The organism is Calidifontimicrobium sp. SYSU G02091 (genome assembly GCF_022631395.1).
GTDB classification, from domain to species: Bacteria; Pseudomonadota; Gammaproteobacteria; order Burkholderiales; family Burkholderiaceae_C; genus Calidifontimicrobium; species Calidifontimicrobium sediminis.
Genome location: NZ_JALBGB010000014.1, coordinates 1 through 55520, shown reverse-complemented (window position 1 = coordinate 55520; position 55520 = coordinate 1). Strand labels below are relative to the sequence as shown.

At 72.9% G+C, this 55520-nt stretch carries 52 protein-coding genes and 1 pseudogene (1 of these 53 running past the window's edge); 26 read left to right on the top strand and 27 right to left on the bottom strand.

What is annotated here, in order from left to right; translation table 11 throughout:
* Both MOJ79_RS10345 and MOJ79_RS10340 read left to right on the top strand, forming a co-directional pair.
* A protein-coding gene (locus MOJ79_RS10345; RefSeq protein ID WP_241924089.1) for a LysR family transcriptional regulator crosses the window boundary here: on the top strand, positions 1 to 745 show its 3' portion. The gene continues 170 nt to the left of window position 1, outside the view; 745 of the gene's 915 nt are visible here — the last part of the coding sequence; its start codon lies off the left edge, out of view; its stop codon occupies positions 743 to 745.
* Positions 746 to 878: 133 nt separating this feature from the next.
* Positions 879 to 1517, top strand: coding sequence for a hypothetical protein (locus tag MOJ79_RS10340; RefSeq protein WP_241924088.1), 639 nt, complete (start codon positions 879 to 881; stop codon positions 1515 to 1517).
* 113 nt (positions 1518 to 1630) lie between these two features.
* On the opposite strand, the gene katG is transcribed toward MOJ79_RS10340, so the two are convergent.
* Positions 1631 to 3829, bottom strand: coding sequence for a catalase/peroxidase HPI (gene katG / locus MOJ79_RS10335; RefSeq protein WP_272885375.1), 2199 nt, complete (start codon positions 3827 to 3829; stop codon positions 1631 to 1633).
* Positions 3830 to 4166: 337 nt separating this feature from the next.
* Here katG and MOJ79_RS10330 point away from each other — a divergent pair, with 337 nt between their 5' ends.
* The 3 genes from MOJ79_RS10330 to MOJ79_RS10320 are packed head-to-tail and all read left to right on the top strand — an operon-like array spanning position 4167 to position 6622.
* A complete protein-coding gene (locus tag MOJ79_RS10330) occupies positions 4167 to 5258 on the top strand; it encodes a maleylacetate reductase (RefSeq protein ID WP_241924087.1) in 1092 nt (363 codons plus the stop codon).
* Positions 5259 to 5277: 19 nt separating this feature from the next.
* Entirely contained in the window at positions 5278 to 5979 is a 702-nt protein-coding gene (locus tag MOJ79_RS10325; RefSeq protein ID WP_119293197.1) for a 3-oxoacid CoA-transferase subunit A, read from the top strand.
* Between the two features lie 10 nt (positions 5980 to 5989).
* Complete coding sequence (locus MOJ79_RS10320) at positions 5990 to 6622, top strand: 3-oxoacid CoA-transferase subunit B (protein WP_241924086.1); 633 nt, start codon at positions 5990 to 5992, stop codon at positions 6620 to 6622.
* A 36-nt stretch (positions 6623 to 6658) separates the two neighbouring features.
* On the opposite strand, the gene purH is transcribed toward MOJ79_RS10320, so the two are convergent.
* Genes purH through dusB form a run of 3 tightly spaced genes read right to left on the bottom strand, consistent with a single transcriptional unit; the run spans position 6659 to position 9613 of the window.
* Positions 6659 to 8263 carry a bifunctional phosphoribosylaminoimidazolecarboxamide formyltransferase/IMP cyclohydrolase gene (gene purH, locus MOJ79_RS10315; RefSeq protein WP_241924085.1) on the bottom strand — a complete coding sequence of 535 codons (1605 nt, stop codon included), beginning with the start codon at positions 8261 to 8263 and terminating at the stop codon, positions 6659 to 6661.
* A 13-nt stretch (positions 8264 to 8276) separates the two neighbouring features.
* Positions 8277 to 8519 carry a helix-turn-helix domain-containing protein gene (locus tag MOJ79_RS10310; protein WP_241924084.1) on the bottom strand — a complete coding sequence of 81 codons (243 nt, stop codon included), beginning with the start codon at positions 8517 to 8519 and terminating at the stop codon, positions 8277 to 8279.
* Positions 8516 to 9613 carry a tRNA dihydrouridine synthase DusB gene (gene dusB / locus MOJ79_RS10305; RefSeq protein ID WP_442863109.1) on the bottom strand — a complete coding sequence of 366 codons (1098 nt, stop codon included), beginning with the start codon at positions 9611 to 9613 and terminating at the stop codon, positions 8516 to 8518. Before dusB ends, MOJ79_RS10310 begins: the two co-directional genes overlap by 4 nt.
* Positions 9614 to 9688: 75 nt before the next feature.
* Here dusB and MOJ79_RS10300 point away from each other — a divergent pair, with 75 nt between their 5' ends.
* Both MOJ79_RS10300 and MOJ79_RS10295 read left to right on the top strand, forming a co-directional pair.
* A complete protein-coding gene (locus MOJ79_RS10300) occupies positions 9689 to 10177 on the top strand; it encodes a YqaA family protein (RefSeq protein ID WP_241924083.1) in 489 nt (162 codons plus the stop codon).
* 26 nt (positions 10178 to 10203) lie between these two features.
* Positions 10204 to 11697: a carboxypeptidase M32 gene (locus tag MOJ79_RS10295; RefSeq protein ID WP_241924082.1), complete on the top strand. Its 1494-nt coding sequence runs from the start codon at positions 10204 to 10206 to the stop codon at positions 11695 to 11697.
* Positions 11698 to 11727: 30 nt separating this feature from the next.
* Here MOJ79_RS10295 and MOJ79_RS10290 read toward each other — a convergent pair whose 3' ends face one another.
* Positions 11728 to 12960: a patatin-like phospholipase family protein gene (locus MOJ79_RS10290; protein ID WP_241924081.1), complete on the bottom strand. Its 1233-nt coding sequence runs from the start codon at positions 12958 to 12960 to the stop codon at positions 11728 to 11730.
* Positions 12961 to 13397: 437 nt separating this feature from the next.
* On the opposite strand from MOJ79_RS10290, the gene MOJ79_RS10285 reads away from it, so the two are divergent.
* The 7 genes from MOJ79_RS10285 (at position 13398) to MOJ79_RS10255 (ending at position 22847) form a co-directional block, all read left to right on the top strand.
* Entirely contained in the window at positions 13398 to 15368 is a 1971-nt protein-coding gene (locus MOJ79_RS10285; protein WP_241924080.1) for a gamma-glutamyltransferase family protein, read from the top strand.
* A 53-nt stretch (positions 15369 to 15421) separates the two neighbouring features.
* Complete coding sequence (locus tag MOJ79_RS10280) at positions 15422 to 16030, top strand: RNA polymerase sigma factor (protein WP_162910215.1); 609 nt, start codon at positions 15422 to 15424, stop codon at positions 16028 to 16030.
* 73 nt (positions 16031 to 16103) lie between these two features.
* Complete coding sequence (locus MOJ79_RS10275; RefSeq protein WP_241924079.1) at positions 16104 to 16616, top strand: hypothetical protein; 513 nt, start codon at positions 16104 to 16106, stop codon at positions 16614 to 16616.
* Complete coding sequence (locus MOJ79_RS10270) at positions 16613 to 19447, top strand: CHAT domain-containing tetratricopeptide repeat protein (protein WP_241924078.1); 2835 nt, start codon at positions 16613 to 16615, stop codon at positions 19445 to 19447. Before MOJ79_RS10275 ends, MOJ79_RS10270 begins: the two co-directional genes overlap by 4 nt.
* Before the next feature lie 101 nt (positions 19448 to 19548).
* Entirely contained in the window at positions 19549 to 20970 is a 1422-nt protein-coding gene (locus MOJ79_RS10265) for a S8 family serine peptidase (RefSeq protein WP_241924077.1), read from the top strand.
* A gap of 243 nt (positions 20971 to 21213) precedes the next feature.
* A complete protein-coding gene (locus MOJ79_RS10260) occupies positions 21214 to 22497 on the top strand; it encodes a hypothetical protein (protein ID WP_241924076.1) in 1284 nt (427 codons plus the stop codon).
* Positions 22498 to 22565: 68 nt separating this feature from the next.
* Positions 22566 to 22847, top strand: coding sequence for a glycine zipper 2TM domain-containing protein (locus MOJ79_RS10255; protein WP_241924075.1), 282 nt, complete (start codon positions 22566 to 22568; stop codon positions 22845 to 22847).
* Positions 22848 to 23088: 241 nt separating this feature from the next.
* On the opposite strand, the gene MOJ79_RS10250 is transcribed toward MOJ79_RS10255, so the two are convergent.
* On the bottom strand, positions 23089 to 23289 hold the full coding sequence (locus tag MOJ79_RS10250; protein ID WP_119289854.1) for a ribbon-helix-helix protein, CopG family: 201 nt from the start codon (positions 23287 to 23289) through the stop codon (positions 23089 to 23091).
* Positions 23290 to 23430: 141 nt separating this feature from the next.
* Between MOJ79_RS10250 and MOJ79_RS10245 the strand changes: the two genes are divergently transcribed.
* Both MOJ79_RS10245 and MOJ79_RS10240 read left to right on the top strand, forming a co-directional pair.
* On the top strand, positions 23431 to 24207 hold the full coding sequence (locus MOJ79_RS10245; RefSeq protein ID WP_241924074.1) for a transferase: 777 nt from the start codon (positions 23431 to 23433) through the stop codon (positions 24205 to 24207).
* Positions 24204 to 24365, top strand: a complete 162-nt coding sequence (locus MOJ79_RS10240; RefSeq protein WP_241924126.1) for a hypothetical protein — start codon at positions 24204 to 24206, stop codon at positions 24363 to 24365. Before MOJ79_RS10245 ends, MOJ79_RS10240 begins: the two co-directional genes overlap by 4 nt.
* On the opposite strand, the gene MOJ79_RS10235 is transcribed toward MOJ79_RS10240, so the two are convergent.
* The 16 genes from MOJ79_RS10235 to MOJ79_RS10165 all read right to left on the bottom strand — a co-directional run bounded on the left by MOJ79_RS10235 (position 24346) and on the right by MOJ79_RS10165 (position 39865).
* Complete coding sequence (locus MOJ79_RS10235) at positions 24346 to 25038, bottom strand: tripartite tricarboxylate transporter substrate-binding protein (protein WP_259374426.1); 693 nt, start codon at positions 25036 to 25038, stop codon at positions 24346 to 24348. The two genes, MOJ79_RS10240 and MOJ79_RS10235, sit on opposite strands and share 20 nt — an antisense overlap.
* 11 nt (positions 25039 to 25049) lie before the next feature.
* Complete coding sequence (locus MOJ79_RS18960; protein ID WP_442863108.1) at positions 25050 to 25250, bottom strand: hypothetical protein; 201 nt, start codon at positions 25248 to 25250, stop codon at positions 25050 to 25052.
* 314 nt (positions 25251 to 25564) lie between these two features.
* Positions 25565 to 26413 (bottom strand): class I SAM-dependent methyltransferase, encoded by an 849-nt coding sequence (locus MOJ79_RS10230; protein WP_241924073.1) that lies wholly within the window; start codon positions 26411 to 26413, stop codon positions 25565 to 25567.
* An 82-nt stretch (positions 26414 to 26495) separates the two neighbouring features.
* The gene (locus MOJ79_RS10225) at positions 26496 to 27359 is read right to left on the bottom strand and encodes an isocitrate lyase/PEP mutase family protein (protein WP_241924072.1); all 864 of its coding nucleotides are present in this window, start codon (positions 27357 to 27359) and stop codon (positions 26496 to 26498) included.
* Positions 27356 to 28723, bottom strand: a complete 1368-nt coding sequence (locus tag MOJ79_RS10220; RefSeq protein WP_241924071.1) for an FAD-dependent oxidoreductase — start codon at positions 28721 to 28723, stop codon at positions 27356 to 27358. The genes MOJ79_RS10225 and MOJ79_RS10220 overlap by 4 nt, the downstream gene beginning before the upstream one ends.
* A complete protein-coding gene (locus MOJ79_RS10215) occupies positions 28720 to 30192 on the bottom strand; it encodes a dihydroorotase (protein WP_241924070.1) in 1473 nt (490 codons plus the stop codon). The genes MOJ79_RS10220 and MOJ79_RS10215 overlap by 4 nt, the downstream gene beginning before the upstream one ends.
* Positions 30189 to 30701 (bottom strand): LeuD/DmdB family oxidoreductase small subunit, encoded by a 513-nt coding sequence (locus MOJ79_RS10210; RefSeq protein ID WP_241924069.1) that lies wholly within the window; start codon positions 30699 to 30701, stop codon positions 30189 to 30191. The genes MOJ79_RS10215 and MOJ79_RS10210 overlap by 4 nt, the downstream gene beginning before the upstream one ends.
* Positions 30698 to 31978: a 3-isopropylmalate dehydratase large subunit gene (locus MOJ79_RS10205; RefSeq protein WP_241924068.1), complete on the bottom strand. Its 1281-nt coding sequence runs from the start codon at positions 31976 to 31978 to the stop codon at positions 30698 to 30700. The genes MOJ79_RS10210 and MOJ79_RS10205 overlap by 4 nt, the downstream gene beginning before the upstream one ends.
* A gap of 2 nt (positions 31979 to 31980) precedes the next feature.
* A complete protein-coding gene (locus MOJ79_RS10200) occupies positions 31981 to 32691 on the bottom strand; it encodes an ABC transporter ATP-binding protein (RefSeq protein WP_241924067.1) in 711 nt (236 codons plus the stop codon).
* Positions 32688 to 33443 carry an ABC transporter ATP-binding protein gene (locus tag MOJ79_RS10195; protein WP_241924066.1) on the bottom strand — a complete coding sequence of 252 codons (756 nt, stop codon included), beginning with the start codon at positions 33441 to 33443 and terminating at the stop codon, positions 32688 to 32690. The genes MOJ79_RS10200 and MOJ79_RS10195 overlap by 4 nt, the downstream gene beginning before the upstream one ends.
* Complete coding sequence (locus tag MOJ79_RS10190) at positions 33436 to 34398, bottom strand: branched-chain amino acid ABC transporter permease (protein WP_241924065.1); 963 nt, start codon at positions 34396 to 34398, stop codon at positions 33436 to 33438. The genes MOJ79_RS10195 and MOJ79_RS10190 overlap by 8 nt, the downstream gene beginning before the upstream one ends.
* Before the next feature lie 5 nt (positions 34399 to 34403).
* Positions 34404 to 35276, bottom strand: coding sequence for a branched-chain amino acid ABC transporter permease (locus MOJ79_RS10185; protein ID WP_241924121.1), 873 nt, complete (start codon positions 35274 to 35276; stop codon positions 34404 to 34406).
* Between the two features lie 136 nt (positions 35277 to 35412).
* Positions 35413 to 36612, bottom strand: a complete 1200-nt coding sequence (locus MOJ79_RS10180; RefSeq protein WP_241924064.1) for an ABC transporter substrate-binding protein — start codon at positions 36610 to 36612, stop codon at positions 35413 to 35415.
* Positions 36613 to 36641: 29 nt separating this feature from the next.
* Positions 36642 to 37421, bottom strand: coding sequence for a GntR family transcriptional regulator (locus tag MOJ79_RS10175; protein WP_241924063.1), 780 nt, complete (start codon positions 37419 to 37421; stop codon positions 36642 to 36644).
* A gap of 136 nt (positions 37422 to 37557) precedes the next feature.
* On the bottom strand, positions 37558 to 38646 hold the full coding sequence (locus MOJ79_RS10170; RefSeq protein ID WP_241924062.1) for a M14 family metallopeptidase: 1089 nt from the start codon (positions 38644 to 38646) through the stop codon (positions 37558 to 37560).
* Positions 38647 to 38656: 10 nt separating this feature from the next.
* Complete coding sequence (locus MOJ79_RS10165; RefSeq protein WP_241924061.1) at positions 38657 to 39865, bottom strand: M20 aminoacylase family protein; 1209 nt, start codon at positions 39863 to 39865, stop codon at positions 38657 to 38659.
* A 116-nt stretch (positions 39866 to 39981) separates the two neighbouring features.
* On the opposite strand from MOJ79_RS10165, the gene MOJ79_RS10160 reads away from it, so the two are divergent.
* Genes MOJ79_RS10160 through MOJ79_RS10145 form a run of 4 tightly spaced genes read left to right on the top strand, consistent with a single transcriptional unit; the run spans position 39982 to position 44148 of the window.
* Positions 39982 to 40560 (top strand): hypothetical protein, encoded by a 579-nt coding sequence (locus MOJ79_RS10160; RefSeq protein WP_241924060.1) that lies wholly within the window; start codon positions 39982 to 39984, stop codon positions 40558 to 40560.
* A 2-nt stretch (positions 40561 to 40562) separates the two neighbouring features.
* Entirely contained in the window at positions 40563 to 42617 is a 2055-nt protein-coding gene (locus MOJ79_RS10155) for a molybdopterin-containing oxidoreductase family protein (RefSeq protein WP_241924059.1), read from the top strand.
* Positions 42614 to 43738 carry an aminopeptidase gene (locus MOJ79_RS10150; protein WP_442863107.1) on the top strand — a complete coding sequence of 375 codons (1125 nt, stop codon included), beginning with the start codon at positions 42614 to 42616 and terminating at the stop codon, positions 43736 to 43738. The genes MOJ79_RS10155 and MOJ79_RS10150 overlap by 4 nt, the downstream gene beginning before the upstream one ends.
* Before the next feature lie 20 nt (positions 43739 to 43758).
* A complete protein-coding gene (locus MOJ79_RS10145; protein WP_241924058.1) occupies positions 43759 to 44148 on the top strand; it encodes a polyhydroxyalkanoic acid system family protein in 390 nt (129 codons plus the stop codon).
* Between the two features lie 31 nt (positions 44149 to 44179).
* Here MOJ79_RS10145 and MOJ79_RS10140 read toward each other — a convergent pair whose 3' ends face one another.
* Entirely contained in the window at positions 44180 to 44434 is a 255-nt protein-coding gene (locus MOJ79_RS10140; RefSeq protein WP_241924057.1) for an acyl-CoA-binding protein, read from the bottom strand.
* Positions 44435 to 44524: 90 nt separating this feature from the next.
* Here MOJ79_RS10140 and MOJ79_RS10135 point away from each other — a divergent pair, with 90 nt between their 5' ends.
* Complete coding sequence (locus tag MOJ79_RS10135; RefSeq protein WP_336606322.1) at positions 44525 to 46078, top strand: wax ester/triacylglycerol synthase family O-acyltransferase; 1554 nt, start codon at positions 44525 to 44527, stop codon at positions 46076 to 46078.
* On the opposite strand, the pseudogene MOJ79_RS10130 reads toward MOJ79_RS10135, so the two are convergent.
* Positions 46065 to 46874: pseudogene (locus MOJ79_RS10130) on the bottom strand (LysR family transcriptional regulator); the annotation flags it as partial. The gene MOJ79_RS10135 and the pseudogene MOJ79_RS10130 sit on opposite strands and share 14 nt — an antisense overlap.
* A 91-nt stretch (positions 46875 to 46965) precedes the next feature.
* Here MOJ79_RS10130 and MOJ79_RS10125 point away from each other — a divergent pair.
* Genes MOJ79_RS10125 through MOJ79_RS10115 form a run of 3 tightly spaced genes read left to right on the top strand, consistent with a single transcriptional unit; the run spans position 46966 to position 51762 of the window.
* On the top strand, positions 46966 to 49125 hold the full coding sequence (locus MOJ79_RS10125) for a thiamine pyrophosphate-dependent enzyme (RefSeq protein ID WP_241924055.1): 2160 nt from the start codon (positions 46966 to 46968) through the stop codon (positions 49123 to 49125).
* A gap of 41 nt (positions 49126 to 49166) precedes the next feature.
* Positions 49167 to 50156: a Bug family tripartite tricarboxylate transporter substrate binding protein gene (locus MOJ79_RS10120; RefSeq protein ID WP_119291521.1), complete on the top strand. Its 990-nt coding sequence runs from the start codon at positions 49167 to 49169 to the stop codon at positions 50154 to 50156.
* Between the two features lie 4 nt (positions 50157 to 50160).
* Positions 50161 to 51762, top strand: coding sequence for an indolepyruvate oxidoreductase subunit beta family protein (locus MOJ79_RS10115; RefSeq protein ID WP_241924054.1), 1602 nt, complete (start codon positions 50161 to 50163; stop codon positions 51760 to 51762).
* A gap of 6 nt (positions 51763 to 51768) precedes the next feature.
* Here MOJ79_RS10115 and MOJ79_RS10110 read toward each other — a convergent pair whose 3' ends face one another.
* Complete coding sequence (locus MOJ79_RS10110; RefSeq protein WP_241924053.1) at positions 51769 to 52542, bottom strand: hypothetical protein; 774 nt, start codon at positions 52540 to 52542, stop codon at positions 51769 to 51771.
* A gap of 48 nt (positions 52543 to 52590) precedes the next feature.
* Complete coding sequence (locus MOJ79_RS10105; RefSeq protein ID WP_241924052.1) at positions 52591 to 53259, bottom strand: TetR/AcrR family transcriptional regulator; 669 nt, start codon at positions 53257 to 53259, stop codon at positions 52591 to 52593.
* Positions 53260 to 53330: 71 nt separating this feature from the next.
* Between MOJ79_RS10105 and MOJ79_RS10100 the strand changes: the two genes are divergently transcribed.
* Both MOJ79_RS10100 and MOJ79_RS10095 read left to right on the top strand, forming a co-directional pair.
* Positions 53331 to 54248, top strand: coding sequence for an ABC transporter ATP-binding protein (locus tag MOJ79_RS10100; protein ID WP_241924051.1), 918 nt, complete (start codon positions 53331 to 53333; stop codon positions 54246 to 54248).
* Complete coding sequence (locus tag MOJ79_RS10095; RefSeq protein WP_241924050.1) at positions 54245 to 55006, top strand: ABC transporter permease; 762 nt, start codon at positions 54245 to 54247, stop codon at positions 55004 to 55006. Before MOJ79_RS10100 ends, MOJ79_RS10095 begins: the two co-directional genes overlap by 4 nt.
* Here the strand turns inward: MOJ79_RS10095 and MOJ79_RS10090 are convergent.
* Positions 54988 to 55520: hypothetical protein (locus MOJ79_RS10090; protein ID WP_241924049.1), on the bottom strand; the 533-nt coding region annotated here is incomplete at its 5' end. The two genes, MOJ79_RS10095 and MOJ79_RS10090, sit on opposite strands and share 19 nt — an antisense overlap.

Below are 55520 nucleotides of genomic sequence, written 5' to 3'. Positions count from 1 at the left end.
CCTGACCGACGTCGGCGAGGCCTTCTACCGCCGCTGCAAGCCGCTGCTGGGCGAGCTGCGCGACGCCGAGAGCGCCGTCAACGAGGCCGTGCTCAAGCCCACCGGGCTGCTGCGCGTGACGGCGTCGCTGTCGTTCTCGATGATCGTCATCGCGCCGCTGCTGCCCGAGTTCCACGCACGCTACCCCGAGCTGAAGGTCGAGATCGTCGTCTCCAACCGCTACACCGACCTGCTCGAAAGCGGCATCGACGTCGCGATCCGCAACCGCGAGTTCGAGAACGACTCGGCGATCACGGTGCGGCGGCTGGCCGAGACCAAGCGCGTGCTCGCCGCGTCGCCGCAGTACCTGCAGCGCCACGGCATGCCGCGCACGCCCGACGAGCTCGCGCAGCACCGGCTGCTGATCTACAACCTGGCCAACCAGCCGCACCAGCTGCGTTTCACGCGCAACGGCGCCGTCACGACGGTGCCGATCGACGGACTGCTCGAGGCCAACGACGGTCAGGTGATCCGCGCCGCGGCGCTCAAGCACCTGGGTATCCTGATCCAGCCGATGTACATCATCCACGAGGACGTCGTCGCCGGGCGCCTCGTGCCGCTGCTGCAGGACTGGGAACTGCCGCGGCTGACGATCAACATCGCGTACCCGACGCGCCGCCACCTGCCGGCCAAGGTGCGCTGCTTCGTCGACTTCCTCGTCGAGCAGTTCGAGCGGCTGGACTACGAGCGGCGCTGGACGGCGTGACCGCCTCGCCGGCGCACGGCGCGCCACGACGGCATCGGCTTGCGGCCGCCGATGAACGGGTGGCCCGCGGCCGGCACGCTTGGGTCACACTAGCGGTATGAATGCCCTGTGCCCCTCGAGCTTGCCGCGGCGCGTGGCCGCGGCCGTCCTCGGCCTGCTGCCGCTGGCCGCCATCGCTGCCGAGCCGGCAGCAGCCGCGCAGGCTGCGCCTGCGGCCACCGCATCGGCCGACGAGGCCGCCGCTGCGTGCGAGCGCGCGGTGCGGCAGGCGCTGCCGCAGGCCGCACGCGCCGCCGACGTCGCGTTCAACGCGGCGCCGATCGTCGATGCGACGGCCTCCGGCGACGACGTCGTCGTGCTGCGCGGCGCCGGCCGCTGGCGCGCGCCCGACGGCACGCGCAGCTTCAGCTACCGCTGCAACGTCGACCCGCGCCAGCCCGACGCGGTGGGCGTCGTGATGCGCGACACCACGCCGGCGCGCGCCGCCGCCCCCGCGACGCCGCGCGAGACCGACCCCGACCTGTCGCACCTGTCGCCCGAGGCCTGCGAGTCGAGTGTCGCCGCGGCGCTCAAACGGCGCTGGCCCGGCGTCACGCAGGTCAGCTTCGACGGCCGCACGCGCCGCCTGCGGCAGACCGCCCCCGACCGCCTCGAACTGCGCGGGCAGGGCCGCGCGGTGCCCGCCACCGGGATGCCGACGACGATCTTCCAGTTCGAGTGCGACATCGACCCGCGCGACGGCCGCGTGAGCGCGGCACGCGTGTCGGGCTGAGCGGCCGCACGCGCGCACGCCCGGCGACGGCCAAACAAAGACAGCAGCCCCGCCCGGTGCCACCGGGGCGGGGCCGCGACCCGCTGCCAGGCCCGTGGCCTGGCGCGCGGGGCTCAGGCCGCGAGGTCGAAGCGGTCGAGGTTCATCACCTTGGTCCACGCGGCGACGAAGTCGTGCACGAACTTCGCCTCGCCGTCGCTGCTGCCGTAGACCTCGGCCAGCGCGCGCAGCTGCGCGTTCGACCCGAACACGAGGTCGACGACGGTGGCCGTCCACTTCAGCGCGCCGGTCTTGCGGTCGCGGCCTTCGAGCACGTGGGCGTCGGTGGCCGAGCGCTGCCACACCGTGCCCATGTCGAGCAGGTGGACGAAGAAGTCGTTGCTCAGCGTGCCCGGCCGCTGCGTGAACACGCCGTGTCTGGCGGCGCCGGCGTTCGCGCCGAGCACGCGCAGGCCGCCGACGAGCACCGTCATCTCGGGCGCGGTCAGCGTCAGCAGCTGCGCCTTGTCGACGAGCAGCTCGGCGGCCGAAGGCTCGAGCCCCTTCTTGACGAAGTTGCGAAAGCCGTCGGCGCGCGGCTCGAGCACGGCGAACGACTCGACGTCGGTCTGCGCCTGCGAGGCGTCGGTGCGCCCGGGCGCGAACGGCACCGTCACGTCGTGTCCGGCCTTCTTCGCCGCGGCCTCGATCGCGGCGCCACCGGCCAGCACGATCAGGTCGGCCAGCGAGATCCGCTTGCCGCCGGTGGCGCTGGCGTTGAACGACTTGCGGATGCCTTCGAGCGTCGCGAGCACCTGGGCCAGCTCGGCCGGCCGGTTGACTTCCCACTCCTTCTGCGGCGCCAGGCGGATGCGCGCGCCGTTGGCGCCGCCGCGCTTGTCGCTGCCGCGGAAAGTCGCCGCCGAGGCCCACGCGGTGCGCACGAGCTGGTCGATGCCGAGCCCGCTGGCCAGTACCTGCGCTTTCAGCACCGCGACGTCGTGCGCGTCGACCAGCGGGTGGTCGACCGCGGGCACCGGGTCCTGCCAGATCAGCTCTTCCTTCGGCACCAGCTTGCCGACGTAGCGCGCACGCGGGCCCATGTCGCGGTGCGTCAGCTTGAACCACGCGCGCGCGAACGCGTCGGCGAACTCCTGCGGGTGGGCCAGGTAGCGGCGCGCGATCTTCTCGTAGGCCGGGTCGTGGCGCAGCGACAGGTCGGCCGTGGTCATGATCGGCGGATGCTTCTTCGACGGGTCGTGCGCGTCGGGGATCAGGTGCTCGGGCCGCACGTTCTTCGCGACCCACTGGTAGGCGCCGGCCGGGCTCTTCGTGAGCTCCCACTCGTAGCCGAACAGCATTTCGAGGTAGCCCATGTCCCACCGCGTCGGGTGCGGCTTCCACGCGCCCTCGATGCCACTGGTCGTCGTGTGCGCACCCTTGCCGGTGCCGAACGCGTTCTTCCAGCCCAGCCCCTGCTCCTCGATCGGCGCGGCCTCGGGCTCGCGGCCGACGAGCTTCGGGTCGCCGGCGCCGTGGCACTTGCCGAACGTGTGGCCGCCGGCGATCAGCGCGACGGTCTCCTCGTCGTTCATCGCCATGCGGCGGAAGGTCTCGCGCACGTCGCGCGCCGAGGCGAGCGGGTCGGGCTTGCCGTTCGGGCCTTCGGGATTCACGTAGATCAGGCCCATCTGCACCGCGGCCAGTGGGGCGGCCAGCTCGCGGTCGCCGCTGTAGCGCTCGTCGCCGAGCCAGGTGGTCTCCGGACCCCAGTCGATGTCCTGCTCGGGCTCCCAGATGTCGGCGCGGCCGCCGCCGAAGCCGAAGGTCTTGAAGCCCATCGACTCGAGCGCGACGTTGCCGGCGAGCACGAGCAGGTCGGCCCACGAGAGCTTGCGGCCGTACTTGCGCTTGATCGGCCACAGCAGCCGGCGTGCCTTGTCGAGGTTGGCGTTGTCGGGCCAGCTGTTCTCGGGCGCGAAGCGCTGCGCGCCGCGGCCGGCGCCGCCGCGTCCGTCGTGGATGCGGTAGGTGCCCGCCGCGTGCCAGGCCATGCGCACGAACAGTGGCCCGTAGTGGCCCCAGTCGGCGGGCCACCAGTCCTGCGAGTCGGTCATCAGCGCGCGCAGGTCCGCGACGACGGCGTCGAGGTCCAGCGTCTGGAATTCCTTGCGGTAGTCGAAGTCGGCGCCCATCGGGTTGGACTTCGCCGAGTGCTGGTGAAGGATCGCGAGGTTGAGCTGCTCGGGCCACCAGTCGCGGTTGCCCTTGGCCCCGGCTTTCGCGTGTGGCGCGGCGCTGCCGGCGTACGGGCACTTCATGTCGGTCGTCATGGCGATCTCCTGCGGTGTGCGTGAAGGGAAACGGCCGAGCCAGTCTAGGAGTCGCCCCCGGCCGCGGCAATGCAAGCGCCTCAATCACGGCGATAGACCGGACCGGCGCGCATCGGTTCGGTCGCAAGCGCCCGTGCCGCGAACGACGCGGCTTCGCCGGGCTCGCGCCGCGGCAGCGTCACCGCCGCGACCATCGCCTCGAGCGGGCCCCCGTGACGTCGCGCGGCGGCGGACCTCGGCTCTTCCCGCGGCCCGGCCGGGCATCGCAGCGACGGCGAAAAACAGTGTTTCGCGCCGGTGCTTCACGGCTGCCGTGCGGATTTGCTGCAATCGCGGGATGCACGCGTTCACGTTCCAGGCCAACCCGACGCGCGTCGTGTTCGGCGCCGGCGCGCTGCAGCAGCTCGGCGCCGAGGTCGAGCGGCTGGGTGCGCGGCGCGCGCTGGTGCTCGCCACGCCCGAGCAGGTCGACAGTGCCGAGCGCGTCGCGGCGCTGCTCGGCGGGCGCTGCGCCGGCGTGTTCGCACGCGCGGCGATGCACGTGCCGATCGAGACCGCACGCGCCGCGCGCGCCGAGGCGCAGCGCCTGGGCGCCGACTGCGCGGTGGCCATCGGCGGCGGCTCGACGACGGGGCTGGGCAAGGCGATCGCGCTCGAGTCGTCGCTGCCGATCGTCGCGATTCCGACGACCTACGCCGGCAGCGAGATGACCTCGATCTACGGCATCACCGAAGGCGGCGTCAAGAAGACCGGGCGCGACGCGCGCGTGCGCCCGAAGACGGCGATCTACGACCCCGAGCTGACGCTGACGCTGCCGCTGGCACTGACGGTGACGAGCGCGCTCAACGCGATCGCGCACGCTGCCGAGGGCCTGTACGCGCACGACGGCAACCCGGTCGTCGCGCTGATGGCCGAGGAAGGCATCCGCGCCAGTGCGGCCGCGCTCGCGCTGCTGGCGGCGAACCCGCAGGATCTCGCCGCGCGCAGCGACGCGCTGTATGGCGCGTGGCTGTGCGGCATCGTGCTCGACAGCGTCGCGATGGGGCTGCACCACAAGCTGTGCCACACGCTGGGCGGCAGCTTCGACCTGCCGCACGCGCAGACGCACGCCGTCGTGCTGCCGCACGCGCTGGCCTACAACGCCGCTGCCGCGCCCGACGCGATGGCGCGCATCGCGCGCGCGCTGCACGCGGCCGACGCGACGCTGTGCGCGCCGGTGGCGGCCGACGCGCCGCTGGCGGTGCAGCGGCTGGCCGCGCGCCACGGCGCGCCGACGTCGCTCGCCGCGCTGGGCATGCGCGCCGACGGCCTCGACCGCGCAGCCGATCTGGCCGTGGCCAACGCCTATCCCAACCCCCGGCCGCTGGAACGCCACGCGCTGCGCGCGCTGCTGCAGCGTGCCTACGACGGTGCGCCGCCGGCGGCCTGAATTCGCCCGTCCATCCACCATGATCGACAAGATCGTCGCCACCTGCGCCGAAGCGCTCGCCGACGTGCCCGACGGCGCGACCGTGATGATCGGCGGCTTCGGCACCGCCGGCCAGCCCAACGAACTGATCGATGCGCTGATCGCGCAGGGCGCGAAGGACCTGACGATCGTCAACAACAACGCCGGCAACGGCGACACGGGGCTGGCCGCGCTGCTCGCAGCCGGGCGCGTGCGCAAGATCATCTGCAGCTTCCCGCGGCAGGTCGACTCGTGGCACTTCGACCGCCTGTACCGCGAAGGCAGGATCGAACTCGAGCTGGTGCCGCAAGGCAACCTCGCCGAGCGCATCCGCGCCGCCGGCGCCGGCATCGGCGGCTTCTTCACGCCCACCGGCTACGGCACCGAGCTCGCGCAGGGCAAGGAGACGCGCTTCATCGACGGCAAGTGGATGGTGCTCGAGACGCCGATCCACGCCGACTTCGCGCTGATCAAGGCCGAGCGCGGCGACCGCTGGGGCAACCTGACCTACCGCATGACGGCGCGCAACTTCGGCCCGATCATGGCGATGGCGGCGCGGGTCACGGTGGCCACGGTGCACGAGGTCGTGCCGCTGGGCGCGCTCGATCCCGAGGCCGTCGTCACGCCGGGGCTGTTCGTGCAGCGCGTCGTGCCCGTCGCGCGCACGAAAACCGGCGCCGGCGGCTTCAAGCAGGCGGCGTGAGGGGTGCGCGATGGGCAAGTGGAGCAAGGACGAGATGGCCCGGCGCGTCGCGCGCGACATCGCCGACGGCATGGTCGTGAACCTGGGCATCGGCATGCCGACGCTGGTGGCCAACCACCTCGGCGGCAAGGAGGTGATGCTGCACAGCGAGAACGGCGTCATCGGCATGGGCCCGACGCCGCCGCCCGGCGAGGAGGACTACGACCTCATCAACGCCGGCAAGCAGCCGGTCACGCTGCGGCCCGGCGGCTGCTTCTTCCACCACGCCGACAGCTTCGCGATGATGCGCGGCGGCCACCTCGACGTGTGCGTGCTCGGCGCGTTCCAGGTCTCGGGGCGCGGCGACCTCGCGAACTGGCACACCGGCGCACCCGACGCGATCCCCGCGGTCGGCGGCGCGATGGACCTCGCGATCGGCGCGAAGAAGACCTGGGTCATGATGGAGCACACCACCAAGACCGGCGAGCCGAAGATCGTCGAGCGCTGCACCTACCCGCTGACGGGGCTGGCGTGCGTGAGCCGCATCTACACCGACCTCGCGGTGATCGACGTGACGCCCACGGGGCTGCGCGTCGTCGAGATCGTCGACGGGCTCGACTTCGACGCGCTGCAGGCGCGCACCGCGGTCGCGCTGCGGCGCTGAGCCGCTGCCGGCGGTGGCGGCCGGCGGTGACCGCGGTCAGTGCCGGAAGTGCCGCACCCCGGTGAACACCATCGCGATGCCGCGCTCGTCGGCGGCGGCGATGACTTCGTCGTCGCGCACGCTGCCGCCGGGCTGGATCACGCAGGTCGCGCCGGCGTCGACGACGACGTCGAGCCCGTCGCGGAACGGGAAGAAGGCGTCGCTGGCGACCACCGAGTCCTCGAGCGACAGCCCGGCGTTCTCGGCCTTGATGCTGGCGATGCGCGCGCTGTCGATGCGGCTCATCTGTCCGGCGCCGACGCCCAGCGTCATGCCGCCCGCGCAGAACACGATCGCATTGCTCTTGACGTACTTGGCCACCGTCCACGCGAACAGCAGGTCGTCGAGCTGCTGCGGCGTGGGCTGCATCTTCGTGACGACCTTCAGGTCGGCGCGCGTGACGACGCGGTTGTCGGCGGTCTGCAGCAGCAGCCCCGAACCGACGCGCTTGGCGTCGATCGCGTTGCGCCCGCGCGCCCAGTCGCTGTCGCCCCCCGCCGCGCGCCGCGCGGCGGCGTCGTCGGCCGGCGGCAGCGCGATCTCGAGCAGCCGCGTGTTCGCCTTGGCGGCGAACACGGCACGCGCCTCGTCGCTGAAGGCCGGGGCGATCAGCACCTCGACGAACTGCTTGGCGACGCGCTTGGCGGCTTCGCCGTCGAGCGGGCGGTTGAACGCGATGATGCCGCCGAAGGCGCTCGTCGGGTCGGTCTGGAACGCCTTCGCGTACGCCTCGGCCGGCCCGCTGCCCAGCGCGACGCCGCACGGGTTGGCGTGCTTGACGATCACGCACGCCGGTGCGTCGAAGCTCTTGACGCACTCCCACGCCGCGTCGGCATCGGCGATGTTGTTGTAGCTCAGCTCCTTGCCCTGCAGCTGGCGCGCCGTCACGAGCGAGCCCGGCGCGGGCTGCAGGTCGCGGTAGAACGCGGCCTGCTGGTGCGGGTTCTCGCCGTAGCGCAGGTCCTGCACCTTGACGAAGCGGCCGTTGCTCTGCGCCGGGAACAGGCTGCGCGAGCCGTCGGGCTGCAGCGACGACAGGTAGTCGCTGATCGCCGCGTCGTAGTTGCTGATGCGGTTGAACGCCGCCACCGCGAGCTTGAAGCGCGTGGCCTCGCCGACGCGGCCGTCGGCCTGCAGCTCGGCGAGCACTTCGGCGTACTGCGACGCGTCGGTCAGCACCGCGACGTGCTTCCAGTTCTTCGCGGCGCTGCGCACCATCGCGGGCCCGCCGATGTCGATGTTCTCGATCGCGTCGTCGAGCGTGCAGCCGGCCTTGGCGACGGTGGCCTCGAACGGGTAGAGGTTGATCGCCACCAGGTCGATCGTCTCGATGCCGTGCGCGGCCAGCGCGGCCATGTGCGCCGGCACGTCGCGCCGCGCGAGCAGGCCGCCGTGGATCTTCGGGTGCAGCGTCTTGACGCGCCCGTCGAGCATCTCGGGAAAGCCGGTGTGGTCGGCGACCTCGACGACGGGCAGGCCGGCGTCGGCGAGCAGCTTCGCGGTGCCGCCGGTCGACAGGATCTTCACGCCCAGCGCGTGCAGGCCGCGCGCGAAGTCGACGATGCCGGTCTTGTCCGAAACGGAGATCAGGGCGGTGGTCATGGCGGGGCGACCGTCAGCGGTCGATCAGCTTGTGGTCGAGCAGCTTGCGCCGCAGCGTGTTGCGGTTGATGCCGAGCCACTCGGCGGCCTTGCTCTGGTTGCCGTCGGCGTGCTTCATCACGATGTCGAGCAGCGGTTTCTCGACGGCGTTCATCACCATCTCGTGCATCGAGTGCGGCTCGGTGCCGCGCAGGTCGGCGAAGTACTGCTCGAGCGTGTCGCGCACGCACTGCTCGAGGGGGTGCTTGCGGCTCATGCGCGGCGCTTCAGCGAGCCGTCGTTGGCGGCGCCGTCGAACGCGGCGGCGAGGTCCGTCCCCAGCGGCCAATGCCCGTGGCGCTCGCCGAGCGCGGCGAGCCAGTCGGCCACCGCGCGCCACTGCGCGTCGGCGGTGTCGATCGCATTGATGCGCTGGCGGAATTCCTCGCCGCCGGGCAGCGCGCGCACCGCCCAGCCGATGTGCTTGCGCGCGCTCCTGACGCCGCTGGCCTCGCCGTACAGCGTGTAGTGGTCGTGCAGGTGCTCGAGCAGCCACTGCCGCGCCTGCGCGACGGCGGGCGGCGCGCGGTGCGTGCCGGTGGCCAGGTAGTGCGCGACGTCGCCGAAGATCCACGGCCGGCCCTGCGCGGCGCGGCCGATCATCACGGCGTCGGCGCCGGTGTGGTCGAGCACCGCCACCGCCTTCTCGGGCGAGTCGATGTCGCCGTTGGCCACCACCGGGATCTGCAGCGCCGCCTTGACCGCCGCGATCGTGTCGTACTCGGCAGCGCCGCCGTAGCCCTGCTCGCGCGTGCGGCCGTGCACCGTCACCAGCGCGACGCCGCTGTCTTGCGCGCGGCGCGCGATCGCCAGCGCGTTGCGCTCGCTCGCGCACCAGCCGGTGCGCATCTTCAGCGTCACCGGCACGCCGCGCGGCGCGCACGCGGCGACCACGGCGTCGACGATGCGCGCGGCCAGCGATTCGTCCTTCATCAGCGCCGAGCCGGCCCACACGTTGCAGACCTTCTTCGCCGGGCAGCCCATGTTGATGTCGATGATCTGCGCGCCGCGCTCGATGTTGTACAGCGCCGCGTCGGCCATCTCGGCGGGGTCGACGCCGGCGATCTGCACCGCGATCGGCCCCGGCTCGCCGGCGTGGTCGGCGCGGCGCGACGTCTTCAGGCTCGTCCACAGCTCGCGCTTGCTCGTGACCATCTCGCTGACGGCGTGGTGCGCCCCGAGGCGGCGGCACAGCACGCGAAACGGCCGGTCGGTCACGCCGGCCATCGGCGCGACGACGAGCGACACCGCGCGCGGCGCGCGCAGGCCGACAGCCATCACGCCCGGCAGCTCGACGTTGCCGACTTTCATCGCGGGGGAGGGGGGGGAGGTGCTCAAAAAGGAGACAAAAGTATAGCCCTCGGTCTGCCGGGGAGAATGCCGGCGATGGACCAACCCTGGGTGCAAACGCTGCTGGCGTGGCTCGCGCTGCCCGAGTACGGGCTGAGCACCGTGTTCGTGATGTCGCTGCTGTCGGCCACGCTGCTGCCGATGGCCAGCGTGCCGTTCGTCTACGGCCTCGTCGAGCTGAACCCGTCGCTGTTCTGGCCGGCGCTGATCGTGGCCACGGCCGGCAACACGGCCGGCGGCGTGGTCACGTACTGGATGGGCTGGGGCGCCGAGCGCGCGTACGAGAAGGTCGCGCAGCGCGCGCCGCGCGAGGCGCGCGCGCTGGCCTGGCTGCAGCGCTGGGGGCCGCCGGCGTGCCTGCTGTCGTGGCTGCCGTTCGTCGGCGACCCGCTGTGCGGCGTCGCCGGCTGGCTGCGGCTGCCGTTCTGGCCGTGCGTGGTCTACATGGCGATCGGCAAGTTCGCGCGCTACCTGGTCTACGTCGGCGGCCTCGTGTGGGCGTTCCCGTGGGCCACCGGCAGCTGAGCGGCCGGCGCCGCAGAATCGCCGTGATGGACACCGCCACCCCCGCCTACGACGCGCTGTGCGCGTGCCACCTGCGGCTGCACCGCCTCGCTCACCTGCAGGCCATCGCCGGCTGGGACCGCGCGGCGTGGATGCCGCCCAAGGGCAGCGAGGCGCGCGCCGCGGCGCTGGCCGAGCTGGCCGCGCTGCTGCACGGCCTGCGCACCGACGCCGCAGTCGGCGAGCTGATCGCGCGCGCGCACGACGAACCGCTGTCGGACCTGCAGCGCGCCAACCTGCGCGAGATGCGCCGCGACTGGCGGCTGGCCACCGCGCTGCCGGCAGTGCTCGTGCAGCGGCGCGAGCTGGCCACCGCGCGCTGCGAGCACGCGTGGCGCACGCAGCGCCCGGCCAACGACTGGGCCGGCTTCGTCGCGAACTTCCGCGAGGTGCTCGCCGTCGCGCGCGAGGAGGCGACGCTGCTCGCCGAAGCGACGGGCCTGTCGCGCTACGACGCGCTGATGGACCGCTTCGAGCCGGGCATGACGAGCGCCGTCGTCGACCGCCTGTTCGGCGAGCTGCGCCAGTGGCTGCCGGGGCTGATCCGGCGCGTGCGCGAGCGCCAGGCCGGCGAGCGCGTGCTCGTGCCGCGCGGGCCGTTCCCGCTCGATGCGCAGCGGCGGCTGTGCGAGCGCGTGATGCGCCGGCTGGGCTTCGACTTCGACGCCGGGCGGCTCGACGTCAGTACGCACCCGTTCTGCGGCGGCGTGCCCGAGGACGTGCGCATCACGACGCGATTCCGCGACGACGACTTCCTCGGCAGCCTGATGGGCACGATCCACGAGACCGGCCACGCGCGCTACGAGCAGAACCTGCCGCGCGAGTGGCTCGGCCAGCCGGTGGCGTCGGCGCGCTCGATGGCGATCCACGAGAGCCAGTCGCTCGCGTTCGAGATGCAGCTCGCGGCGCACCCGGGCTTCGTGCCGTGGCTGGCGCAGGTGCTGGCCGAGACGTTCGGCGCGCAGGACGCGTTCGCCCCCGACAACCTGCAGCGGCTGCTCACGCGCGTCGAGCCGGGGCGCATCCGCGTCGACGCCGACGAGCTCACGTACCCGGCGCACGTGATCGTGCGCTACGAGATCGAGCGTCCGCTGATCGAAGGCGAGATCGAGGCCGACGACATTCCGGCGCTGTGGGACGCGAAGATGGCCGAGCTGCTCGGCGTCGACACGCGCGGCGACTTCCGCGACGGGCCGCTGCAGGACGTGCACTGGCCCGAGGGCCTGTTCGGCTACTTCCCCTGCTACACGCTGGGCGCGATGTATGCCGCGCAGTGGTTCGCCGCGATGCGCCGCGAGCACCCCGACCTCGACGCGCGCATCGCCGCCGGTGACCTGCAGCCGGTGTTCGACTGGCTGCAGCACCACGTCTGGAGCCAGGCGAGCTTCTGGCCCACCGACGAACTCGCACGCCGCGCGAGCGGCGAGGCGCTGAACCCGGCGCACTACCGCGCGCACCTCGAGGCGCGCTACCTCGGCTGAGCCTCGCGCGGTCGGCGCGATCGGCTGGGGTCAGGCCTGCACGGCGGGCGGCAGCGCGCGTTCGAGGTCGGCGAGCACCTGCTCGAGCCGCCTGAGCGCGCGCGCCGTGCGCCCGCGTGCGAGCGGGCGGCGGCCCACGAGGTGGCGCTTCGCGTCGTCGAGCGCGCCGTCGTCGATCGCGATGCCGTGGCGCGCGAGCACCGGACCCAGCGTCGCGCGGCGCGCGCGCAGGTCGGCACGCGTCTGCTGGTACGCGTGCTCGGCCACGACGCGGCGCTGCGAGTAGCTGAAGATGTTGGCGAGGAACATCTCGGGGTCGCGCTGGTCGGGCTCGAACAGCACGATGTCGACGTGCGGGTGGCTCGTCTCGTAGCCCTTCATGCCCAGCTCGAGGCGCGAGTGGATCAGCGAGCGGAAGGTCTGGCTCAGCACGACCGGCAGCCCGCCGTCGACGAGGCGCGGGATGCGCTCGTCGCCGCTGGCCAGCGTGCGCGTGTGCGGCGCCTGCGACGCGTCGAACGGCACCAGCGGGTTCAGGCACAGCACGAGGTCGACGCCGCGGTCGAGCAGCACGCGGGTGTGCAGCGTCTTCTTCAGCGCGCCGTCGACGTAGTGCCGCGAGCCGATCTTGACCGGCGGGAACAGCCCCGGCAGCGCGGCGCTGGCCTGCACGGCCTGCGAGATCGGCACGTGGTCCCAGCCGGGCAGGCCGAACGGCGCCGACTCGCCGCTGTCGAGGTCGGTCGCGACGATGATCAGCTGGCGCGCGAGGCGGCGAAAGTCGTTGCTGCGCCCGTCGGCGTCGAACACGCGGCGCATCTGCGCCTCCAGCGGCGCGTTGCTGAACACGCCGGTGGGCAGCGCGCGGCCCAGGCGCTCGAACGCCGACAGCAGCGAGCGCCCCTTGAACGCGTAGCGCCAGCCGGCCTGCGCGACCAGCGCCGGCACCGACGCCAGCCGCTGCAGGTACTCGCCCCAGGCCGGGTGGACGAACGCGGTCGGCGACACCTCGAAGCCGGCGTCGGCGTCGTTCTCGATGAAGGCGCGGCACATCTGCCGCGGCGTGATGCCGTTGGCCAGCCCGGCGGCGATAAACGAGCCGGCCGACACGCCGATGTAGCCGTCGAGCGCGTTGAGGTCGAGGCCGAGCAGCGACTCCTCGAGCGCGCACAGCGCCCCGATCTCGTAGATCGCCCCCAGCGGCCCGCCGCCGGCCAGCGCGAGGCCGATGCGCGGGGCGTGCGGGGTGCGGCGGGTCGCCATGGCGTGCAGTCTACGGCCGCCGGTATCGCCCGCGGTGGGCCGCGGCGTCTAGATTTGGACCGCAAGCGGTTGTTTCTCGGCGAGTTGAATCTGGTCATGGGGATAGCGCCGCCGATGCCGGCGTGCGGGCGGTGCAGTCGCAGAGGCCCGACTCGAGCACCTGAACGCTCTCGGCTTGCGGACCGGCGACGACGGTATGGAATCACCGCTTCGCGTACGACGCCAGTCCGGCGATCCTGACGCGTCGTGCGTTCCTCTGCCATGGCCTGACGAGCTACCGGCCCAACAGCGAGCCGCCGCGCGTCGCGATGCCCGAACTCGGCCGCCACGTCTTCGACGCCGAAGGCAACGCGCTGATCCGGGCGTGGATCGCGGCGATGCCGCCCGTCTGCCCCTGACGCGCGCGGCGCCCCGCGCGGCACCACAATCGGCGCGGCATGAGCCGCCTGCGCCACCCCGCTGACCGCCGCGCACCCGCGCTTCGCGCCGGGCGCATCGTCGCACTGGGCCTGGCCGTCTTGCTGGGCGGGTGCGCCGCCGTCGCGCCGCGCGGGGGGCCGCCCGACCCCTGCGCCGTCGAGCCTGCCGGCGTCGAGGCCGCCGAGCCGTCGCGCGCGATCGCCGCGCTGCCCGGCGCGCCCGAAGTGGCCACCGGCTACGTGCGCAAGCCGCTCGTGCGCGCGGCGTCGTACGTGGCCGTCACCGCGCACCCGCTGGCCACGCGCACCGCGTGTCAGGTGCTGGCCGGCGGCGGCTCGGCCGCCGACGCGGCGATCGCGGCGCAATGGGTGCTCGCCGTCGTCGAGCCGCAGTCGTCGGGTCTCGGCGGCGGCGGTTTCCTGCTGCACTGGGACGCCGCGCGGCGGGCCGTGACGGCCTGGGACGGCCGCGAGACGGCGCCCGCCGCGAGCACGCCCGACGACCTGCGCTGGATCGGCGCCGACGAGCGCGTGCCGCCGCGGCCGAACGCGCGCGACAGCGGCCGCTCGGTCGGCGTGCCGGGGCTGGTGCACCTGCTCGCCGCCCATCACGCTGAACATGGCCGGCGGCCGTGGCGCGAGCTGCTGGCGCCGGCGATCGCGCTGGCCGACGAGGGCTTCGCGGTGAGCCCGCGGCTGGCCGCATCGATCGCCGCGTCGGCCGACGCGCTGGCGCGCGACGCGCACGCGCGCGCCGTGTTCCTGCACGCCGACGGCCGCCCGCTCGCCGCCGGCGACCGCCTCGTGCAGCGCGCGCTCGCGGCGACGCTGCGCACGCTCGCCGACGAGGGGGCCGACGCGTTCTACCGCGGCGCGATCGCGCGCGACATCGTCGACGCGGTGGCCGACACGCGCGGCGGCACCGTCACGCCCGGGCGCCTGACGCTCGCCGACCTGGCCGCCTACCGCAGCGTGCGCCGCGACGCGCTGTGCGTGCCGTACCGCGCGCACGTCGTGTGCGGCATGCCGCCGCCGTCGTCGGGCGGACTCGCGGTGGCGCAGGCGCTCGGCGTGCTCGAAGCCTTCGACCTCGCGGCGCTGCGGCCCAGCGCCGTCGACGCCGACGGCGGCCGTCCCGACGCGAGCGGTGTCCACCTCGTGACGGAAGCGCTGCGCCTGGCCTTCGCCGACCGCAACCGCTACGTCGCCGACACCGACTTCGTGCCGCTGCCAGGCACGGGCGTCGCGTCGCTGCTCGACCGCGACTACCTGCGCCGCCGCGCCGCGCTGATCGATCCGGCGCGCTCGATCGGCACCGCACCGCCGGGCGAGTTCGGCGCGCCGGCACCGGGGCGCGACGCCGGCGCGCCGCGCGGCGGCACGACGCACCTGACGGTCGTCGACCGCGACGGCAATGCCGTCGTGCTGACGAGCAGCATCGAGTCCGCGTTCGGCAGCCGTCGCATGACGCGCGGCGGCGTGCTGCTGAACAACCAGCTCACCGACTTCGCGCCGGCGCCCGTCGACGCGCAGGGCCGCCCGCTCGCGAACCGGCTCGAGCCGGGCAAGCGCCCGCGCAGCTCGATGGCGCCGACGCTCGTCTTCACGCCCGATGCGCGCGGGCGCCCGGCGACGTTCGCGATGGCCACCGGCTCGCCCGGCGGCGCGACGATCATCGCCCACGTGCTCAAGTCGCTCGTCGGCGTGCTCGACTGGGGGCTCGACGCCCAGCAGGCCGCGGCCCTCGTCGCGGTCGCCGCCTTCGACGGCCCGACGACGATCGTCGGCGCCGAACACCCGCTCGTCGAGGCGCGCGACGGCGGTGCCGCCGACCCGCTGGTGGCCGCGCTGCGCTCGCGCGGCCACGACGTGCGGCTGGCCGCGCAGTCGAGCGGGCTGGCCATCGTCGTGCGGCGCTGCGACGCGGCGCGCTGTGTCTACGAGGCCGGCGCCGACCCGCGGCGCGAGGGCGTCGCGCGCGGCCGCTGAGGCGTGCGCACGGTGTCGCTACAGTTCGGGGTCCTGTCCACGGTCCATCTGCCTTGCCGACGTCCTGCCTGTCCGAATCCGGTCCGCCGGCCGACCTCGACGACGCCGCGCTCGTCGCGCGCTGCCGCGCCGGCGACCGCCACGCGTGGGCCGCGCTCGTGCGCCGCTACCAGCGTCTCGTCTACACGGTGCCACGCCGTGCCGGCCTGTCGGAGGCCGACGCGGCCGACGTCTTCCAGTTCACGTTCGCGCGCCTGGTCGAGCATGTCGATCGGCTCGACGACGCCACCCGCGTGCGCGCCTGGCTCGTGACGACGGCGCGCCGCGAGACGCTGCGCCTGCTGTCGCGGCGCGACCGCGTCGCCGCGGATGCGACGGCCGGTGGCGACGCTGACGACGACAGCGACCCGCTCGCACAACTGCCGGATCCGGCGCCGCTGCCCGACGCGCAGCTGCAGGCGCTGCAGGACCAGGATCGCGTGCGCCGCGCGCTCGAGCGCCTCGACGAGCGCTCGCGCGCGTTCGTCGAACTGCTGTTCCTGCACGATCCGCCGCTGGCCTACGCCGAGATCGCCGCGCGCCTGGGCATCGCCGAGGGCAGCATCGGCCCGACGCGCGCGCGCTGCCTCGACAAGCTGCGGCGCGCACTGCAGGACCTGTAGCCGCATGTATCGGCACGCCGCTGTCGCGCTCTGTGTTGCTGCCCATCCCCGCCACAGCCCGAAGGCCACCCCGATGACGACCCCGACCGAACCGACCGACGAGCAACTCGAGCAGTGGCTGCGCGCCAGCCGCGCGCTGGAAGACGCGCCGGCGTGGCTCGTCGAGCGCGTGATCGCGCGCGGGCCCGGGGCGGCCCGGCCGGCGCGGGCCACGCTCGCCGCGACGCTGCGCCGCGTGCTCGCACAGCTCGTGTCCGACACCGGCGCGGTACCGGCGCTCGCGCTGGGGCTGCGCTCGTCGGGTCCGCAGCTTCGTCAGCTGCTGTACGCCGCCGACGGTCGGGACATCGACCTGCGCGTCACGCCGGCCGGCGCGGATGGGGGCTTCGTCGTCAGCGGCCAGGTGCTGGGGCCCGAGTTCCGCGGCGAAGTTCGCCTGACGGGTGACGGCGTGGACCTGCGCACGGCGCTGGACGATGGTGGCGAGTTCCGCTTCGGCCCGCTGCCGGCCGGTCGCTGGCAGCTGACGCTGACCGGCGCCGACGTGCAGATCGACCTTCCGGTGCTCGAGCTCGCCGCGGCATGACGTCGTCGTCGGCCGACGACGTGGCGCGCGAGCGCGTCCGCGCCTGGGTGCACGACGACGTTGCGCCGCCGCCTTGGCCCGAGGCCGGCGATGCGGCCGCGCGGCTGGGCTGGCTGCTGAAGGACGCGTGCTACGCCACGTGGAACACCGAGCCGCCGCGCGCCCGGCGGGCGGCCGCGCTGCTGCATGAGCTCGCCGAAGCACGGCAGGCGCAGGCGCCGGTGCTACGCGCGCTGGCGTGCTGGACGCGCGGCATCGCCGAGCTCGGTGCCGGGCGCATGGGCGACGCGATCGACGCGCTCGACGCCGCGGTGGCCGCCTTCACCGCACTCGGCGACGAGACGCACGCGGCGCAGACGCAAGTGCCCAAGCTGATGGCGCTGTCGGTGCTCGGCCGCCACGACGAGGCGGTGCAGTGCGCGCAGGCGACGCTGGCGCGCTTCGTCGCCAGCGGCGACGAACGCTCGGCGGGCAAGATCGAGCTGAACCTCGGCACGATGCTGTTCCGCCAGGACCGGCACGCCGACGCGTGCCGCCACTACCGCAGCGCAGCGCAGCGCTTTGCGGCGGTGGGCGACGTCGAGCAGTCGGTGCTGGCCGACATCGGGCTCGCCAACGCGCTGACCTGGCTGTTCGACTTCGACGAGGCGCTGCGCGTCAGCGAGCGCGCGCGCCAGCTCGCCGATGCGCACGGCTACACCGTGCTCAGCGCGCAGGCGCGCGGCTCGATCGGCCAGCTCGAGCTCAACCGCGGCCAGCCGCAGCGTGCCCTGCCCGCGCTGGCCGAGGCCTGCCGGCTGCTCGAACAGGCGGGCGGCCTGCCGCAACGGCTGGCCGAGGCCGAAATCTCGCTCGCCGACGCGTACCTCGCGCTGAACCTGCTGCCCGAGGCCGTCGCGCGCTACGACCGTGTCACGGCGCGTTGCGCCGAGCACGAGATGCCCATCGAGCAGGCGCGCGCGACGCTGCAGCGCGCCCAGGCGCTGGCGCGGCTCGGTGCGCTCGACCGCGCGCAGACCGACCTGCAAGCCGCAAGACAGTGGTTCGATGCGCAGGGCAACGCCGCGTCGGCCGCGTTGGCCGCGCTGCAGCTCGCGGCGCTGGCGCTGCAGCGCGGCGACGCTGCGCAGGCGCTCGCCGGCGCGCTGGCCGTGGTGCCGGTGTTCGACGCGCACACGCTGCCGGGCTGGCGCTGCGAGGCCGAGGTGCTGGCGGCCGAGGCCTGCGCTGCCGCGGGCGACGCCGCGCAGGCGCGCCAACGCTTCGAGGCCGCGCTCGCGCTGCCGGGTGCGGCCAGCCACACCGACTGGCGCTGCCGTCTCGGGCTGGCCGCGCTCGAAAGCGCCGCCGGGCGGCGCGACGCGGCGCGCGCGCAGCTCGAGCAGGCGCTCGAGGTGATCGAAGCGCAGCGCGCGGCGCTGCCGGCCGACGAGTTCCGCACCGCCTTCGGCGCCGACAAGGCGAGCGCCTACGACGCGCTGGTGGAGCTCGCGTGGCAGGCCCTCGCTGACGCCCCGGCCGATGCGCAGGCGTCGGCGGCGCTGTGGCAGGCGCTCGAACGCGCCCGCGGGCGGGCGCTGGCGATCGGCCTCGCGCGCGCCGACCCTGGCGTCGATCCTGGTGCCGACACGCTGCGCACGCGGCTGCAGTGGACGCGCGAGCAGGCCCGCCACGCGCTGGCCGAAGGCGATGCGCAGGCGCTGGCCTCGCTCGGCCGGCAGGCGCAGGCGCTCGAACAGCAGCTGCTCGAAACGTGGCGCCTCGCGCAGGCGATGGCCCCGGCTGCGGCGTCCGGCGCCGACGCCGACGCGCTGCCGCCGCTGGCCGCGCTGCAGTCGGCGCTCGAGGCCGGTGACGCATGGGTGCAGTACCACCGCCTCGGGGCGCGCTGGATCGCCGCCGTCGTCCGCCGCGACGCCGTGCGCTGGTGCGACGGCGACGCGAGCGGCATCGACGAGCGCCTCGAGGCGTTGCGCTTCCAGCTCGAGGCGATGCGCGGGGCGGCGCCGCGGATGCAGGCGCACGCCGCGCAGCTGCTCGAGCGCACGCGCCGTCACCTGCAGGCACTGCACCGGCAGCTGTGGGCGCCGCTGGCCGACGCGCTGGGTGTGAGCACGCGTGTGTTCGTGGTGCCGCACGCCAGCCTGCACTACGTGCCGTTCGCCGCGCTGCACGACGGCCGGCAGTGGCTCGTCGAGCGGCACGAGCTCGTGCTCGCGCCGAGCGCGACGGCCTGGATGGCGGCGCGCCGCCGCCCGCCGTCGCGTTGCGAGCGGCTGCTCGCGCTCGGCGTCGATGGCGGGGCACTGCCGCACGTCGAGGCCGAGGTGCGCGCGATCGCGCGGTACTTCGGCCCCGGCGCGACGCTGCGGCTGGGCGCCGAGGCCACACGCAGCGCGCTGCGAGAGGCGGCGCCGTCGGCCGACGTCGTGCACCTGGCGTGCCACGCGCAGTTCCGTGCCGACAGCCCGTACTTCTCGGCGCTGCATCTGGCCGATGGCGAGATGACGCTGCGCGACGCCGCGGCGCTGCCGCTCAACGCGAGTCTGGTCACGCTTTCGGCGTGCGAGACGGGACTCAGCCGCGTCGCCCCCGGCGACGAACTCGTCGGCCTCGTGCGGGGTTTCCTGCTCGCCGGCGCGCCGAACGTGGTCGCGACGCTGTGGACCGTCGACGACGCGTCGACGGCGGCGCTGATGCAGGACTTCTACGCCGGACTTTGCGCCGGCAGGCGTCCGGCCGCGGCGCTGCGCGACGTACAATCGGCGCGCGCGACCGCGGGGCAGCATCCGTTCTACTGGGCCGCATTCGCGCTGCACGGCCGCGATTGACGCCGCCCGCCGGCGCGTCGCGGCCAATCGATGGATTGATGTATCAACCGCCGCGGCAGCCGCTCCGTGACCGCAGCGCCTTCCGACATTCGAGGTTTTCCATGCACGTTCGGCTTCGCCTTGCCCGCCACCTGTCGACGACGGTTCTCGCCGCGGCGCTGCTGAGCGCATGCGGCGGCGGCGGGGGCATCGTCGTTGGCGGCGGCGGTGGCGGCGGCAGCTGCGGCATCGTCGCCGCCCTGCCCGCCGACGCCGCCGTGGCGGCCGAAGTCGTGCTGCAGCTGCGGCCCGGGCACGATATCGCGCCGGTGGCGAGCGCGAACGGCCTGACCGTGATCTCGCAGTTCGGCGCGCGACCGATCTGGCGCCTGCGCGTGGCCGCCGGCGACACCGTCGATGCCGCGGTGGCGCGGCTGCGCGCCGACGCGCGGGTCTACTGGGCCGAGCCGAACCTGCAGGGGCAAGCGCCCGAGAGCCGGCGCTGCTCGGTGTGGACGATCGGCCAGGCGAGCGACTACGCCACCCAGTGGGCGCCCGACGCGCTGCGCCTCGCGCCGGCGCACGCGGTCAGCCAGGGCGACGGCGTGCGCGTGGCCGTGCTCGACACCGGCGTCGACCTGAACCACCCGGCGCTCGCGAGCCGGCTCGCGCGCACCGCGGGCGGCGCCGTGCTCGGGCGCGACTTCGTCGACCTGGATGCAGACCCGCGCGAGGAGGGCAGCGTCGACGATGCCGGCTTCGGCCATGGCACGCACGTCGCCGGCCTGGTGGCGCTGGCGGCGCCGCAGGCGCGCATCATGCCGGTGCGTGTGCTCGACGAGGGCGGTCAGGGCAACGCGTGGGTGCTCGCCGAGGCGCTCGCGTGGGCCGTCGACCCCGACGGCAACCCGGCCACCGACGACGGCGCGCACGTCGTCAACTTCAGCCTCGGCACGCTGCGTCCGACGCGGCTGCTCGAGATCGCGATGCGCATCGCTGCCTGCGACCTCGACGACGACGATGACGAGGACGACTTCGCCGACGCGCGTTTCGACACCGACCGTGATCGCTGCATGCGTCGTCACGGCGCCGTCGTGCTCGCCGCGGCCGGCAACGGCGGCAGCGCCACCGAGAAGCAGTATCCGGCGGCGGAGGCGAAGGAGGTGCCCATCGCCGGCGCGCTCGCCGTGACGGCGAGCAACGCGCAGTCGGCGCTGGCCCGCTTCGCGAACTCGGGCGCCTGGATCCACGTCGCCGCGCCGGGCGAGGGCATCACGAGCACGATCCCCGGCGGCGGCTACGGCACGTGGAGCGGCACGTCGATGGCGTCGCCGCTGGTTGCCGGCGTTGCGGCTGTCGTGATCGCCGGCGGCGCCAACGCACCCGACCCGCAGGGCTTCAGCGCTCTGCGCCGCTGGGCGCCGGGTGACGTGGCCAAGCGCCTGGTGGACCGTACGGGCGCACTGTGCGGCACGGGGCTGCGGCAGGTCGACGCCTACGCCGCGGTCACCGACACGTCGGGTCGCGACGCGACCTGCCCGTAGGCACGGCGCGCGGTCGCTCGGCGGCTGCGGCGCTCGTCGTTCTCGCTGACTGCCGCGACCACGGCGGCGCAGCCGCTTGCGCGGGCGGTGTGCCGCGCACGTTGCGCAGCCACCGGCCCCCGACTTTGGGGGAGAACCGGTATCAGCGTCCCCGCTGGCTTCTCTGTGCGCTCGACGCACGGTGAATGGGGCCTGTCGCCACCGCCGTGCGGTCCCCCCGCAAACCCACCCTGGAGAACCGCGATGACGACGACCCCGATTCCGTTCCGACCCCTTGTCTCGCCCCGGCCAGCCGGCGCGGCGTTGAGGCCGGTGGCAATGCTGTGCACGACGCTGGCGCTCACCGCCTGCGGCGGTGGCGGCAGCGATGCCGATACCGACGCTGCCGCCACGGCGTCGCGCATCACGCTGGCCGCCGCGCCGGCGCTGCCTGCCGGCGCGGCACCCGTGCCTGCGCTGACGTACTCGTGCGGCAACGTCGCGCTGGGCAGCGCGCGCAGCGGCGAGATCGAGGTACCTGCCGGACAGGTGTGCGTGCTGCAGGGCACCACCGTCGACGGCAACATCAAGCTCAACCGCGGCAGCGTGCTCGACGCGCGCGACGTCACGGTGATCGGCAACGTCCAGGCCGACGGTGCGGCCAGCGTGCTGCTGGCCGGCGCGTCGAGCCTGACGGGCTCGGTGCAGGTCAAGCAGGGCGGCAGCGCGACGATCGTCGGCGTGCGCATCGACGGCGACCTGCAGTTCGACGCCAACCGCGAGGCGCTGCTCGCCGCCGGCAACCGGGTCGGCGGCAACATCCAGGTCGTCGGCAACCGTGGCGGCGTGACGCTGAACGACAACCGCGCGATCGGCAACCTCCAGTGCAAGGACAACGTGCCCGCGCCGCAGGGTGGCGGCAACACCGCCGCGTCGATCGAGGACCAGTGCCGCGGCATGCAGCCCGCCGTTGCCGGTACGCCGGGCCAGCCGGCGAACCCGCCGGTGGCACCGGTGCCACCGTTGGCCGGTGCGACGCTGCCGGCCGCCACGTTCGCCAGCGGCAGCAACGTCGTGTGCCGCAACGTGAGTCTGGGCGCGCAGACCTACGCCAACGTCGAGGTGCCGGCCGGCGCACGCTGCGAGCTGTTCGGCACGCGACTGACGGGCAACCTCGAGCTCGGCCCCGGCGCGTCGGTCGACGCGCGCGACGTCCGTGCGGCAGGCAGCCTGCAAGGCGACGGCGCGGGCACCGTGATGGTCAGCGGCGGGCGCTTCGACGGCTCCGTGCAGCTTGAGCGCGGGCAGGCCGCGACGCTGGCGGGCGCCGGCGTCGGCGGCTCGGTGCAGCTGAAGGTCAACGCCGGCCTGCTGTGGCTGCAGGACCTGCGTGTGAGCGGCGACATCCAGCTGTTCGACAACCGCGGCGGCGCGACGCTCAACGCCAACGTGGCCGATGGCAACCTGCAATGCAAGGGCAACGCGCCGGTGCCCACCGGCCGCGGCAACCGCGCGGCGTCGAAGGAAGACCAGTGCCGCGCGCTGTGAGTACTGTGAGTAAGTACCGCGCACGCCATCGTCCCCACGCCTGCACCGACTCACGAAAGGACACCACGATGACTTCCACCCTGTTCCCGCCGCAGCCCGTGCGCAGCGTCGCCGCGGCTTCTCTCTTGCTCGCCGCGCTCGCGCTGAGCGGCTGCGCGTCGCTGTCGGCGCGCGACCGCAACACCGCGGTGGGCGCCGCCGTCGGCGGCGTCGCCGGCTCGGTGCTGACCGACGGCAGTGCCATCGGCACGCTTGGCGGCGCCGTCATCGGCGGCGTCATCGGCCGAGAGGCCGACACCGGCGAGCGCAAGGACGAGCGCGACCGCCGCAAGCGCGATCGGCGCGATTGACACACGATGGATCGCGCGTGCCGTGCCGGGCACGGCGTCGCGCGACCATCGTCTGCACGGCCAGCGGACCGAGGACGGTCCCGCCTCATGACGCGGGACCTGCGGGCACCTCGGCATGAGCGGCTCGCCCGGCGGCATCTCCCGCAACGTCGCGCGGCGCCCGCCCGGCGGTGCGACCGGGGCGCGGTGCGAGTCGACGCCGCAGGCGATGGGCCGACCGCAGGCCGCCGGCGTCGCCGCGCTAGCGCTCGTCGTCGGCCGCGCGCGCGACGTCGGGCATGCCGCTGGGCTGCCACGTCACGCCGTGGCGGCGCAGGTAGTCGCGGATCAGCTGCCGTACGACTTGCGACGGCGTCACGTCCTGCTGGGCGCACAGCTGCTCGAAGGCTTTCTTCTTCGCCGGGTCGATCAGGACGGTCAGGCGCGCAGTCTTCAGTTCCATAAGCCCCTCACAGGCACCAAATATTATAATACCATGTAAATAAAATGCACATATCAGCACGCAACAGCGCGTCCAGCACAGCACGCATGTCGAAGCCGTCCGCGCATCGTCTTTCGCCCGCCGCGCGACCATGGAGACACGATGAGCCGTGACGCGGGTGCGCCGGCCAGTCGGCGCGATGCCTCGCGCCACGCCGAGCCGTGGGTCTACGAGGCCGGCGGCAAGCGCGTGCTGCACTTCAGCATCAGCGCGATCCAGAGCCGCGTCGACCTGCGCCATCCCGACCGGCTCGACCTCGAGTACACGCGGCTGATGATGGGCTTCCTGCTGTGGCAGCCCCGGCCCGAGCGCATCGCGATGATCGGCCTGGGCGGCGGCTCGCTCGCGCGCTTCTGCCACCGCCACCTGCCGCAGGCGCACCTGCGCGTCGTCGAGAACAACCCGCACGTCATCGCGCTGCGCGAGCGCTTCGAGGTGCCGCCGGACGGCGAGCGCTTCAGCGTGATCGAGGCCGAGGGCGCCTCGTTCGTGCGCTTCGTGCCGAAGCGTTTCGACGTGCTGCTCGTCGACGGCTACGACATCGGCGGACTGCCGGCGAGCCTGGGCACGCAGCGGTTCTTCGGGCATTGCGCGCAGGCCCTGCAGCCGGGCGGACTGTTCGTGATGAACCTGTGTGCGCCGTCGACGCGCAAGGCGCAGGTGATCGAGCGCATCCGGCGCGCCTTCGGCGGCACGGCCCTGTGCGTGGACGACAGCGAGGCCCTCAACAGCATCGTGCTGGCCTCGAACGGCCACACGTTGTCGACACGGCCGGCCGACGCCCCGGCGCGCCCGGCCGGATTCGATGCCGCCGCCTGGGCCTCGTTGCGCGGCGCGATGGCGCGGGTGCGTGCCGCCTGGCATCGGGAGTTCGGATGATCGCTTTGCTCGAAGCCCACCGCGCGGGCCTGTATGCGCGCCACCAGTGGCTGTCGAACGTGATCGCGGGGGTCATCGTCGGCGGCGTCGCGCTGCATCGCCGCGAGGACGGGGTGCGTCATCGCGTGGCCCGCGGCGTCACTGCGCCTCGAGCTTGATGCTCTTCGCGATCGCGCGGAAGCGCGCCGTCTGCGCCTGGTACTCCTGCGCCGCCTGCGCCAGCGACAGCGGCGCCGGCACGCGCCCGCCGATCTTCTCGAGCTGCGCGCGCACCTCGGGGTCGGCCATCGTCGCGCTCAGCGCCTTGTGCAGGGCCTCGACGACCGGCTCGGGCGTGTCCTTGCGCACGAAGTAGCCGGTCCAGGTGTTGAACGCGAAGTCCTTGATCGAGGCGCTGTCGTTGATCGACGGGTAGCGGCGCAGGAACTCGGCCTCGACCTGGCCCTTGGGCGCGAGCGTCGCGAGCACCTTGAGCCGCCCCTGGTCGGCGAGTGCGATCGTCGAGTCGCCGACGACGAGGAACGACACGTCGACCTGGTCGCCGCCGAGGTCGGTCAGCAGCGGCGCCATGCCCTTGTACGGGACGTGCGTCATCTCGGCGCCGATGACCTGCGCGAAGTGCGTGCCGATCACGTGGTACAGCGAGCCCACGCCGACGCTGCCGTAGGTCAGCGGCTTGCCGGCGGCGGCCTGCCGGCGCGCGAGCGCGACGAGCTCGTCGACGTTGGCCGCCGGCAGCCCCTTGCGCGCGAGCACGGCGAGCGGGAACGTGCCGATCATCTGCACGAAGCGGAAGTCCTCGGCCTTGTAGCGCACCGTGGGCAGCACCATCGGCGTGAGGATCAGCTCGTTCGGCGATCCCTGGTACAGGTAGCCGCCGCGGCGGGCGCACCGAGCATTTTCTGCGCCCCGAGCGACCCGCCGGCGCCGCCGAGGTTCTCGACGATCACCATCTGGCCCAGTGCCTTGCCGAGCGGGCGCTCGACGACGCGCGCGATCGCGTCGGACAGCCCGCCGGCCGGGTACGGCACCATCAGGTTCACCGGCTTGAGCGCCCGAGCTCGTCGAGCTCGAGCTGGCGCCGCGGCTCGACGCGAACGCGCGCTTCGGCCTCGTCACGCTGGCCGGGCGCGCCGAGGCGCACCTGCTGCCGATGCTGCGCGCGCTGGTGGCCACGCACCTGCGCGACTGACGCACCGTGTGGGCTCGCGCGGGATTGCGCGTGCGGGCGGCGGCCACGACGCTGTGGCCGATGCGATGGCCGCTGCCTGCGAAGCGGCGGCCGCCGTCGGCGGCTGGACCCGGCCGACCCGGCTCGCTGCCTTCGTGCGCGACCGGCCGTCGCGGCGCGTGTGGCTCAGCCCCCGCCCGTCAGCCGGTAGACGAGCAGGTGGTAGGTCTTGTAGCGCTCGAACACCTCGCGGCTGCGGAACCCCGAAAAGTACTTGTAGTTCGCCTTCGCGAGCTTCTTGCGCAGCAGCCAGAACCCGATGCGGCTCGTCAGCGGGTGGTTCTCGCTGAGGTAGCGGCGCAGCGTCAGGCCGGCCGGCTTCAGGCGGTTCATCAGCAAGTCGTTGAGCAGCTCGAGGTTCGGGCTGACGCGCTGCGTGATGTCGACGTCCTTCACGAGCTCGAACGGCGCCTGCGCGATGCGCGCCTGGAACTCGCGCCAGCGGTGGCCGCCCTTGAAGCTGCGGTCGCCGGGGCCGCCGTCGCCGTCGGCGTCGGTCTTGAAGAAGTCGCAGATCAGCATCGTGCCGCCGGGCTTGAGCATCTCCGGCACGCGCGTCAGCGACGACGCCAGCGCGATGTACTGGAAGCTCTCGCTGAACAGCGCCACGTCGTAGCCGCGCACGTCGTCGGGCAGGTCCTCGAAGCGGCACTCGTACAGGCGCGGCGCGCGGCCGCGGTGGCCCTCGAGGCGCCGGCGCACCGCGCGCGCGAGGTCCGCCGCCGGCACGACGCCGTCGACCTCGTAGCCGCGGTCGAGCAGCTGGCGCAGCAGGTGGCCGGTGCCGCAGCCGATGTCGAGCACGCGCGCCGGCGCCGGCGGCAGCTCGGCGATCAGCATGTCGTTGTAGCGCTGCTGCGCGATGCCGATGTTCGCGAGCTTGAGCTCGAGGTCGCCGTCCCACAGGCCGTAGTGCAGGTCCTCGACGTCGAGCAGCTGCTTGGCCAGGACGAGGCCGAGTTCCTTGCTGTCCATGCGTGCGTGCGCTGTGCCGCCGGCAGGCGGCTTGTCTCCTGCGCGGCATTGTCGCCGCGCCGTGCGCGCCGCGGCGGCGCGCTCAGCCGCCGGCGTCGTAACGCCGCCCGAGCGCCATCAGCTCGGGCGTGCCGATCACGGCGTTCAGCCCGTCGAAGTCGAGCATGCGCTCGCGCCACGGTGCCGTCGTGCCGTGCGCGGCCAGGCTCGCGTAGTAGCCCTGCAGCGCGTGCGCGAGCGCGCGCACCGCACCACCGGGGAAGATCGCGACGCGAAAGCCGCGCTGCTGCAGTTCGGCCGCCGACTGCACCGGCGTCTTGCCGCCCTCGACCATGTTGGCCAGCAGCGGCGTGCGGTGCGCGAAGCGCGCGCACGCGGCATCCATCTGCGCCGGCGTGCGCAGCGCCTCGATGAAGAGGGCGTCGACGCCGCACTCGAGGTAGCGCTCGGCGCGCTCGAACGCGGCGTCGATGCCCTCGACGGCCAGCGCGTCGGTGCGTGCGAGGATCAGCGTGCGCTCGCTCGCGCGCGCGTCGAGCGCGGCGCGCAGCTTGCCGCACATCTCGGCCACGGGCACGACGGCCTTGCCGTCGAGGTGGCCGCAGCGTTTCGGGAAGGTCTGGTCCTCGAGCTGGATCATCGCCGCGCCCGCGCGCTCGAAGCCGCGCACGGTGCGCTGCACGTTCAGCGCGTTGCCGAAGCCGGTGTCGGCGTCGACGATCACCGGCACGCGCACGCGCTCGGTGATGCGCGCGAGCGTGTCGGCGACTTCGGGGTAGGTCGTGAGCCCGACGTCGGAGCGGCCGAGCCGCGTGTACGCGATGGCCGCGCCGCTGAGGTACAGCGCCTCGAAGCCGGCCTGCTCGGCCAGCAGCGCCGACAGCGCGTCGTAGACGCCCGGCGCGAGCAGCAGCCGCGTGTCGGCCAGACGCTGCTTCAGGTTCATGCGGCCTCCAGCAGCTCGCGCGCCGTGTGCGCGGCGATGTACCCGCCGGCCACGGCGCTGAGCAGCCCGTTGCCCGAGAGATACCCCCACACGGCGTTGCCCGAGACGCCGCGCGCCGCGCCGCCGGCAGCGAGCAGGTTCGGGTGCACGCTGCCGTCGGTGCGGCGCGCGCGGCAGCGCGCGTCGATGTCGAGGCCGCCTTGCGTGTGGAACAGCGCGCCGGTGACCTTGATCGCGTACAGCGGCGGCGCGAGCGGGCGGCGTGCGCTGGCCAGCGTGTCGGCCAGCGTCTGCGCGTCGCAGCCGATCACGACGGCCAGCGCGTCGATGCTGTCGGCGCGCCGCAGCGCACCGGCGGTCTCCGCGTCGCGGAAGTCGGGAAACGTGCGGCCGAGTGCGAGCAGCCGTTCGTCGAACACATTCCACGCGACGCCGCCCGGCTGTGCGAGCACGTGCACCGCGGCCTCGGAATAGCCCTGGGTCTCGTCGTGGAAGCGGCGCCCGTGCGCGTTGACCTGGATGCCGCCTTCGGCCATCAGCGCCCACGTGATCAGCACACCCTGCGGCACGGCCCACGAGCCGTGGCCCTGGTAGCCGCCGAGGTCGGCGAGCGCCAGCCCCAGCGGGCGCGCCCACGCGATCGCGCTGCCGTCGTTGCCGACGTGCCCGGCGTAGGTCGCGTCGCGCATTTCGGGCAGCAGCTCGGCGACCAGCGCGCGGTGGCCGCCGAAGCCGTTGCAGGCCAGCAGCAGCACGTCGCATGCGAGGTGCTCGACGCCGCCATCGGGACGGGTGTAGCCGACGCCAAGCACCCGATCGCCATCGCCGACCCACAGCTCGCGCACCAGCGCGTCGGTGACGAGCATCGCACCGGCGCGCTCGGCTGCCGCCGTCAGCGCGCCGACCAGCGCCGCGCCGGTGCGCGCGGGCAGCGTGTGCATGCGGCGCACCGAATGGCCGGGGTAGAGAAAGCCGTCGAGCAGCTCGAAGGCCAGCCCGTGACGCTGCTGCAAGGCGTCGAGCGCCGGCGCGATCGCCTCGGTGTACGCGCGCACCAGGTGCGGCGCCGCGGTGCCGTGCGCCTTGGCCTGGATGTCGGCGGCGAAGCGCTCGGGGCTGTCGTCGACACCGGCCGCGCGCTGCACCGCGGTGCCGGCGGCCGGCACGAAGCCCGACGACAACGCGGTGGAGCCCTGCGGCACCGCGTCGCGCTCGAGCAGCACGCAGTCGATGCCGGCATCGCGCAGCCTCAATGCCGCGGTCAGACCGCACGCGCCGGCGCCGACGATGGCCACCGGCACCGCCGGCGTGCCGGCGGGCATCGCCGCGGCGCGCACGACGCGCGGCTCGTCGCTCGGGGTCATGCCGTCGGGCGGTGCAGGTACTGGCCGCGCGGCTTGCCGAGCACCTCGCCGTTCTCGTAGATCTTGTGGCCGCGCAGGAAGGTCGCGTCGACGCGCGCCGACAGCTCGAGCCCCTCGAACGGCGTGTAGCCCTGCGTCGACGGCGACTCCGACGCACGGATCGTCCACGTCTTGGCCGGGTCGACGATCGCGATGTCGGCGTCGAAACCCTCGGCGAGGTCGCCCTTGCGGTTCAGGCCGTAGCGCTGCGCCGGGTTCCAGCTCGTCACACGTGCCATGTGGTTGTAGCCCATGCCGCGCTTCGTGCCTTCGCTGACGAGCGCGGGCAGCAGGTACTCGGTGCCGCCGAAGCCGCTCTTGGCCATCCAGATGTTGCCGAAGTAGTGCTTCGGCACCTTCATCTCCTGGCGGCAGCACGCGTGGTCGCTGACGACCCAGTCGAGCTCGCCGGCCAGCAGCGCCTCCCACAGGTATTCGACGTCGTCGCGCGGACGGATCGGCGGGTTGACCTTGGCCAGTTCCCCGGCCTTCGAGGTGATGTCGAGGATCAGGTGGCCGATCGTCACCTCGCGCCGGAAGTCGATGTGCGGGAACACCTCGGCCATCATCAGCGCGGCCTGCACCGCCTTCTTCGAGCTCAGGTGCAGCAGGTTGATGTTGGGCAGCGCCGTCTCGTGTGCGAGGTAGCTGGCGATGAACACCGCGAGCCCTTCCGAGTGCGGCGGCCGCGACGCGCTGTAGGCGGCCAGGCCCTTGAGGCTCTTGTCCTTCTCGACCAGCCTGGTGTAGGCCGTCATGATCTCGGGTGTCTCGCAGTGCAGGCTCAGCGAGATCTGGCGCGCCTTGTCGGGGAAGCGCTCGCGCGCGGCCTGCAGGCCGCGCATGATGAACTCGAAGTGCGCGAGGTCGTAGCGCTCGTCCTCGCCGATCATCAGGAAGTCGCGCTGGCTGTCGCTGCGCCCGTGCAGGCCGTGCGAGCCGTAGAACATGAAGATCTTGAAGCTCGCGACGCCGTGCTTGTCGATCAGCATCGGGATCTCGTCGATGTGCTCGCGCGCGATCGGCGCGAGGTGGTAGCCGTAGTCGACGTGGAAGCGACCCTTGCTGATCTTCAGCACCTCGGGGAAGAACTTCTTGTATGCGCCGCCCTTGTTCAGGTAGTACTGGCCGGTGCGGAAGTAGTTCAGGCTCGAAGTGACGCCACCCATCGCGGCGGCCTTGCTCTCGGTGACCGCATCCTCGGCCAGCGGCGAGTAGATGCCGCTGTGCATGTGCGCGTCGACCACGCCGGGGAAGGCCAGCCGTCCCTTGCCGTCGTAGACCGTCTTCGCGCGCGTCGCGTCGATGCCGGGCGCGATCTTCGCGATGCGCTCGCCGGCCACGGCGATGTCGGCGTCGAAGACGACGTTGCCGTGCGGCCGCACGACGCGCACGTTCTTGATCAGCAGGTCGAACTCGGGTGTGCTCATGGGTTCTCCGTGCGGCGCGGGTTCGCGAAGCGCGCCTTCAGTTGGGGCAGCAGGCCGCCGGCTTCGACCATCTCGAGCAGGAAGCCGGGGATCGGTTCGCAGGCCAGCACCTCGCCGCTGGCGCGCACGACGCGGCCGGCGCGCGCGTCGAACGAGATCGTCTCGCCGTCGACGAGGCGCTCGGCCTGCGGGCACGTCAGCAGCAGCAAGCCGACGTTGAACGCGTTGCGGAAGTACAGGCCGCTGTAGCTCGGCGCGATCACGGCAGCCACGCCGAGGTGCACGAGCACGCTGGCGGCCTGCTCGCGCGACGAGCCGATGCCGAAGTTGGGGCCGGCGACGATCACGTCGCCCGCACGCACGCCGCGCGCGAAGTCGGGGCGCACCGTCTCGAGGCAGTGACGCGCGATCACGTCGAGCCCGTGCTTCATCGCGTGGCCGGGCGCGAGCTGGTCGGTGTCGATGTCGGCGCCCAGGCGCCAGACGGTGTGGCGCGCGGCGGCGCTCACGCCAGCAGCTCCCGTGCGTCGGCGATGCGCCCGTGCACGGCTGACGCGGCCACCGTGTACGGCGAGCCGAGGAACACGCGCGCCGACGCGGCACCCATGCGGCCCTTGAAGTTGCGCGCCGTCGACGAGATCACGGTGCTGCCCTCGGGGATCGCACCGCCGTAGCCGGCGCAGGCGCCGCACGCGCTGGGCAGCAGCGTCGCGCCGGCGTCGAGCAGCGCCTGCATCGTGCCCTCGCGCTCGGCGGCCTCGCGGTCCTTGACGCTCGCGGGGGCGACCATCAGCTGCACGCCGGCGGCCACGCGCCGGCCGCGCAGCACGCGCGCGGCGGCGCGCAGGTCGTCGAGCTTGGCGCCGGTGCACGCGCCGATGTAGGCGACGTCGACCTTCGTCGGCTCGAGGTCGTCGACGCCGCGCACGTTCGCCGGGCTGTGCGGCAGCGCAACCTGCGGCGCGAGCGCCGACGCGTCGAAGCCGTGGCGCACGCCGGGGGCGTCCTCGTCGCTCGTCCAGCGCGCGAGTTCGTCGTCGGTGACGTCGACGCCGACCTCGCGCAGCCACGCCTGCGTCGTCGCGTCGGGCGCCACCAGCCCGACCTGCGCGCCGAGCTCGGCGCTCATGTTGCACAGCGTCATCCGCTCGGCCATCGACAGCGCCGCCACCGCCTCGCCGCAGTACTCGACGGCCTGGTACTGGCCGCCGTTCATGCCGAAGCGCGCGAGCATCGCGAGCATCATGTCCTTCGCGCTCACGCCCGGTGCCAGCCGTCCGATCCAGCGCATGAAGATCGTCTGCGGGACCTTGAGCCAGATCTCGCCGGTCGTCACGACGCCGAGCATCTCGGTCGCGCCGATGCCGAACATGTAGGCGCCGAACGCGCCGCCGGTGGGCGAGTGCGAGTCGCCGCCGACGCAGAACATCCCCGGACGCAGGTGCCCGCCCTGCGGCAGCACGACGTGGCAGATGCCCTCGCCGTCGTGCACGTGCGGCAGCGCCTGCGTGCGCGCCCAGTCGCGCGCGATCGCGACGATGCGCCGCGACTCGTCGTCGTGCGCGGGCAGGTAGTGGTCGATCACGAGCACCACCTTGCGCTTGTCCCAGATCGGCGCGCCGAGCTCGGCGAGCATCGGCGCGAGCCGGCGCGGGCCGCTCGAGTCGTGGAACATCGCGAGGTCGACGCGGCACGTCACGATCTCGCCCGGCGTCACGTGCGCGCGGCCCGCCGCGCGCGCGACGAGTTTCTGCGCCAGCGTCTGCGGGGAGCGCGTCGCGTCCATCGTCACAGCCCCAGGTAGGCCTGCTTCAGCTCGGCGCTGGCGAGCAGCTCGGCCGGCCGCCCGGCGAAGCGCACCGCGCCGTTCTCGAGCACGTAGGCGCGGTCGGCGATCTCGAGCGACTGGCCGACGTTCTGCTCGACGAGCAGCACCGCCAGACCCTCCTCGTGCAGGCGCCGGATCAGCGCGAACATCTCCTCGACGAGCAGCGGCGACAGCCCCAGCGACGGCTCGTCGAGGATCAGCAGCCGCGGCTCGGCCATCAGACCGCGGCCGATCGCCAGCATCTGCTGCTCGCCGCCGCTCATCGTGCCGGCCTTCTGCGCGCGCCGCTCGGCCAGCCGCGGGAACGTCGCAAACACGCGCTCGAGATTGGCGGCGCGCCGCTCGCGCCCGCGCGTGAACGAGCCGAGCTCGAGGTTCTCGAGCACCGTCAGGTTCGGGAAGATCTTGCGCCCCTCGGGCACCTGGATCAGCCCGGCCTTGACGACGTCGCGGTAGTGCGCGCGGGTCAGCTCGCGGCCGTCGAACGACACCCGGCCGCCCCACGCCGGCACGATGCCGCACACCGTGTTGTTCAGCGTCGACTTGCCGGCGCCGTTGCTGCCCAGCAGCGCGACGATCTCGCCGTCGTGCACCTGCAGGTCGACGCCGCGCAGCACCTCGACGCGGCCGTAGCCGCCGCGCAGGCCTCGGATGTCGAGCAGGGCCGTCATGACGCTTGTCGCCCCCGCAGCCGCGCCGCGGTGCCGTGGCCCAGGTAGGCCTCGATCACGCGCTCGTCGGCCGTCACCTGCGCCGGCGTGCCGCTGGCGATCAGCTGCCCCTGCGCGAGCACCCACACGTGTTCGGCCAGATTCATCACGGCCTGCATCACGTGCTCGATCATCAGCACCGTGACGCCGCTTTGCGCGATGCCGCGTACGACGGGGATCATCTCGGCGATCTCCTGCGGGTTCAGCCCGGCGAGCACCTCGTCGAGCAGCAGCAGCTTGGGCCGTGTGGCCAGCGCGCGCGCGAGCTCGAGCCGCTTGCGCCCGGCCACCGTCAGGTCGGCGGCGGGCTTGTCGAGCTGCGGCGCCAGGCCCACCTGCTGCGCGACGCGCTCGGCGGCGGCCAGCGCCGCGGCGCGCTTCGGCTCGTGCAGGTGCGCGCCCACCGCGATGTTCTCGCGCACCGTCTGCGCCGCGAACGGCTGCACGATCTGGAACGTGCGCGTCATGCCGGCGCGCGCGTTCAGGTGCGGCGCGCGGCCGGTGACGTCGATGCCGTCGAACACGACGCGGCCGCTGTCGGGAACGAGGAAGCCCGACATCAGCGCGAACAGCGTGGTCTTGCCGGCGCCGTTGGGGCCGATCAGCGCCGTCAGCGTGCCCGGGCGCACCGTCAGGCTCACGTCCTGCACCGCGCGCAGGCCGCCGAAGGCGATCGACAGGCCCTGCAGGTCGAGCAGCGCGCGCTCAGCCACGGTCGCGCCTCCACAGTTCGCGCACCGAGCGGCCCATGCCCGACAGCCCGCGCGGCAGGAACATCACGATCAGCACCAGCACCGTGCCGTAGATCACCATGTTCAGCCCCGGCAGCTGGCCGAACAGGTTGCGCGTCAGGTCGGCGAGCAGGTGCAGCACGAGGGCGCCGAGCACCGGCCCCCACAGCGTGCCCATGCCGCCGACGATCGCGCCGACCAGCGCCTCGACCGACACGTGCGGACCGAACGCGATCGACGGGTCGATGTACTGGAACACCTGCAGGTAGAACGCGCCGGCCGCGCCCATGAACGCGCCCGACAGCGTGATCGCGCCGAGCTTGGTACGGTACGGGTCGACGCCCACCGCGCGCGCGGCGTCCTCGTTGTCGCGCACCGCCTGCAGCTGCGCGCCGAAGCGCGAGTGGCGCAGCCACGCGGTGACGAGCAGCGCTGCGACGACGAAGCCGAGCACGACGCCGATGTAGCCCTTGCGCGAGCCGAACTGCAGGTTGGCGACCGATTCGCGCAGCGGCAGCATCAGCCCGACGCCGCCGCCGGTGAACTCGACCGACACCGCGAGGATGCGGAACACCTCGGCGAACGCCAGCGTGACGAGCGCGAAGTACGACCCCTTGAGCCCGTAGCGGAACGTCAGCGCGCCGACGGCCAGGCCCACGGCGCCGGCGACGACGACGGCCAGCGCCAGCGCGACCCACGCGTTGAGCCCGCCCTGCAGCTGCGCGATCGCCTGCACGTAGGCGCCGCAGCCGAAGAAGAGGGCGTGGCCGAACGAGAACTGTCCGCCGTAGCCGCCGAGCAGGTTCCACGCCTGCGCGAGCAGTGCGGCGTACAGCGTCAGCATCACGAACGTGAGCCACACGCCCGAGTCGAGCGCCCAGGTCAGCAGCGCGACGCCGGCGGCGAACGCGGCGATGGCGGCGAGGTCGCGTCCCATCGTCGTCAGGCCCTTGCGCCGAACAGGCCCTGCGGGCGGAACAGCAGCACCGCGATGAAGATCGCGAAGATGCCGATCTGGCCGAGCGACTCGCCGAGGAACAGGCCGCCGAGCGACTCGACGACGCCGATCAGCAGGCCGCCGACCAGCGCGCCGGCGAAGCTGCCCATGCCACCGAGCACGACGATCGTGAACGCGACGAGCACGAAGCCGCTGCCGACCTGCGGGTTGACGTAGTACGCCGGCAGCAGGAAGCACGCCGCGGCGCCGAGGCAGGCCAGCCCGATGCCGAAGCTCATCGCGTAGACGTGATCGACGTCGATGCCCATCAGCTTCGCGCCGTGCTTCTCCTTGGCCACCGCGCGGATCGCGCGGCCGAGGTCGGTGCGCGTGACGATCCACAGCAGGACGGCCGACGTGACCAGCGCGCCGGCGAAGGCCACGAGCTTCGGCAGCGCGATGAACGCGGGACCGATCGGCACGGTGGTCAGCGTGTAGGCGGTCTCGATCGTGCGCGTGTCGCTCTTGAACAGCATCAGCGCGACGTTTTCGAGCACGATCGACAGCCCGAGCGTGACGAGCAGGATGTTCTCGTCCTTGCCGTGGCTCGCGCGGTTGACGATGCCGCGCTGCAGCGCGTAGCCGAGCGCGAACATGCCCGGCACCACGAGCGGCAGCGCCAGGTACGGGTCGATGCCCCAGTGCGTCTTGAGCAGGTACACGGCGTACAGCGCGACCATCAGCGACGCGCCATGTGCGAAGTTGATGATGTGCAGCACGCCGTAGATCAGCGTCAGCCCGAGCGCGATCAGCGCGTAGACCGCACCGGTCGTCAGGCCGTTGAGCAGCGACGGAAAGAGGATGCCGAAGTCGAGCACGGGCAAGGACGGTGAAGCAGCCGCCGGCGCCTCGCGGCGCCGACGAGCCGATCGAGCGGCCGCCGCGGATCCGGCTTGGCCGGTCCGCTGGCGGCGCCCCCTGGGGGGAGGCGGCCGCCAGGCCGCTTCGGGGGGGTCAACTCTTGAGCGGGAAGATCGGCTCCACCTCGCGGTACTCGCGCGGCACGATGACCTTGATGTCGCCGCCGACGACCTGCGTCATCAGCGGCTGCGCGCCCTGGTTCTGGCCATTGACGAACTTTGTCGGCCCGTACGGCATGATGTGGTCGGCGAACGTGCTCTTCTCGAGCGCGTCGATGATCGCGGCGCGGTCGGCGCTCTTCGCGCGCTCGATCGCGTCGGCGAGCAGCATCGTCGCCGTGTAGGCCATGAAGACCTCGTAGGTGAAGAACAGCCCCTTGGCCTCGACGCGCTTGCGCAGCGCGGCGCTCTTCGGGTTCTTCGGGTTGAACCAGTGGTTGCAGTCGATGATGCCGTTGGCCGCGTCGGGGAACTCCTTCAAGAACTTGTAGCTCGACGCGGCGCCGCCGAGCACGCTGTAGATCGCCTTCGGCACGACGCGCTGCTGCTGCATCGTGCGCACGAGCAGCGCGTACTCGTTGTAGTAGTTGGCCGGGATCACGATGTCGGGGTTCACCGACTTCATGCGCAGCACGATGTTGTTGAAGTCGCGCGTCGGGTTGGCGTGCTTGATGATTTCCTTGACCTCGAAGCCGAAGCCCGGCAGCTCGCGCGCGAGCAGGTTCGCGGTGCCGGTGCCGAACAGGCTCTCCTCGTGGATGATCATCACCGTCTTGGCCGGCTTGCCCGCCACCGTGTTGAGCACGTGCAGGTTGTTGACCGCGACCTGCGCGCAGGTGCGGTAGCCGGGGCCGAAGCGGAACGTGTTCTTCAGGCCGCGCTCGACGATCTGGTCGGCCACGCCGACGTCGACGACGTGCGGCAGGTTGTACTTGGCCGCGGCCTGCGTCGTGGCCAGGCAGATCGCGCTGGCGAACGCGCCGACGACCGCCGAGCAGCCCGCCTCGTTCATCTTCTCGACCTCGGCGGCGCCGGCCTGCGGCGTGCTCTGCGCGTCGCCGAGCATGACCTCGAGCTTGGCACCGCCGAGCGACTTGATGCCGGTCTTGTTGATGTCCTCGATCGCGAGCAGCGCGCCTTCGCGGCACTGCTGCCCCGAGAACGCGAGCGCGCCGGTGACCGGGTGCAGGATGCCGACCTTGACCGGCCGCGGCTGCGCGCCTCCGATCAGCGGGAACGCGAGGGCGGAGGCCCCGGCGGCGGTGTGCTGCAGGAACTGGCGACGGTTGCTCATGGTGTGCGCTCCTCGGGCAGGGTGGGGGGTCAATGGAACTGCGCGGACAGCTCGGTGCTGACCCACAGCTTGGCGTCGATGCTGCCGACGCGGGACAACTGCATGCGGTACTGGTAGCGGTCGGGGCGGTACAGGCCGTGCAGCCACTGCACCGGGCGCTCGGCCTCGTCGCGCACCAGGCGCGTGACGGCCAGCAGCGCCGAGCCGACCGGCACGTCGAGGTGGCGCGCGGTGGCTGCGTCGGCGAGCTGCGCCGAGATCGTCTGCACCGCGCTGCCGATGCGCACGCCCGAGGCTTCGAGCAGTACGAGCAGCGGCTTGCGGCCGAGCTCGCGCCGGCCGAAGCCCGCGGCGAGGTCGGCCGGCACGTGCGTCGTGATCAGCGACAGCGGCCCCTGCGCCGTCGAGCGCACGCGCACCGCCTTCTGCACCGGCGTGCCAGGCGCGAGCTGCAGCGCGGCGGCGACCTCGTCGTCGGCGGCGAGCGTCTCGCACGACAGCACCTTGACCGACGTGCGCAGGCCCATGTTGACGATGTTCTCGAGCAGCCCGGTGAGTCGTGCGCCGGCGCCGCGCGCGTCGGCAGCCGCCGGCATGCGCGGTGTCGTGCCGCGGCCGGGCGCGCGCTCGATCAGCCCTTCGTTCTCGAGCTGCTCGAGCGCCTTGCGCACCGTCACGCGCGCGACGCCGAACTGGTCGGCCAGCGCCAGCTCGCCGGGCAGGCCGTCGGCGAAGCGACCCTCCTGCAGCTGCTCGCGCAGCACCAGGTAGATCTGGTGGTACTTCGGCAACGGAAGGCTGGTGCCCATCGGCGGGCATCTGACCACTGTCCTAATGTCCTGTCAATAGGACAAATGCAGCGGCTGGCTGCGGGTTTGCCCTTGGGTCGGGCGGCTCGTGCATCACAGGCGCCGTATCGCGGCGCCGCGCGGCAGCGGTGCGCGTTCAGCGCCCCGACAGGCCGGCCACGGCCTGGTGCGCCGCGTCGAGCCCCTGCTCGACGACGCGCCGCTTCCAGGCGTCGGTGTCGGTGTAGAACGCATCGCGCACGCGGCGCTTGATCGTCGCGCGCAGTGCGTCGTCTTCGACCTCGGGGTGGTTCTCGAGCCACTGGTCGGCGCGCAGCGCGTCGATCACTTCGGCCACCGGCACGGTGCCGTACTCCAGTGCGATGCCGGTGTACTCGGCCTGCGGGCACTCGTCGTAGGCGGCGAGCCACATCAGCCCGGTCAGCAGCGCCGACGTCGAGCTGCCGTCGTAGATCGACGTCACACCATCACCCCACCACGCGCGTGCGCGCGCCAGCGCGGCGGGGTCGTCGCGGCAGGCGAAGATGCGCTCGCCCACACCGCTCGGGCCCAGGCCCGTGTGCAGGTCGATCCAGCCCAGCCGTGTGCAGCGCTGCGCCTGCTCCTGCAGCACGTGGCGCAGCGTCACGTGGCTCCAGGTCGGCGCGCGCCCGCCATAGAACAGGCCCTGCGGGTGGTCGTACTGGCCGCCGGTCACGGCGGCCTGCAGTGCGCGCTCGCCGTGCTGCGCCGCGTAAGCCATCAGCTCGGCCTGCACCTCGGGCGCGGGCGGCCAGGTCGGCGGCACGATCAGGTGCGCGAGCCGGTCGTACGCCTCGTTGCGCGGCAGCGGGCGGTGGAAGTCGTGGAAGTTGCGGTTCAGGTCGACGTTTTCGTGCGTCGTGCGCCGCCACCACGAGAAGCCCCACGGGTTCAGCGCGTGCAGGTACAGCACCGCAACGCCCGCGCGCTGCGCCGCGGCGTGGAACGACGCGTCGGCGAGCAGCGCGCCTTGCACGCCCGAGCCGCAGAAGCCCTCGACGCCGTGGCAGCCGCTGCTGACGATCAGCAGCGCCGGCGCGTCGTGCGCGCCGAAGCGCGCGACGTCGAGCGCCAGCGCCTCGCCGTCGCGGCCGCGCAGCGGGTGCATGCGGCTATGCACCTCGAGCCCCGCGTCCTCGGCGGCGGCGAGGAACTTGCGTCGCGCCTCGGCGTAGCTCTGCGCGAAGAAGCGGCTCGCGTCCATCGCCGCCACGTCAGCCGCGCGGCGTCGCGAGCCACTTCTCGGCCAGCCGCACCCACAGCGTCGCGCCGAGCGGGATCAGCTCGTCGTTGAAGTCGTAGTGCGGGTTGTGCAGCGTGCACGGGCCCAGGCCGTGCACGTGGTCGCTGTAGGCCTCGCGGTGTGCGCCGTCGCCGTTGCCGATCACGAAGTACGCGCCGGGCTTCTCGAGCAGGAAGTAGCTGAAGTCCTCGGCGCCCATCGTCGGCTCGAACTCGAGCGTGTTCTCGGGCCCGACGACGTCGCGCATCACGCCGCGCACGAAGTCGGCCTCGGCCTTGTGGTTGATCGTCGGCGGGTAGTTGCGGCGGAACTCGAAGCGGCACTCGGCGCCGAACGCGGCACAGGTGTGCTCGGCGATCTCCTTCATGCGCCGCTCGATCAGGTCGAGCACTTCAAGGGTGAAGGTGCGCACCGTGCCCTGGATCTCGCAGCGGTCGGGCACGACGTTGGTCGCCTCGCCGGCGTGGATCATCGTCACCGAGATCACGGCGGCGTCGGTCGGCTTCTTGTTGCGCGTGACGATGGTCTGGAACGCCTGCACCATCTGGCACGCCACCGGCACCGGGTCGATGCCGTTGTGCGGCAGCGCCGCGTGTGCGCCGCGGCCGGTGACCGTGATGCGGAACTCGTTGCTCGACGCCATCGCGGGGCCGTCGCACACCGCGAACTGGCCCACCTTCAGGCCCGGCCAGTTGTGCATGCCGAAGACGGCTTCCATCGGGAACTTGTCGAACAGGCCGTCTTTGATCATCTCGCGCGCGCCGCCGCCGCCTTCCTCGGCCGGCTGGAAGATCAGGTAGACGGTGCCGTCGAAGTCGCGGTGCCGCGCGAGGTGCCGCGCGGCGGCCAGCAGCATCGCGGTGTGGCCGTCGTGTCCGCAGGCGTGCATCTTGCCAGGGTGCTTGCTCGCGTGCGCGAAGGTGTTGTGCTCGGTCATCGGCAGCGCATCGATGTCGGCGCGCAGCCCGACGGCGCGGTTCGACGTGCCGTTCTTCACGATGCCGACGACGCCGGTCGTGCCGAGTCCGCGGTGGATCGGGATGCCCCAGTCGGTCAGCGCCTTCGCGATCACGTCGGCGGTGCGGCGCTCCTCGAAGCACAGCTCGGGGTGGGCGTGGATGTCGCGGCGGATCGCGGTGATCGCGGCCGCGTCGGCGAGGATCGATTCGATGAGTTGCATGGCGTGTCTCCTGCGCGGTCGATCTTACGCGGGGGCTGCCGCGGGCATGAACCCCGCGCGCCGATGTCCCCCGTCGCGTCGGCCTAAACTGGTCGCCGGTTCGCAGGAGTCCCGCGATGACGCAGATCCCCTCCGCTGCCGAGCGGCCGCAGCCGCGGCTGGGTGACCAATGGCAGTTCGCGACGCGCGTGGTCGGCGGTGCGTCGCCGCTGGTCCTCGACCACGTCGTGCGCGAGCTGCGCCCCGACGGCGGCTGGACCATCGCGGTGCGCAAGGCCGGCAGCGACGACCCGTGGCTCATGCAGGTGTTCGACGCCGAGTTCAACCGCGTCGCGCGCGAGCTGATGCCCGGCGAGTCGATGCGCTACACGCCGGCGTTCCCGCTGTTTCGCTTCCCGCTCGAGCCGGGGCGGCGCTGGAAGGCCGCCGTCGAGCAGCGCCAGGACGGCGAGCCGGGGCACCGCATCGTCGAGGTCGACGCGCGCGTCGTCGGCCCGGAAGCCGTCGAGGTGCCGGCCGGACGTTTCGACGCGTGGCGCATCGAGGCCGTGCACCTGGCCGGCGGCGTGCGCATCGACACTGTCTACTGGTACGCCCCGCGCGCCAAGCGCTCGGTGCGCGGCGTCGAGAAGAGCCGTTCGGCGCAGGGCACGAGCGAGCTCGTCTACGAGCTGCAGTCGCTGCGGCTGGTCTGACGATGAATGCCGAAGCCATGCGCGTGGTGCGCGGCGCCTGCCCGCACGACTGCCCCGACACCTGCGCGCTCGTCGTGACGGTCCAGGGCGGCCGCGCGGTGCGCGTGCAGGGTGCGGCCGACCACCCGCCGACCGGCGGGGTCCTCTGCACCAAGGTCAGCCGCTACGCCGAACGCACGCACCACCCGGACCGGCTGCTGCACCCGATGAAGCGCGTCGGCCGCAAGGGCGAGGGGCGCTTCGCGCGCATCTCGTGGGACGAGGCGCTGGACACCGTCGCGGCGCGGCTGAAAGCCATCGCCGCGCGCGACGCACAGGCCGTCGTGCCGTACAGCTATGCCGGCACGATGGGGCTGCTGCAGGGCGAGTCGATGGCGGCGCGCTTCTTCCACCGCCTGGGCGCCAGCCGGCTGGACCGCACGATCTGCGCCAGCGCCGGCGGCGAGGCGCTGGCCGCGACCTACGGCGGCAAGCTCGGCATGCACCTGCGCTTCTTCGCGCAGTCGAAGCTGATCCTGATCTGGGGCAGCCACAGCATCGCGTCGAACCTGCACTTCTGGACGCTCGCGCAGCAGGCCAAGCGCGCCGGCGCCAAGCTGTGGTGCATCGACCCACGGCGCACCGAGACGGCCGACAAGTGCCACCGCCACCTCGCGCTGCGCCCCGGCACCGACGGCGCGCTGGCGCTGGCGCTGATGCACGAGCTGATCGCGCACGGCTGGCTCGACCACGACTACATCGACCGCCACGTCGACGGGTTCGACAAGCTCGCCGAGCGCGCGCGGCCGTGGCCGCCCGAGCGCGCCGCGGCCGTGTGCGGCGTACCGGCCGACGACATCCGCGAGCTCGCGCGCGACTACGGCACGACGCAGCCGGCGGCGATCCGCCTGAACTACGGCATGCAGCGTGTGGCCGGCGGCGGCAACGCGGTGCGGCTCGTCGCGCTGCTGCCTTGCCTCGTCGGCGCGTGGCGCCATGCAGCCGGCGGCCTGCTGCTGTCGAGCTCGGGCTGGGCCGCGCCGTTCCGCGACGACGCCGCGCTGCAGCGGCCCGACCTCCTCGCGGGCCGGCGGCCGCGCACCGTCAACATGAGCACGATCGGCGACGCGCTGCTGCACCCCGGTGGCGGCGCGTTCGGCCCGCGCATCGACGCGCTCGTCGTCTACAACAGCAACCCGGTCGCGGTCGCGCCCGAGTCGCGCAAGGTCGTGGCCGGTTTCGCGCGCGAGGACCTGTTCACCGTCGTGCTCGAGCAGTTCCAGACCGACACGGCAGACTTTGCCGACATCGTGCTGCCGGCCACGACGCAGCTCGAGCACCTCGACGTGCACACCAGCTACGGCCACACCGACGTGCTGATCAACGAGCCGGCGATCGCTCCGCTCGGCGAGGCGAAGCCCAACACGCAGATCTTCCGCGAACTCGCCGCGCGCATGGGCTTTGCCGAGCCCTGCTTCGCCGAAGACGACGAAGCCTTGCTGCGCCAGGCGCTCAAGGGCATCGACCTCGACGGGCTGCGCGTGCGCGGCTGGGCGAGCCTGCCGCTGCCCGACGCGCCGTTCGCCGACGGCGGCTTTCGCACGCCGTCGGGCAAGGCGGTGGTCGACGCGCCGGGGCTGGGCGTGCCCGACTTCGTGCCGAACCACGAGTGCGCCGAAGCCGCCCCGGAGCTCGCGGCGCGCTACCCGCTGGCGATGATCTCGCCGCCGGCGCGGCACTTCCTGAACTCGACCTTCGTCAACGTCGCGAGCCTGCGCGCGATCGAGGGTGAACCCACGCTCGAGATCCACCCCGACGATGCGGCGCCGCGCGGCATCGCCAGCGGCGCCGTCGTGCGCGTGTTCAACGACCGCGGCACGCACCGCTGCCGCGCCGAGGTGACGACGCGCGCGCGCCCCGGCGTCGTCGTCGGGCTGGGCATCTGGTGGCGCAAGCTCGGGCTCGACGGCACCAACGTCAACGAGCTGACGAGCCAGCGGCTGACCGACCTCGGCCGCGCGCCGACGTTCTACGACTGCCTGGTCGAGGTGGCGGTCGACACCCCCGCCGCGGCTTGAAGCGCGCCGCGACGATCGCGCTCGTGGCCGGCCTGTCGCTCACCGGTGCTGCCGCCGTCGCGCTCGCGGCGGCGTGCCTGACGGCCGGCTGCGCCAGCGTCGGCTACTACGCGCAGGCGGTCGGCGGCCACGTCGACCTGCTCAACCGTGCGCGCCCGGTGGCCGACGTGATCGCCGACGACGCGACGCCGCCGGCGCTGCGCGAGCGGCTCGCGCTCGCGCAGCGCATCCGCGACTTCGCGGTCGCCGAGCTGGCGCTGCCCGACAACCGCAGCTACCGCCGCTTTGCCGACCTGCAGCGCCCCGCGGCGGTGTGGAACGTCGTCGCGGCGCCCGAGCTGTCGCTCGCGCTCAAGACCTGGTGTTTCCCGGTCGTCGGCTGCGTCGGCTACCGCGGCTATTACGACCGCGCGGCGGCCGACGCGCTGGCTGCGCAGCTGCGCGCCGACGGCTGGGAGGTGCTGGTCTACGCGGTGCCGGCGTACTCGACGCTGGGCCGGCTCGAGTGGCTCGGCGGCGACCCGCTGCTGTCGACCTTCATCCACTGGCCCGAGGGGGAGCTGGCGCGGCTGATCTTCCACGAGCTCGCGCACCAGGTCGTCTACGCCGCCGGCGACACGACGTTCAACGAGTCGTTCGCGACCGCCGTCGAGCGGCTGGGCGGTGCGCGCTGGCTCGAGCGCCACGCCAGCGCCGCGGCGCGCGACGAGTACGCCGCGTTCGACGCGCGCCGCCGCCAGTTCCGCGCGCTGACGCTGGCCGCGCGCCGCGAGCTCGAGGCGGTGTACGCGAGCGCGGCCGACGACGACGCCATGCGCGCCGCGAAGGCCGACGTGTTCGCGCGCCTGCGCGCCGACCACGAGCGCCTGAAGCGCGAAGAGTGGGGCGGCTTCACCGGCTACGACGGCTGGTTTGCGCGCGCCAACAACGCGGCGCTGGGCGTGCAGGCGGCGTACGACGAGTTCGTGCCGGCGTTCGAGCGTCTGTTCGACGCCGCCGGCGGCGACTTCGCGCGCTTCTATGCCGAGGTGCGCCGTCTGGCCGACTTGCCGAAGGCCGAGCGGCACGCGACACTGCGCGCCGCCGTGGCCACCGCCGCCGGGGGCGCGGCCGCCCAATAGGGGGAAGAGGGGGAGTCGACGTGTCCGAGATCCGCATCCGCCGCGAGCACGACCTGGGCCTGGACGAGGCGCGCAAACTCGCCTTGAAGTGGGCCGAAGAGGCCGAGCGCCGGTTCGGCATGGACTGCACGGTCGTCGAAGGCGAGTTCAGCGACACCGTCGAGTTCAGCCGCAGCGGCGTCAAGGGCCAGCTCGTCGTCGCGGCCGACCACTTCGACCTGCAGGCCAAGCTCGGCTTCCTGCTCGGCGCGTTCAGCAAGACGATCGAGACCGAGATCGAGAAGAACCTCGACGACCTGCTCGGCGCACGCCAGGCGCTGGCCAGGGCGCCCGCTGCCAGCGCCGGCAACGGTGCGGCGAAGAGGGTCGCCGCGAAGAAGAACGGCAACGGCGCGCGCAAGAAGGCGTAGTGAGGCGTCGTGCGCCGCGGCCGCCGGTCGGCTACTTCAGCGATTCGATCAGGTCGATGTACTCCTGCATCGCCGCCTCGGCGCTCTTGCCCTTCTGCTCGTTCCAGGCATCCCACTTCGCGCGGCCGACCATGTCGGTGAAGCCGGGACGCTTGCCCTCGACATCGCCCTCGGTGGCCTGCTTGTACAGCGCGTAGATCTTCAGCAGCGTCGCGTTGTCGGGGCGCTCGGGCAGCGTCTTGCTGTCGGCCACGGCCTGTTCGAAGCGGGACTTGAGGTCGGCCATCGCGCGTCTCCTGGTCGGTGAAAATGGGCCTTGACGGGCGGGATGTTAACCAGCATCGTGCCCACGACCACCGCCTCCAGGAGCCTGTCGATGTCCTCTGCCGCCGAGCGCATGTCGCGCGTCGACACCGCGTGGCTGCGCATGGACAGCGACGTCAACCTGATGATGATCGTCGGCGTGTGGCTGCTCGCGCCGGCGGTGTCGTACGAGGCGGTGTGCGAGCGGCTGCGCACCGCGCTGCTGCGCTACCCGCGATTTCGCCAGAAGGTCGTCGAGGACGCGCTGGGCTACCTGTGGGTCGACGACGAGCATTTCGACATCGAGCGCCACGTCAGCCGCGAGCGGCTGGCGCGCCGGCGCGGCCAGAGCGAGCGCCAGGCGCTGCAGGAGCGCACCGCCGAGCTGGCGACGACGCCGCTGGACCGCGAGCACCCGCTGTGGCACTGGCACCTGATCGAGGACTACGAGGGCGGCAGTGCGATCATCATCCGCATCCACCACTGCATCGGCGACGGCATCGCGCTGATGTCGGTGCTGCTGTCGATCACCGACGGCGGCCACGCGCCGCCGCGGCGGCGCCCGCGCGGCAACGGCCGCGACGGCGACTGGCTCGCCGACACCGTCGTGCGCCCGCTGACCGACCTGACGGTGCGCGCGATCGGGCTGTACGGCGAGGGTGTGGCCAGGTCGCTCGACCTGCTCGCGCACCCGGGCAAGCCGCTGGCCGGCTCGCTCGACATGGCGCGCGTCGCGCTGCAGGTCGCCAGCGACGCGGCGTCGCTCGCGCTGATGCCCGACGACTCGCCGACGCGACTGAAGGGCCACCCGATCGGCCTCAAGCGCGTCGCGTGGTGCGAGCCGCTGCCGCTCGACGACGTCAAGGCGGTGGCCAAGGCGATGCACTGCACCGTCAACGACGTGCTGCTGTCGTGCGTGGCCGGCGCGATCGGCGCGTACCTGCGCGAGGTCGGCGACGACCCGGCGGGCAAGGAGATCCGCGCGATGGTGCCGGTCAACCTGCGCCCGCTCGAGCAGGCGCACGAACTGGGCAACGGCTTCGGTCTCGTGCCGCTGGTGCTGCCAATCGGCATCGAGCACCCGATCGAGCGGCTGTACGCCGTGCACGCGCGCATGAGCCAGCTCAAGGACAGCTACCAGCCGCTGCTGGCGTTCCTGATCCTCGCGGCGTCGGGGCTGCTCGTGAAGCCGGCGCAGGACCTCGTCACGGGCCTGTTCGCGAAGAAGACGACCGCCGTGATGACCAACGTGCCGGGCCCGCGCGAGCCGCTGAAGTTCTGCGGCTCGACGCTGCGGCAGAACATGTTCTGGGTGCCGCAGTCGGGCCACATCGGCATGGGCGTGTCGATCCTCAGCTACGGTGGCGGCGTGCAGTTCGGCCTGATCACCGACAAGAAGCTGTGCCCCGAGCCGCAGAAGATCATCGACCGCTTCGCGCCCGAGTTCGCGAAGCTGCTGTGGGTGACGATGATGCTGCCGTGGGGCGATCAGCTCGAGGCGCTCGAACCGAACGGTTCGCCGGGGTACGGCCCACCGGCGCGAAGCGCATCGCCAGCGCGATCTCGCGCAGCCAGCGGTGGCCGGCGTCGTGCTGCGCGCGCCAGTGCCAGTGCATCGACACCGTGAATGGCGGCAAGCCGAGGTCGGGCTCGACGACCTGCAGGTCGTGCCGCTGCGCGAAGCGCTGTGCGGGCCGCAGCGGCAGGATCACCGCGAGGTCGGTCGCCGCGAGGATCGTCGGCACGACCATGAAGTGCGGCAGCGCGAGCCGGATGCGCGGCTCGAGCCCGAGCATCTGCAGCGCGCGCGCCGGCTCGGCGTGGCTCTTGACGACGATGAAGTCCAGCCGCTCGAGTGCGGCACGGTCGGTCAGCCGCCTGGCCAGCGGATGGCCGCGGCGCAGCAGCACGACGTAGCGCTCCTCGAGCAGCGGCGCGTGCTCGGTGCCCACGAGCGCCGGCAGGTAGCCGAGCGCGAGGTCGAGCCGGCCGTCCTCGAGCGCGGGGCCGATCGCCTGCGGCTCCATCTGCACCGCCTCGACGCGCACGCCCGGCGCCTGCGCACCGACGGCGGCCATGATCTGCGGCAGGAACTCGTCGGCGCCGATGTCGCTCATGTGCAGCGTGAAGCGGCGCACCGAACGCGCGGGGTCGAACGCGTCGGCCTCGTGCAGCGCGGCGTCGAGCAGCTGCAGCGCCGCGTCGACCTGGCGTGCAAGCCGCTCGGCGCGGCGCGTCGGCGCGACACCGCCGGGGGCGCGCACGAACAGCGGGTCGCGCAGCGCGAGCCGCAGCCGCGTCAGCGCGTGGCTCGTCGCCGGTTGCGACAGCCCCAGGCGCTCGGCGGCGCGGCTGACGTTGCGCGTCTCGTGCACGGCGCGGAAGACGTGCAGCAGGTTCAGGTCGAGCTCGTGCAGATGCATGGGATGAATCGTACTTAGTGATTTCATTGCATGGACGAATGACGCGCCGCTGGCTAGATTGCTCGCCTCGGCACAACACGGCGGCCACGGCGTGGAAGTCCAGTTCACCGAAGAGATCGAGCAGCTCAAGAAGGGCGCCGGGCAGACCTTCCAGGGCGAGGGCATCCTCGCGATCACGAAGGCGCTGCTGCAGTCGGGCGTGGCCTACATCGGCGGCTACCAGGGCGCGCCGGTGTCGCACCTGCTCGACGTGATGGTGCAGGCCAAGCCCTATGTCGACACGCTCGGCGTGCACGTCGAGGCCTGCGCGAACGAGGCGTCGGCCGCGGCGATGCTCGGCGCGAGCCTGCACTACCCGCTGCGCGGCTGCGTGACGTGGAAGTCGATCGTCGGCACCAATGTCGCGGCCGACGCGCTGTCCAACCTCGCGTCGCCGGGGGTGGTCGGCGGCGCGCTGATCGTCGTCGGCGAGGACTACGGCGAGGGCGCGAGCGTGATCCAGGAGCGCACGCACGCCTATGCGCTCAAGAGCACGATGCTGCTGCTCGACCCGCGCCCCGACCTGCCGACGATGGTGCGCATGGTCGAGCACGCGTTCGCGCTGTCGGAGGCGTCGAACATGCCGGCGATCCTCGAGCTGCGCATCCGCGCGTGCCACGTGCGCGGGCGCTTCGAGTGCAAGGACAACGTCGCGCCGGCGTGGTCGACGCGCCACCCGATCGACGAGCCCGCCGGCTTCGACTACATGCGCCTCGCGCACCCGCCGGTGACGTTCCGCCACGAGAAGCTCAAGGTCGAGCAGCGCATCCCGGCGGCGCAGCGCTACATCGCCGAACACCGGCTCAACGAACACGTCGCGGGCGACTTCGCCGACGTCGGGCTGATCGTGCAGGGGGGGCTGTACAACGCGACGCTGCGCGCACTGCAGCAGCTCGGGCTGGCCGACGCGTTCGGCGCGAGCCGCGTGCCGCTGCTCGTGCTCAACGTGACGTTTCCGCTCGTGCCCGACGAGGTCGTCGCGTTTGCCGCCGGCAAGCGCGCGGTCGGCGTGCTCGAGGAGGGCAGTCCCGAGTACATCGAGAAGGACGTCGTCGCTGCGCTGCGCCGCGCCGACGTGCCCACGCCGCTGCACGGCAAGGACCTGTGGCCGGCCGCGGGCGAGTACACGGTCGAGGTGATCGCGCAGGGGCTGGTCGCGTTCGCCGAGCGCCACCTGCCGCAGGTCGACCTCACCGCCGCGCGCGCGTGGCTGGCCGGCAACCGCGCGCGGCGCGACGACGTCGCGAAGGCGATGGGACCGCTGCCGGCGCGCCCGCCGGGCTTCTGCGTCGGCTGCCCCGAGCGGCCGGTGTTCTCGGCGCTCAAGCTCGCGCAGGCCGAGGTCGGGCCGGTGCACGTCGCGGCCGACATCGGCTGCCACGCGCTCGCGACCTTCGAGCCGTTCAGCTCGGGGCACTCGATCCTGGGCTACGGCATGAGCCTGGCCAGCCGCGCCGGCGTCAGCCCGATGATGCAGCGCCGCACGATCGCGGTCATGGGCGACGGCGGCTTCTGGCACAACGGGCTGCTGACCGGGGTGCAGTCGGCGCTGTTCAACGGCGACGACGCGGTGCTGCTGATCATGAAGAACGGCTACACGTCGGCCACCGGCACGCAGGACATCATCAGCACGCCCGACGACGAGGCCAAGGCCGCCGCGGCCAGCGCCGGCACGCTGCACCAGAGCCTGGCCGACAAGAACCAGACGATCGAGACGACGCTCAAGGGGCTGGGCGTGCAGTGGCTGCGCACCGTGCACACCTACGAGGTCGACGCGATGCGCCGCACGCTCGAGGAGGCGCTGACGAGCGACTTCACGGGGCTGAAGGTGATCGTCGCCGAGGGCGAGTGCCAGCTCGAGCGGCAGCGGCGCATCCGGCCGTGGATCGCGCAGCGCCTCAAGCGCGGCGAGCGCGTCGAGCGCGTCAAGTACGGCGTCGACGAGGACGTGTGCAACGGCGACCACGCGTGCATCCGCCTCTCGGGCTGCCCGACGCTGACGCTGAAGGACAACCCCGACCCGCTGAAGGTCGACCCGGTGGCCACCGTGATCGACGGCTGCGTCGGCTGTGGGCTGTGCGGCGCCAACGCGCACGCGGCGACGCTGTGCCCGTCGTTCTACCGCGCCGAGGTCGTGCGAAACCCGAGGTGGCACGAGAAGCTGCTGCACGCGCTGCGCGCGCCGCTGGTGCGCGCGCTGCAGACCGCCTGAACCCCGCACCCCCATCGACAAGAGAACGAAAGGAGACGACGATGACCCGAACCGCACCCCTGTCGCGCCGCGGCGCGCTGGCGCTGGGCATGGCGCTGGCGCTGGCCGGCGCCGCCCTGCCGGCCGCGGCGCAGACCTTCCCCGACAAGCCACTGAAGCTGATCGTCAACTTCCCACCCGGCGGCGCCGCCGACGTGATCGGCCGCGCCGTCGCGCAGGCGATGGGCGAGTCGCTGAAGCAGCAGGTCATCGTCGAGAACCGGCCCGGCGCCAACGGCAACATCGGCGCCGAGGCGGTGGCCAAGTCGCCGGCCGACGGCTACACGCTGCTGATGAGCAGCGGCGGCGCGATGACGGTCAACCCGTTCCTGTACCGGCAGATGCCGTTCGACGCCGAGAAGGACCTCGTGCCCGTCGCGTCGGTCGCGCGCGTGCTGGTGTTCCTGATGGCGCACCCGTCGGTGCCGGCGAACAGCGTCGCCGAGTTCGTCGCCTACGCGAAGGCCCACCCGGGCAAGCTCAGCTACGGCTCGGCGGGCCAGGGCAGCTCGCCGCACCTGGCCGCCGAGATGTTCACGCGCCAGGCCGGCATCCAGGCCACGCACGTGCCGTACCGCGGCGCCGCGCCGGCGCTCACCGACCTGCTCGCCGGCCAGGTGCAGTTCATGTTCGACCCCGGCCCGGGCCTGAAGCACGCCGCCGAGGGCAAGCTCAGGCTGCTCGCCGTCGGCAGCCCGCAGCGCGCGTCGCAGCTGCCGAACACGCCGACGCTGGCCGAGTCGGGCTTCCCCGGCTTCGACGCCGACACCGTGTTCGGCATCTACGCGCCGGGCGGCACGCCGGCCGCGCTGGTCGCGCGGCTGCACGACGAGGTCAACAAGGCGGTGGCGAGCGCGAAGGTGCAGGAGGTCATCAAGGGCATCGGCGGCGAGCCGCTCGCGCTGACGCGGCAGGCCTTCATCGAGCGCCAGAACGCCGACCGCGCGCGCTTCGGCAAGTTCATCCAGGACGCGGGCATCAAAGCAGAGTGACGCCATGCCTGGCACCGACTCGCGCCCGATCACGATCCTCGTCTGCGCGCTCGGCGGCGAGGGCGGCGGCGTGCTGTCGCAGTGGCTGTTCGACACCGCGCTGGCCTGCGGCCACAGCGCGCAGAGCACGTCGATCCCCGGCGTCGCGCAGCGCACCGGCGCGACGACGTACTACCTCGAGGTCCACCCCGAGCCCGACGCCGCGCTCGGCGGCCGCCGGCCGGTGTTCAGCCTGAACCCGGTGCCCGGCGCGATCGACCTGCTGGTGTCGTCGGAACTCCTCGAGACGGTGCGCCAGATCGGCCTGGGCATGGCCAGCGCTGAGCGCACGACGGTGATCTCGTCGTCGTCGCGCGCGCTGACGGTGGCCGAGAAGATGCAGCCCGGCGACGGCCGCGTCGGCGACGCCGCGCTGCTGGCGACGCTGCAGCGTCACGCGCGTGCGGCCGAGGTGTTCGACATGAGCGCGCTGGCGCGCGAGACGGGCACCGTGATCAGCGCGGTGCTGCTCGGTGCGATCGCCGCATCGGGCGTGCTGCCGTTCGCGCGCGAGGCCTACGAAGCGACGATCCGCCGCAGCGGCCGCGGCGTCGACGCGAGCCTGGCCGGCTTCGCGCGGGCCTATGAGCGCGTTGCAGCGAGTCGGCGCCAGCGCGCACAGGCCGAGCAGGCGCTGCAGGCGGTGACTGCCGCCGCCGGCGCCAAGGCCCGCGACGGCGCGCCTGCGCTGCCGGTGGCGGTGCGCGACGCGTTCCCGGCCGCGGTGCACGACGTGCTCGCGCTCGGGCACGCGCGCCTCGTCGACTACCAGGACGCGCGCTACGCGGCGCTGTACGTGCAGCGGCTCGCGCGCGTGCTCGATGCCGAACGCGCCGGCGACCCCGGCGCGGCGCTCGGCCACGCGACGACGCGCGAGGCGGCGCGCTGGCTCGCGCTGTGGATGGCGTTCGACGACATCGTGCGCGTCGCGCATCTGAAGCTGCGCGCCGCACGGGCGCAGCGCGTGCGCGCCGAGGTCGGTGCCCGCGACGACGAACTCGTCAAGGTGTACGACCACTTCAAGCCCGGCGTGCCCGAATTCGCTGCGCTGCTGCCGCAGCCGCTGGCCGACCGCCTGCTCGCGTGGGACGCGCGCCGTCGCGCGCAGGGCCGCGCCCCGTGGGCGCTGCCGCTGAAGGTCGGCACGCACACCGTGCTCGGCGCGCTCGCGCTGCGCACGGTCGCGGCCCTGAAGGGCCAGCGCCGGCGCGGCAGCCGCTTCGCGCTCGAGCAGTCGCTGATCGAGCGCTGGCTCGCCGCCGTCGAGCATGGTGCGCGCGAGCACGCGGCGCTCGGCCACGAACTCGCGCAGTGCGGGCGGCTGATCAAGGGCTACGGCAGCACGAACGAGCGCGGCAAGGAGAACCTGCTGCACATCGTCGACCACCTCGCGACGCGGCCGGTGCCGCCTGCCGAGCGCGCCGCCGCCGTGCGCGCCGCGCGCGAGGCGGCGCTGGCCGACGAGGGCGGGCGCGCACTCGACCGCGCGCTGGTCGCGCACGGCGCGCCGCCGCGGCCGCCGAAGCCGCAGCCGGTGCGCTTCTACCGGCGGCGGCCGCAGACCTGAGCGGCGTCAGTCGTCGAGCTCGGCGCGCGCCATCTCGACGTCGAGCCGTTCCATCGCGTCGATCGGCTCGCACGCGGCGGCCTCGGCGTAGAGCTTCTCGGCCTCCTTGAGCTTCTTCTCGCCCTCGAGCATCACGAGGCCGTTGGCGTACTCGACCCTCGCGATCGCGCTCCTCGGGTTGAGCTTGAGTGCCTCGCGGTACATCTTCAGCCCGGTCGCCGCGTCGGCGCCCTGCGTGCGGCCGATCAGCTTGCCGACCTTGTCGATCACCTCGGCGTGGAACGCGCCGAGCGCGATGTGTGCGTCGGCGTGCTTCGGCGCGAGCTCGATCGTCGTCTCGAGCGCGTGCTTGACCTTGGCACCCAAACCCTGTGCGAGCGCCTTCGCGACGCTGATGCCCTGGCCGTAGCGGCCGAGCGCGTAGGCCTGCCAGTACCACGCGTTGGGGTTCTTCGGCTCGGCGGCCTGCTGCTTCTCGGCGCGCTCGGCCGCCTCGAGGAACATCGCGAGCTTGGTCTTCTCGCTCTTCTCGAGGTAGTTCGCGTAGATGCACTGCGCCTTGTTGGCCACCGTGAGGCCGGCGCCACCGGCCTTCAGGCCCGCTTCGTAGGCCTTCTGGAACTCGCCGGCGTGAAACAGCGCCCACGCGGCCTGCACCGCCTCGTCCTTCGGCCACGGCTCGACGTCGCCGGCGTGCAGCCGCGGCCAGTGCTTCTTCAGCGCCGCGGGGTCGTAGCGGTACGCGCTGGCGTCGTACGGGAAGGGGGTCCACTTGGCCATCGTCGTCTCCTCGTCGTTGGCGTTCTCGGGGCTGCGGCGCGCCGTCGCTCAGCTCGTGCGGTAGGGGCCGGCGAGCGTGTGCAGGTGCTCGGCAGCGGCCGGCTCCAGGTACGGCGCGAGCAGGCTCAGCACGTGGTAGGCGCCACGCGCGAGCGCCGCGCCGGCGGCGTCGGGCTCGAGCGCGTGGCGCGGGTCGCGCACGTATTCGTAACTCAGCCAGTAGGTCAGCACGACGACCATCGCGGTGGCCACCGGCTCGGCCTCGCGCGCGCCGATGCGCACCGCGCTGCCGCGCGCCAGCCCGTCGAGCACCGCGCGCACCGCGCGGCCCTTGTCCTTGAGCACGCCCTGGAACTGCGTCTCGAGCCGGCGGTTCTTCGACAGCAGGTCGTTGAGGTCGCGGTAAAGGAAGCGGTACTGCCAGATCAGCTCGAACAGCATGTGGAAGAACAGCCACGCGTCCTCGACGTGGCGCACGTCGTCGGCGGCGCGCAGCAGTTCGGCGAGCGCCTTCTGGTAGCGCGCGAACAGCGCGTTGATCAGCTCGTCCTTGGCCGGGTAGTGGTAGTACAGGTTGCCCGGGCTGATGTTCAGTTCGGCCGAGATCAGCGTCGTGCTGACGTTGGGTTCGCCGAAGCGGTTGAACAGGCCGAGCGTGACGTCGAGGATGCGCTCTGCGGTGCGGCGCGGTGGCTTCGCGGGCTTTGGCGACGGCATGGTGCGCCGATTCTGGCGCATCGGCGTGCGCGCCCGGCGCGGGTGCGGCGCCGGCCTAGAATCCGCGCCCCATGCCCGCGATCAGCTTCCAGCACGTCAGCAAGGTGTATCGCGGCGCGCGCGGCCCGCTGCGGGCGCTCGACGACGTCACGTTCGACATCGAGCGCGGCGAGTTCTTCGGACTGCTCGGGCCCAACGGCGCCGGCAAGACGACGCTGATCTCGATCCTCGCCGGGCTGGCGCGCGCGACCGAGGGCCGCGTCACCGTGATGGGCCACGACGTCGTCGCCGACTACGCCGCGGCGCGCAAGGCGCTGGGCATCGTGCCGCAGGAACTGGTGTTCGACCCGTTCTTCAGCGTGCGCGAGACGCTGCGCATCCAAAGCGGCTATTTCGGCGTGCGCGGCAACGACGCGTGGATCGACGAGCTGCTCGAGGGGCTGGGCCTCGCGGACAAGGCTGGCGCGAACATGCGGCAGCTCTCGGGCGGCATGAAGCGCCGCGTGCTGGTCGCGCAGGCGCTGGTGCACCGCCCGCCGGTGATCGTGCTCGACGAGCCGACCGCCGGCGTCGACGTCGAACTGCGGCAGACGCTGTGGCAGTTCGTCGCGCGGCTGAACAAGGCCGGCCACACGGTGCTGCTGACGACGCACTACCTCGAGGAGGCCGAGGCGCTGTGCGCTCGCATCGCGATGCTCAAGCTCGGGCGCATCGTCGCGCTCGACCGCACCTCCGCGCTGCTGGCCGGCACCGCGAGCACGATGCTGCGCTTCAAGACCGACGACGCGCTGCCGCCCGACGTCGCCGCGCACGCGCGCGTGACGGGGCGCATCGCGCAGGTCAGCGCACACGACGCCGCCGAGGTCGAGCGCATCCTCGCGCGGCTGCGCGAGGCCGGCGTGCGCGTCGAGGACCTCGAGATCGGCCGCGCCGACCTCGAGGACGTGTTCCTCGAGATCATGCAATCGGCCCACACGACGACGCGATGAAGCTCGAAGGCGCGACGACGCTGTTCTACAAGGAGGTGCTGCGCTTCTGGAAGGTCAGCTTCCAGACGATCGCCGCGCCGGTGCTCACCGCGGTGCTGTACCTGCTGATCTTCGGCCACGTGCTCGAGGACCGCGTCGAGGTCTTCCCGGGCGTGGGCTACACGAGCTTCCTGATCCCGGGGCTCGTGATGATGAGCGTGCTGCAGAACGCGTTCGCGAACAGCTCGTCGAGCCTGATCCAGAGCAAGATCACCGGCAACATCGTGTTCCTGCTCGTCACGCCGCTGTCGCACTGGGCCTGGTACGTGGCCTACGTCGGCGCGTCGATGGTGCGCGGGCTGATCGTCGGCGCCGGCGTGTTCGCCGTCACGGTGTGGTTCGCGCCGATGCGCTTCGAGCAGCCGGGGTGGATCGTCGTCTTCGCGGCGCTCGGCGCCGCGCTGATGGGCTCGCTGGGGGTCATCGCCGGGCTGTGGGCCGAGAAGTTCGACCAGATGGCGGCGTTCCAGAACTTCATCGTGATGCCGCTGACCTTCCTCGCCGGCGTGTTCTATTCGGTGCACGGGCTGCCGCCGTTCTGGCTCGAGGTCAGCCACCTGAACCCGTTCTTCTACATGGTCGACGGCTTCCGCGCCGGGTTCTTCGGCGCGAGCGACGTGTCGCCGTGGATCAGCCTCGCGGTGGTCGGCGTCGCGTTCGCCGCGGTCGCGGCGATCACGCTGCGGCTGCTCGCCAGCGGCTACAAGCTGCGCCAGTAGGCGCCGAGGTCGGGCACGCACGCGGCGAGCGCCGGCGGCAGCGGCACGTCGAGCAGGTACGCTGCCGCCGCGAGCACGGCCGCGGCGTCGTCGCTGGTGGCCAGCGCCGTGTCGTCGGCCCACGCCTGCACCCATGCGCGCACCGGTAACGGGCGCTGCAGCGCCGCCAGCCGCTGCAGACGCACCAGCGTAGGCGCCACGGCGCGCGGCGTCACCGCAGGCACGGCGAGGTCGGCCAGGCCCATCGCACGGCGCGCGCGCCTCGCCCACGCGGCGGTGCGCGCGGTGTCGCCGCCAGCGCTGGCGGCGATCACGTCGGCGAGCCACTGCGTCGCGAGGGCGGCGTCGCGGTGGCGGGCGGACAGCGTGTTGCGCGCGTTCGGTGCCGCGAACGGCAGCGCCCGCGCGCGCAGCCGGTGCCGCAGCAGCAGCCCGCGCAGCGCGACGTCGGGGCTGCGCGCCACGGCGCGTGCCTCGGCCTGCAACGCCCGCCGCGCGGCCGCGGGGGCCTGCG

Bases quoted from the DNA above. Each gene is read 5' to 3' on its own strand.
- MOJ79_RS10160 (WP_241924060.1), top strand. From the start codon at position 39,982: ATGACGCAGATCCCCTCCGCTGCCGAGCGGCCGCAGCCGCGGCTGGGT.
- MOJ79_RS10320 (WP_241924086.1), top strand. From the start codon at position 5,990: ATGGGCAAGTGGAGCAAGGACGAGATGGCCCGGCGCGTCGCGCGCGAC.
- MOJ79_RS10155 (WP_241924059.1), top strand. From the start codon at position 40,563: ATGAATGCCGAAGCCATGCGCGTGGTGCGCGGCGCCTGCCCGCACGAC.
- purH (WP_241924085.1), bottom strand. From the start codon at position 8,263: ATGACCACCGCCCTGATCTCCGTTTCGGACAAGACCGGCATCGTCGAC.
- MOJ79_RS10240 (WP_241924126.1), top strand. From the start codon at position 24,204: ATGATCGCTTTGCTCGAAGCCCACCGCGCGGGCCTGTATGCGCGCCAC.
- MOJ79_RS10270 (WP_241924078.1), top strand. From the start codon at position 16,613: ATGACGTCGTCGTCGGCCGACGACGTGGCGCGCGAGCGCGTCCGCGCC.
- MOJ79_RS10230 (WP_241924073.1), bottom strand. From the start codon at position 26,413: ATGGACAGCAAGGAACTCGGCCTCGTCCTGGCCAAGCAGCTGCTCGAC.
- MOJ79_RS10260 (WP_241924076.1), top strand. From the start codon at position 21,214: ATGACGACGACCCCGATTCCGTTCCGACCCCTTGTCTCGCCCCGGCCA.
- MOJ79_RS10220 (WP_241924071.1), bottom strand. From the start codon at position 28,723: ATGACCCCGAGCGACGAGCCGCGCGTCGTGCGCGCCGCGGCGATGCCC.
- MOJ79_RS10190 (WP_241924065.1), bottom strand. From the start codon at position 34,398: ATGGGACGCGACCTCGCCGCCATCGCCGCGTTCGCCGCCGGCGTCGCG.
- MOJ79_RS10115 (WP_241924054.1), top strand. From the start codon at position 50,161: ATGCCTGGCACCGACTCGCGCCCGATCACGATCCTCGTCTGCGCGCTC.
- katG (WP_272885375.1), bottom strand. From the start codon at position 3,829: ATGACGACCGACATGAAGTGCCCGTACGCCGGCAGCGCCGCGCCACAC.
- MOJ79_RS10265 (WP_241924077.1), top strand. From the start codon at position 19,549: ATGCACGTTCGGCTTCGCCTTGCCCGCCACCTGTCGACGACGGTTCTC.
- MOJ79_RS10095 (WP_241924050.1), top strand. From the start codon at position 54,245: ATGAAGCTCGAAGGCGCGACGACGCTGTTCTACAAGGAGGTGCTGCGC.
- MOJ79_RS10215 (WP_241924070.1), bottom strand. From the start codon at position 30,192: ATGAGCACACCCGAGTTCGACCTGCTGATCAAGAACGTGCGCGTCGTG.
- MOJ79_RS10140 (WP_241924057.1), bottom strand. From the start codon at position 44,434: ATGGCCGACCTCAAGTCCCGCTTCGAACAGGCCGTGGCCGACAGCAAG.
- MOJ79_RS10200 (WP_241924067.1), bottom strand. From the start codon at position 32,691: ATGACGGCCCTGCTCGACATCCGAGGCCTGCGCGGCGGCTACGGCCGC.
- MOJ79_RS10135 (WP_336606322.1), top strand. From the start codon at position 44,525: ATGTCCTCTGCCGCCGAGCGCATGTCGCGCGTCGACACCGCGTGGCTG.
- MOJ79_RS10330 (WP_241924087.1), top strand. From the start codon at position 4,167: ATGCACGCGTTCACGTTCCAGGCCAACCCGACGCGCGTCGTGTTCGGC.
- MOJ79_RS10255 (WP_241924075.1), top strand. From the start codon at position 22,566: ATGACTTCCACCCTGTTCCCGCCGCAGCCCGTGCGCAGCGTCGCCGCG.
- MOJ79_RS10105 (WP_241924052.1), bottom strand. From the start codon at position 53,259: ATGCCGTCGCCAAAGCCCGCGAAGCCACCGCGCCGCACCGCAGAGCGC.
- MOJ79_RS10285 (WP_241924080.1), top strand. From the start codon at position 13,398: ATGAGCCGCCTGCGCCACCCCGCTGACCGCCGCGCACCCGCGCTTCGC.
- MOJ79_RS10290 (WP_241924081.1), bottom strand. From the start codon at position 12,960: ATGGCGACCCGCCGCACCCCGCACGCCCCGCGCATCGGCCTCGCGCTG.
- MOJ79_RS10180 (WP_241924064.1), bottom strand. From the start codon at position 36,612: ATGAGCAACCGTCGCCAGTTCCTGCAGCACACCGCCGCCGGGGCCTCC.
- MOJ79_RS10275 (WP_241924079.1), top strand. From the start codon at position 16,104: ATGACGACCCCGACCGAACCGACCGACGAGCAACTCGAGCAGTGGCTG.
- MOJ79_RS10295 (WP_241924082.1), top strand. From the start codon at position 10,204: ATGGACACCGCCACCCCCGCCTACGACGCGCTGTGCGCGTGCCACCTG.
- MOJ79_RS10120 (WP_119291521.1), top strand. From the start codon at position 49,167: ATGACCCGAACCGCACCCCTGTCGCGCCGCGGCGCGCTGGCGCTGGGC.
- MOJ79_RS10165 (WP_241924061.1), bottom strand. From the start codon at position 39,865: ATGCAACTCATCGAATCGATCCTCGCCGACGCGGCCGCGATCACCGCG.
- MOJ79_RS10225 (WP_241924072.1), bottom strand. From the start codon at position 27,359: ATGAACCTGAAGCAGCGTCTGGCCGACACGCGGCTGCTGCTCGCGCCG.
- MOJ79_RS10110 (WP_241924053.1), bottom strand. From the start codon at position 52,542: ATGGCCAAGTGGACCCCCTTCCCGTACGACGCCAGCGCGTACCGCTAC.
- MOJ79_RS10175 (WP_241924063.1), bottom strand. From the start codon at position 37,421: ATGGGCACCAGCCTTCCGTTGCCGAAGTACCACCAGATCTACCTGGTG.
- MOJ79_RS10325 (WP_119293197.1), top strand. From the start codon at position 5,278: ATGATCGACAAGATCGTCGCCACCTGCGCCGAAGCGCTCGCCGACGTG.
- MOJ79_RS10300 (WP_241924083.1), top strand. From the start codon at position 9,689: ATGGACCAACCCTGGGTGCAAACGCTGCTGGCGTGGCTCGCGCTGCCC.
- MOJ79_RS10235 (WP_259374426.1), bottom strand. From the start codon at position 25,038: ATGGTGCTGCCCACGGTGCGCTACAAGGCCGAGGACTTCCGCTTCGTG.
- MOJ79_RS10250 (WP_119289854.1), bottom strand. From the start codon at position 23,289: ATGGAACTGAAGACTGCGCGCCTGACCGTCCTGATCGACCCGGCGAAG.
- MOJ79_RS10205 (WP_241924068.1), bottom strand. From the start codon at position 31,978: ATGGACGCGACGCGCTCCCCGCAGACGCTGGCGCAGAAACTCGTCGCG.
- MOJ79_RS10170 (WP_241924062.1), bottom strand. From the start codon at position 38,646: ATGGACGCGAGCCGCTTCTTCGCGCAGAGCTACGCCGAGGCGCGACGC.
- MOJ79_RS10245 (WP_241924074.1), top strand. From the start codon at position 23,431: ATGAGCCGTGACGCGGGTGCGCCGGCCAGTCGGCGCGATGCCTCGCGC.
- MOJ79_RS10100 (WP_241924051.1), top strand. From the start codon at position 53,331: ATGCCCGCGATCAGCTTCCAGCACGTCAGCAAGGTGTATCGCGGCGCG.
- MOJ79_RS10310 (WP_241924084.1), bottom strand. From the start codon at position 8,519: ATGAGCCGCAAGCACCCCCTCGAGCAGTGCGTGCGCGACACGCTCGAG.
- dusB (WP_442863109.1), bottom strand. From the start codon at position 9,613: ATGAAAGTCGGCAACGTCGAGCTGCCGGGCGTGATGGCTGTCGGCCTG.